The 57,671-nt window shown below is 39.5% G+C and carries 55 protein-coding genes and 4 pseudogenes (2 of these 59 cut by a window edge); 39 read left to right on the forward strand and 20 right to left on the reverse strand.

Annotation, left to right across the window (positions count from 1 at the left end; genetic code table 11):
- From G7057_RS05645 to treC, 7 genes and pseudogenes are all read left to right on the forward strand, one after another.
- Window positions 1-338, forward strand: the 3' portion of a protein-coding gene (locus G7057_RS05645) for a flagellar basal body rod C-terminal domain-containing protein (RefSeq protein ID WP_166161933.1). Its footprint begins 88 nt before the window's first position; the window shows 338 of its 426 coding nt (coding positions 89-426); its start codon lies beyond the left edge, outside the window; the stop codon is at window positions 336-338.
- A gap of 16 nt (window positions 339-354) precedes the next feature.
- On the forward strand, window positions 355-1,017 hold the full coding sequence (locus G7057_RS05650) for a flagellar hook-basal body protein (protein WP_166161935.1): 663 nt from the start codon (window positions 355-357) through the stop codon (window positions 1,015-1,017).
- A 15-nt stretch (window positions 1,018-1,032) separates the two neighbouring features.
- Window positions 1,033-1,758 (forward strand): cell division ATP-binding protein FtsE, encoded by a 726-nt coding sequence (locus G7057_RS05655; protein WP_166161937.1) that lies wholly within the window; start codon window positions 1,033-1,035, stop codon window positions 1,756-1,758.
- A 29-nt stretch (window positions 1,759-1,787) separates the two neighbouring features.
- The gene (locus tag G7057_RS05660) at window positions 1,788-3,101 is read left to right on the forward strand and encodes a carboxylate--amine ligase (RefSeq protein ID WP_166161939.1); all 1,314 of its coding nucleotides are present in this window, start codon (window positions 1,788-1,790) and stop codon (window positions 3,099-3,101) included.
- A gap of 118 nt (window positions 3,102-3,219) precedes the next feature.
- Window positions 3,220-4,089: a nuclease-related domain-containing protein gene (locus G7057_RS05665; protein ID WP_166161941.1), complete on the forward strand. Its 870-nt coding sequence runs from the start codon at window positions 3,220-3,222 to the stop codon at window positions 4,087-4,089.
- A 252-nt stretch (window positions 4,090-4,341) separates the two neighbouring features.
- A pseudogene (treP, locus tag G7057_RS05670) lies at window positions 4,342-5,856 on the forward strand (PTS system trehalose-specific EIIBC component).
- 74 nt (window positions 5,857-5,930) lie between these two features.
- On the forward strand, window positions 5,931-7,583 hold the full coding sequence (gene treC, locus G7057_RS05675; RefSeq protein ID WP_166161943.1) for an alpha,alpha-phosphotrehalase: 1,653 nt from the start codon (window positions 5,931-5,933) through the stop codon (window positions 7,581-7,583).
- Between the two features lie 44 nt (window positions 7,584-7,627).
- On the opposite strand, the gene G7057_RS05680 is transcribed toward treC, so the two are convergent.
- Complete coding sequence (locus G7057_RS05680; protein ID WP_166161945.1) at window positions 7,628-7,987, reverse strand: hypothetical protein; 360 nt, start codon at window positions 7,985-7,987, stop codon at window positions 7,628-7,630.
- 197 nt (window positions 7,988-8,184) lie between these two features.
- Here G7057_RS05680 and G7057_RS05685 point away from each other — a divergent pair, with 197 nt between their 5' ends.
- Together G7057_RS05685 and G7057_RS05690 are read left to right on the forward strand one after the other, a co-directional pair.
- A complete protein-coding gene (locus G7057_RS05685) occupies window positions 8,185-8,544 on the forward strand; it encodes a hypothetical protein (RefSeq protein WP_166161947.1) in 360 nt (119 codons plus the stop codon).
- A gap of 318 nt (window positions 8,545-8,862) precedes the next feature.
- Entirely contained in the window at window positions 8,863-9,969 is a 1,107-nt protein-coding gene (locus tag G7057_RS05690; RefSeq protein WP_166161949.1) for a GerMN domain-containing protein, read from the forward strand.
- A gap of 193 nt (window positions 9,970-10,162) precedes the next feature.
- Here the strand turns inward: G7057_RS05690 and G7057_RS05695 are convergent, their stop codons facing one another.
- Window positions 10,163-11,182, reverse strand: coding sequence for a YeiH family protein (locus G7057_RS05695; RefSeq protein ID WP_076767736.1), 1,020 nt, complete (start codon window positions 11,180-11,182; stop codon window positions 10,163-10,165).
- A 142-nt stretch (window positions 11,183-11,324) separates the two neighbouring features.
- Here G7057_RS05695 and G7057_RS05700 point away from each other — a divergent pair, with 142 nt between their 5' ends.
- The 3 genes from G7057_RS05700 to G7057_RS05710 are packed head-to-tail and all read left to right on the forward strand — an operon-like array spanning window position 11,325 to window position 13,669.
- On the forward strand, window positions 11,325-12,194 hold the full coding sequence (locus G7057_RS05700) for a LysR family transcriptional regulator (RefSeq protein WP_166161951.1): 870 nt from the start codon (window positions 11,325-11,327) through the stop codon (window positions 12,192-12,194).
- Window positions 12,195-12,200: 6 nt separating this feature from the next.
- Entirely contained in the window at window positions 12,201-13,028 is an 828-nt protein-coding gene (locus G7057_RS05705; RefSeq protein ID WP_166161953.1) for an exodeoxyribonuclease III, read from the forward strand.
- Between the two features lie 38 nt (window positions 13,029-13,066).
- A complete protein-coding gene (locus G7057_RS05710) occupies window positions 13,067-13,669 on the forward strand; it encodes a hypothetical protein (protein ID WP_166161955.1) in 603 nt (200 codons plus the stop codon).
- 4 nt (window positions 13,670-13,673) lie between these two features.
- Here G7057_RS05710 and G7057_RS05715 read toward each other — a convergent pair whose 3' ends face one another.
- On the reverse strand, window positions 13,674-14,633 hold the full coding sequence (locus G7057_RS05715; RefSeq protein WP_166161957.1) for an IS30 family transposase: 960 nt from the start codon (window positions 14,631-14,633) through the stop codon (window positions 13,674-13,676).
- Window positions 14,634-14,727: 94 nt separating this feature from the next.
- Between G7057_RS05715 and G7057_RS05720 the strand changes: the two are divergent.
- From G7057_RS05720 to G7057_RS05745, 6 genes and pseudogenes are all read left to right on the forward strand, one after another.
- Window positions 14,728-15,786, forward strand: a pseudogene (locus G7057_RS05720) (MutS-related protein); the annotation flags it as partial.
- Between the two features lie 237 nt (window positions 15,787-16,023).
- Complete coding sequence (locus tag G7057_RS05725; protein WP_166161961.1) at window positions 16,024-16,566, forward strand: helix-turn-helix domain-containing protein; 543 nt, start codon at window positions 16,024-16,026, stop codon at window positions 16,564-16,566.
- An 8-nt stretch (window positions 16,567-16,574) separates the two neighbouring features.
- On the forward strand, window positions 16,575-17,414 hold the full coding sequence (locus G7057_RS05730) for an IS3 family transposase (RefSeq protein WP_264372193.1): 840 nt from the start codon (window positions 16,575-16,577) through the stop codon (window positions 17,412-17,414).
- Window positions 17,415-17,669: 255 nt separating this feature from the next.
- Window positions 17,670-18,281, forward strand: a complete 612-nt coding sequence (locus G7057_RS05735) for a cysteine peptidase family C39 domain-containing protein (RefSeq protein ID WP_227004669.1) — start codon at window positions 17,670-17,672, stop codon at window positions 18,279-18,281.
- Window positions 18,282-18,935: 654 nt separating this feature from the next.
- Window positions 18,936-19,268, forward strand: a complete 333-nt coding sequence (locus G7057_RS05740) for a putative HlyD family type I secretion protein (RefSeq protein ID WP_193566105.1) — start codon at window positions 18,936-18,938, stop codon at window positions 19,266-19,268.
- Window positions 19,269-19,288: 20 nt separating this feature from the next.
- Window positions 19,289-19,507, forward strand: a pseudogene (locus tag G7057_RS05745) (ATP-binding protein); the annotation flags it as partial.
- Window positions 19,508-19,542: 35 nt separating this feature from the next.
- On the opposite strand, the gene G7057_RS05750 reads toward G7057_RS05745, so the two are convergent.
- The 3 genes from G7057_RS05750 to yaaA form a co-directional block, all read right to left on the reverse strand.
- Window positions 19,543-20,874, reverse strand: a complete 1,332-nt coding sequence (locus G7057_RS05750; protein WP_227004671.1) for an MATE family efflux transporter — start codon at window positions 20,872-20,874, stop codon at window positions 19,543-19,545.
- Window positions 20,875-20,966: 92 nt separating this feature from the next.
- Window positions 20,967-21,683 (reverse strand): trehalose operon repressor, encoded by a 717-nt coding sequence (treR, locus tag G7057_RS05755; RefSeq protein ID WP_166161967.1) that lies wholly within the window; start codon window positions 21,681-21,683, stop codon window positions 20,967-20,969.
- A gap of 101 nt (window positions 21,684-21,784) precedes the next feature.
- Window positions 21,785-22,531: a peroxide stress protein YaaA gene (gene yaaA, locus G7057_RS05760; protein ID WP_166161969.1), complete on the reverse strand. Its 747-nt coding sequence runs from the start codon at window positions 22,529-22,531 to the stop codon at window positions 21,785-21,787.
- A 280-nt stretch (window positions 22,532-22,811) separates the two neighbouring features.
- Between yaaA and mnmE the strand changes: the two genes are divergently transcribed.
- The 4 genes from mnmE to G7057_RS05780 all read left to right on the forward strand — a co-directional run bounded on the left by mnmE (window position 22,812) and on the right by G7057_RS05780 (window position 28,365).
- Window positions 22,812-24,200 carry a tRNA uridine-5-carboxymethylaminomethyl(34) synthesis GTPase MnmE gene (gene mnmE / locus G7057_RS05765; protein ID WP_166164094.1) on the forward strand — a complete coding sequence of 463 codons (1,389 nt, stop codon included), beginning with the start codon at window positions 22,812-22,814 and terminating at the stop codon, window positions 24,198-24,200.
- A gap of 28 nt (window positions 24,201-24,228) precedes the next feature.
- A complete protein-coding gene (gene mnmG / locus G7057_RS05770; RefSeq protein ID WP_166161971.1) occupies window positions 24,229-26,130 on the forward strand; it encodes a tRNA uridine-5-carboxymethylaminomethyl(34) synthesis enzyme MnmG in 1,902 nt (633 codons plus the stop codon).
- A gap of 166 nt (window positions 26,131-26,296) precedes the next feature.
- Entirely contained in the window at window positions 26,297-27,301 is a 1,005-nt protein-coding gene (locus tag G7057_RS05775; protein WP_166161973.1) for a sodium:calcium antiporter, read from the forward strand.
- Between the two features lie 233 nt (window positions 27,302-27,534).
- Complete coding sequence (locus G7057_RS05780; protein ID WP_166161975.1) at window positions 27,535-28,365, forward strand: aldo/keto reductase; 831 nt, start codon at window positions 27,535-27,537, stop codon at window positions 28,363-28,365.
- 125 nt (window positions 28,366-28,490) lie between these two features.
- Here G7057_RS05780 and G7057_RS05785 read toward each other — a convergent pair whose 3' ends face one another.
- Window positions 28,491-29,345 carry a helix-turn-helix domain-containing protein gene (locus G7057_RS05785; RefSeq protein WP_166161977.1) on the reverse strand — a complete coding sequence of 285 codons (855 nt, stop codon included), beginning with the start codon at window positions 29,343-29,345 and terminating at the stop codon, window positions 28,491-28,493.
- Window positions 29,346-29,475: 130 nt separating this feature from the next.
- Between G7057_RS05785 and G7057_RS05790 the strand changes: the two genes are divergently transcribed.
- From G7057_RS05790 to G7057_RS05800, 3 genes are all read left to right on the forward strand, one after another.
- On the forward strand, window positions 29,476-29,613 hold the full coding sequence (locus G7057_RS05790) for a hypothetical protein (protein WP_166161979.1): 138 nt from the start codon (window positions 29,476-29,478) through the stop codon (window positions 29,611-29,613).
- 196 nt (window positions 29,614-29,809) lie between these two features.
- Window positions 29,810-30,640 carry an ABC transporter ATP-binding protein gene (locus G7057_RS05795; RefSeq protein ID WP_166161981.1) on the forward strand — a complete coding sequence of 277 codons (831 nt, stop codon included), beginning with the start codon at window positions 29,810-29,812 and terminating at the stop codon, window positions 30,638-30,640.
- Window positions 30,630-31,397: an ABC transporter permease gene (locus G7057_RS05800; protein WP_166161983.1), complete on the forward strand. Its 768-nt coding sequence runs from the start codon at window positions 30,630-30,632 to the stop codon at window positions 31,395-31,397. The genes G7057_RS05795 and G7057_RS05800 overlap by 11 nt, the downstream gene beginning before the upstream one ends.
- A gap of 429 nt (window positions 31,398-31,826) precedes the next feature.
- Here G7057_RS05800 and G7057_RS05805 read toward each other — a convergent pair whose 3' ends face one another.
- On the reverse strand, window positions 31,827-32,390 hold the full coding sequence (locus G7057_RS05805; RefSeq protein WP_166161985.1) for an NADPH-dependent FMN reductase: 564 nt from the start codon (window positions 32,388-32,390) through the stop codon (window positions 31,827-31,829).
- A gap of 172 nt (window positions 32,391-32,562) precedes the next feature.
- On the opposite strand from G7057_RS05805, the gene G7057_RS11935 reads away from it, so the two are divergent.
- Both G7057_RS11935 and G7057_RS05815 read left to right on the forward strand, forming a co-directional pair.
- Window positions 32,563-32,835 carry a YkvA family protein gene (locus G7057_RS11935; RefSeq protein ID WP_166161987.1) on the forward strand — a complete coding sequence of 91 codons (273 nt, stop codon included), beginning with the start codon at window positions 32,563-32,565 and terminating at the stop codon, window positions 32,833-32,835.
- Window positions 32,836-32,927: 92 nt separating this feature from the next.
- The gene (locus G7057_RS05815; protein ID WP_166161989.1) at window positions 32,928-34,013 is read left to right on the forward strand and encodes an aldose 1-epimerase family protein; all 1,086 of its coding nucleotides are present in this window, start codon (window positions 32,928-32,930) and stop codon (window positions 34,011-34,013) included.
- 47 nt (window positions 34,014-34,060) lie between these two features.
- Here the strand turns inward: G7057_RS05815 and G7057_RS05820 are convergent, their stop codons facing one another.
- From G7057_RS05820 to G7057_RS05850, 7 genes are all read right to left on the reverse strand, one after another.
- Window positions 34,061-34,858 (reverse strand): hypothetical protein, encoded by a 798-nt coding sequence (locus G7057_RS05820; protein WP_166161991.1) that lies wholly within the window; start codon window positions 34,856-34,858, stop codon window positions 34,061-34,063.
- Window positions 34,859-34,862: 4 nt separating this feature from the next.
- Window positions 34,863-35,765 carry an ABC transporter ATP-binding protein gene (locus tag G7057_RS05825; RefSeq protein ID WP_166161993.1) on the reverse strand — a complete coding sequence of 301 codons (903 nt, stop codon included), beginning with the start codon at window positions 35,763-35,765 and terminating at the stop codon, window positions 34,863-34,865.
- Window positions 35,762-36,940 (reverse strand): hypothetical protein, encoded by a 1,179-nt coding sequence (locus tag G7057_RS05830; protein WP_166161995.1) that lies wholly within the window; start codon window positions 36,938-36,940, stop codon window positions 35,762-35,764. The genes G7057_RS05825 and G7057_RS05830 overlap by 4 nt, the downstream gene beginning before the upstream one ends.
- Before the next feature lie 12 nt (window positions 36,941-36,952).
- On the reverse strand, window positions 36,953-38,158 hold the full coding sequence (locus G7057_RS05835; protein ID WP_166161997.1) for a hypothetical protein: 1,206 nt from the start codon (window positions 38,156-38,158) through the stop codon (window positions 36,953-36,955).
- Between the two features lie 125 nt (window positions 38,159-38,283).
- On the reverse strand, window positions 38,284-38,499 hold the full coding sequence (locus G7057_RS05840; protein WP_227004672.1) for a hypothetical protein: 216 nt from the start codon (window positions 38,497-38,499) through the stop codon (window positions 38,284-38,286).
- A 24-nt stretch (window positions 38,500-38,523) separates the two neighbouring features.
- Window positions 38,524-40,239: an ABC transporter ATP-binding protein gene (locus G7057_RS05845; protein ID WP_166161999.1), complete on the reverse strand. Its 1,716-nt coding sequence runs from the start codon at window positions 40,237-40,239 to the stop codon at window positions 38,524-38,526.
- Between the two features lie 139 nt (window positions 40,240-40,378).
- Complete coding sequence (locus G7057_RS05850; protein WP_076766430.1) at window positions 40,379-41,737, reverse strand: ISL3 family transposase; 1,359 nt, start codon at window positions 41,735-41,737, stop codon at window positions 40,379-40,381.
- Window positions 41,738-42,263: 526 nt separating this feature from the next.
- Between G7057_RS05850 and G7057_RS11825 the strand changes: the two genes are divergently transcribed.
- Window positions 42,264-42,647 carry a helix-turn-helix domain-containing protein gene (locus G7057_RS11825; RefSeq protein ID WP_172545084.1) on the forward strand — a complete coding sequence of 128 codons (384 nt, stop codon included), beginning with the start codon at window positions 42,264-42,266 and terminating at the stop codon, window positions 42,645-42,647.
- A pseudogene (locus G7057_RS05860) lies at window positions 42,605-43,438 on the forward strand (IS3 family transposase); the annotation flags it as partial. The gene G7057_RS11825 and the pseudogene G7057_RS05860, both read left to right, overlap by 43 nt.
- 383 nt (window positions 43,439-43,821) lie before the next feature.
- Here the strand turns inward: G7057_RS05860 and G7057_RS05865 are convergent.
- The 5 genes from G7057_RS05865 to G7057_RS05885 all read right to left on the reverse strand — a co-directional run bounded on the left by G7057_RS05865 (window position 43,822) and on the right by G7057_RS05885 (window position 49,163).
- Window positions 43,822-45,285 (reverse strand): MFS transporter, encoded by a 1,464-nt coding sequence (locus tag G7057_RS05865; protein ID WP_166162001.1) that lies wholly within the window; start codon window positions 45,283-45,285, stop codon window positions 43,822-43,824.
- A 217-nt stretch (window positions 45,286-45,502) separates the two neighbouring features.
- Complete coding sequence (locus G7057_RS05870; protein ID WP_166162003.1) at window positions 45,503-45,847, reverse strand: hypothetical protein; 345 nt, start codon at window positions 45,845-45,847, stop codon at window positions 45,503-45,505.
- A gap of 2 nt (window positions 45,848-45,849) precedes the next feature.
- On the reverse strand, window positions 45,850-46,287 hold the full coding sequence (locus G7057_RS05875; RefSeq protein WP_166162005.1) for a helix-turn-helix transcriptional regulator: 438 nt from the start codon (window positions 46,285-46,287) through the stop codon (window positions 45,850-45,852).
- Window positions 46,288-46,612: 325 nt separating this feature from the next.
- On the reverse strand, window positions 46,613-47,668 hold the full coding sequence (locus G7057_RS05880; protein ID WP_166162007.1) for a P-II family nitrogen regulator: 1,056 nt from the start codon (window positions 47,666-47,668) through the stop codon (window positions 46,613-46,615).
- The gene (locus G7057_RS05885) at window positions 47,661-49,163 is read right to left on the reverse strand and encodes a DUF1538 domain-containing protein (protein ID WP_166162009.1); all 1,503 of its coding nucleotides are present in this window, start codon (window positions 49,161-49,163) and stop codon (window positions 47,661-47,663) included. Before G7057_RS05885 ends, G7057_RS05880 begins: the two co-directional genes overlap by 8 nt.
- A gap of 243 nt (window positions 49,164-49,406) precedes the next feature.
- Between G7057_RS05885 and G7057_RS05890 the strand changes: the two genes are divergently transcribed.
- The 10 genes from G7057_RS05890 to G7057_RS05935 form a co-directional block, all read left to right on the forward strand.
- Window positions 49,407-49,862, forward strand: coding sequence for an immunoglobulin-like domain-containing protein (locus G7057_RS05890; protein ID WP_166162011.1), 456 nt, complete (start codon window positions 49,407-49,409; stop codon window positions 49,860-49,862).
- Window positions 49,863-49,873: 11 nt separating this feature from the next.
- On the forward strand, window positions 49,874-50,590 hold the full coding sequence (gene rsmG / locus G7057_RS05895) for a 16S rRNA (guanine(527)-N(7))-methyltransferase RsmG (RefSeq protein WP_166162013.1): 717 nt from the start codon (window positions 49,874-49,876) through the stop codon (window positions 50,588-50,590).
- A gap of 209 nt (window positions 50,591-50,799) precedes the next feature.
- Window positions 50,800-51,564: a ParA family protein gene (locus G7057_RS05900; RefSeq protein WP_166162015.1), complete on the forward strand. Its 765-nt coding sequence runs from the start codon at window positions 50,800-50,802 to the stop codon at window positions 51,562-51,564.
- Entirely contained in the window at window positions 51,554-52,444 is an 891-nt protein-coding gene (locus G7057_RS05905) for a ParB/RepB/Spo0J family partition protein (protein ID WP_166162017.1), read from the forward strand. The genes G7057_RS05900 and G7057_RS05905 overlap by 11 nt, the downstream gene beginning before the upstream one ends.
- An 18-nt stretch (window positions 52,445-52,462) precedes the next feature.
- On the forward strand, window positions 52,463-52,666 hold the full coding sequence (locus G7057_RS05910) for a DUF951 domain-containing protein (RefSeq protein WP_166162019.1): 204 nt from the start codon (window positions 52,463-52,465) through the stop codon (window positions 52,664-52,666).
- A 36-nt stretch (window positions 52,667-52,702) separates the two neighbouring features.
- The gene (gene ychF, locus G7057_RS05915; protein ID WP_166162021.1) at window positions 52,703-53,803 is read left to right on the forward strand and encodes a redox-regulated ATPase YchF; all 1,101 of its coding nucleotides are present in this window, start codon (window positions 52,703-52,705) and stop codon (window positions 53,801-53,803) included.
- Window positions 53,804-53,828: 25 nt separating this feature from the next.
- Window positions 53,829-54,521, forward strand: coding sequence for a DUF1129 domain-containing protein (locus G7057_RS05920; protein WP_166162023.1), 693 nt, complete (start codon window positions 53,829-53,831; stop codon window positions 54,519-54,521).
- Window positions 54,522-54,757: 236 nt separating this feature from the next.
- Window positions 54,758-56,242: an IMP dehydrogenase gene (gene guaB, locus G7057_RS05925; protein WP_166162025.1), complete on the forward strand. Its 1,485-nt coding sequence runs from the start codon at window positions 54,758-54,760 to the stop codon at window positions 56,240-56,242.
- Between the two features lie 487 nt (window positions 56,243-56,729).
- Complete coding sequence (locus tag G7057_RS05930; RefSeq protein WP_166162027.1) at window positions 56,730-57,422, forward strand: response regulator transcription factor; 693 nt, start codon at window positions 56,730-56,732, stop codon at window positions 57,420-57,422.
- A gap of 77 nt (window positions 57,423-57,499) precedes the next feature.
- A protein-coding gene (locus G7057_RS05935) for a sensor histidine kinase (RefSeq protein WP_166164098.1) crosses the window boundary here: on the forward strand, window positions 57,500-57,671 show its beginning. It continues 899 nt past the right edge of the window; 172 of the gene's 1,071 nt are visible here — the first part of the coding sequence; the start codon lies at window positions 57,500-57,502; the stop codon falls past the right edge of the window.

Here is a 57,671-nt window from a genome sequence, read left to right on the forward strand (position 1 = left end):
ACACACCGGGCTATCAGGCACAGCGTTCTGTGCAAAGTACAGAAGCTGAACGTCAGATGTTTAACCGTTTAGGCGGGCCAAATCGTGATCAAGAAGCAAATATTGGCGGTTTTACTTTTAGCAATTATATTGATGAAGTGTATGTGAACCAAGAACCAGGAACGTTGAAACAAGATGAGACGAATCCAACGCAATATATCGCGTTATCAAATGTGAATACAGCAGATGAAATGGTAGAATTGATGAAGATTTCACGTGAATTTGAATCAAACCAACGCGCACTTCAGGCAACGGATGAAACACTGCGTCGTGCGACAAATGAAATTGGAAAAGTATAGAAGGAGAGACTAATTCATGAATCCAGCTTTAGGAATATCAAGAAGTGGTATGCAAGCTTATCAAAATGCGATGGATACTATTTCATATGACATCGCCAATGTGAATACCACAGCTTATAAAGGTCGCCAATCAGAATTTGAAGCATTGCTGACCAATCAAACCGTTACAACCAATGATTTATTAGTTGAGATTAGCAGTGGCTCAAGAAATGAAGTCTCTACTTTGAATATGCAACAAGGCAGCCTTGTTGCTAGTGAAGGAGACTACCAACTTGCTATCAAGGAAGATGGTTTTTTCCAAGTCACAGCAGCAGATGGCAATACTTACTATACAAGAGATGGTAATTTCCATATCGATCAAAATAACGTCGTAGTGAATGCTAGAGGAGAGGCTTTAACGGTGTCAGCGAATGGCAATCCGATTGATACTCCCGTCTATCAAATTCCAGCAGACCAACTGATTGCAGTTGGTGAGAATAAATATGCCTTGGCAAACGGCGCAACAGCCGTTTTAAATCAAGAGGCAACTGTCTTACAAGGATACCTTGAAAATTCAAATGTTGATTTAGCAACTCGTTTTACAGATATGATGGTTGTTCAACGTGCTTATGCCATGAATATTAAGGCAGCTCAAAGTACGGATGAACTGATGGGCATGATTAATCAGTTTAAGCAGTAGAAAGAGTGTATGGTAATGAATATCATTGAGTGTCATCAAGCTACAAAAATTTATTCGAACAATGTCACTGGCGTGAAGGATGTTTCTTTTTCTATTAAGGAAGGAGAGTTCGTCTATCTCCTAGGGGCGAGTGGCTCTGGGAAGTCGACTCTAATTAGGCTATTATCCTGTCAAGAATCGCTCACTAAAGGCAAGTCAATTATCTGTGGTCACGATACGAGTAAGCTCAAAAAACGTGACTACTATAAAATTCGTCGTGAAGTAGGCGTGGTTCATCAAAACTACAAGCTCCTTCAAAATAAAACCGTTTATGAAAATATCGCTTTTGTTTTAGAAAGTATTGATACGCTTACTGAAGAGCTAGATAGTAACATTCGTCGTGCCCTAACCTTAGTCGAATTAGGTAATCGCGCGCAGTGCTATCCGCACGAACTATCTGGCGGTGAGCAACAGCGACTTGCCATTGCTAGAGCATTTATAAATAATCCTAAGGTGCTAATTGCTGATGAGCCAACTGGAAACTTAGACCCAAGAACGTCTATGGAGATTTTCCGCTTGCTCTATCGTATCAATAAAGGTGGGACCACTATTATTTTGGCTACCCACGATCAAGACGTTATTAAAAATTTTCAATACCGTATTTTAACCTTGGAAGAAGGCGTGTTAGTTTCAGATCAGGAACAAAAAGAACGAGGCTCTCTCCAGTATGATTTCCGCAAGAAAGCATACTTTATTGTTTAATGCTGGGTCAAATGAAAGGAATGAAGAAATTGGAGAGTACAAAGTCAAATCGCTTTTTAGCCGTGATACTGGGAGGTAACCGAGGTGCATATGGACTGGCTCAGGCTTTTTATGAAGCATATGATCAACCGTCAGTTGTTATCAGCCCTTATCAAACAGGTCCAATTCTTCATTCACGAATTGTTGACCATTATTTACAAGCAAGCCCGATGGATATTGACCAATTGTTACAAACACTCGATCAAATTGATCGTGATTATCCAGAGGCAGAGAAACTTATTTTTGGTAGTGATGATTGTTATGTTGAATTACTCGTTGAGCACCGTCATCGTTTTACGGAAAAGTGGCAAGTCCCTTATGTTGAGAGAGAAACTTATGATCAAGTCACCGTTAAATCGAGCTTCTATGAACTCTGCCAGCAGATGGGTGTGTCTTATCCACGTACGAGTATTTTAAATAGCGATAATCGCCGTTTTTCATTGGGGTTTCCGGTTATTGTTAAGCCGGCACAAACACCCGATTATCAAACATTGAGTTTCGAAGGTAAACAAAAAGTTTATATTTGTTATGACGAGCAAGAGGCTTCTGAGAAAATCGCCCTTATTTATAAAAATGGTTACTCTGGTGAATTGATTGTTCAAGAGTATATTCAAGGAGAAGACCAGACATTGGGCATTGTGACGGCCTATGTTGCCAAAAAAGACCGTCAGCTGAAGCTGTTGTCTTATTCCAACGTTTTGGTTGATGATCCGACTCCTTCCGCAATCGGGAACAGTTTGGCAGGCATTGTGCGCAGAGAACCTGAAATCGAGGAATCCGTAAAGAAATTATTAGCGGCTACCGATTTTTATGGCTTTGCCACCTTCGATGTGAAATACGACCAAGCGCACGACGAGTATGTGTTCTTTGAACTGAACGGCCGCTTAGGATCGAGCAACTACTATGTGACCGCATCAGGAAATAACGTCGCCCGTTATTATGTCGAGGACTTTATTTTTAAACGCGAGATAGCTGAATCAACGACGGCCGAGGATATTCTTTATACGGTTTTACCCAAACCCTTATTGTTGCACATGGTAGCAAAAGGAGAACGCAATAAGGTGAAACATTTCTATAATCAAGGAAAAGTAACCCGTTTTCTGCATGCACCTTATGAGCGCCACCCCAGCCGGAAAGCTTACTTGCTAGCATCCAGCTTAAATTATTATAAAAAATTGTTCTTTTTCCCATCGCTGGAACGAAAAGTAATGAGAAAAAACCAGCCACAATCATTTAAACATGATTTGGTTCAGCGAATGAGCGACAGCCCAGCTGAGAACTTAGCACATAAAAATAATATGTAGATACAAGACTGAGAAATTTTTTCTCAGTCTTGTTTTTTTATTTCCAATAAAAAAACGGAAAACGACGTTGTTTGCGAATCTTATTAGTAGAAGAAAAAAACAGAAGGGAGATTTTGTTATGTTTATGAAGGCAAGAACCGAATCGACAGCTTTGAAAGTAATGAAGGCATTGAGCAAGAGAACATCCTTAAGTGTGCTAGACAAGCAATACTTTTTCCGCCAAGAAAGGGGTCATCAAGGAGAAGAACAGTTAGACCGTTATACTCAGGCTATTTCTGAGCGTTATCCCGTATTGAATGATCTCAATTTGAGTGTCTATACCAATGACTTTCAAATTGATACGCTGATTATTAAGGGACAGACCTTACATTTATATGAGGTGAAACATCTGACCCATGATTATATCTATGAAAATGGCAAGCTGCGAAAGCTATCAAACTTTCGAGTGGCAAACCCAACTGGGCAATCAGACCGATCAGAATCCAACTTGTCTAACTTTGTGCGCTGGCAGGGTTATGATTATAGGATTGAAGAGCACATTGTTTTCACCCATCCTGCTTTCTTTATGTATCAGGCGCCGGTGGATTCTAATTATATTTTTCTTCCCCAGCTAGAGCGGCACTTAGAGCAAACCTATCCTTATGAGGAGGTGGGCGATCATGCCTCTTTCATTAGTTGTTTGCTTTCCCATCATCAGGCGGATTATCGTGCGTATAATCTTCCCCATTATGACTATGACGCCATTCGCAAGGGGATTTGCTGCCCGCATTGCGCGTCATTTGACGGCGGCCACACGCGGCAGCTGCGTATTTGCCTAACTTGCGGTCATAAAGAGACGGCCATTCAGGCGATTAGGCGGACAGCTGAGGAATTTGAGCTGCTATTTCCAGCGATGGTGGCAACGCCGGCTCCAATTCATGATTGGTGCGGGGGAATTTACTCTTATCGTCGTATTTATGGGGCGTTGAGGGAGAGAAATGTCGATTGAAGGCTAAAAAATCTGCCAGTCGACATGATTTAGGGAAAAAGTGTCGAGTGGGGCTAGAAAAAGGGCTCGACTCGACATAAATCTCCCCATTCATGTCGAGTGAGCCACCGCAACAGAGTCCACTCGACACTTTTAGACCTTAAGTTCAAAAAACAGAGTGGTAAACGGTTGCAATTTTAAAATGAACAAGGTAGAATGAAAGTATAAAGTAACTTGTCTATACAAGTTGTCTAACAAAAGGAGGAAAAGAGTATGGCAGATTTTAAGCAGGATGCAAAAGATTTATTGGAACATATTGGCGGTTCTGATAATATCTAAGCAGTCACTCACTGTGCAACTCGGATGCGCTTTGTTTTAAATGATCCCGATCAAGCTGATGTGAAGAAGATTGAAGATATTCCATCAGTAAAGGGAACGTTTACGCAAGCAGGGCAATTCCAGGTCATTGTCGGTAATGAAGTTCCTATGTTCTATAATGAATTCGCTAAGGTTTCTGGAAAAGAAGGCGTGTCGAAAGACGAAGCCAAATCAGCAGCTAAACAAAATCAAAACTGGATTCAACGCGCTATGTCCGTTTTAGCAGAAATTTTTACTCCACTTATTCCAGCCATTGTTGTCGGGGGGCTTATTTTAGGTTTTCGTAATATTTTAGAAGGTATTCAATTTCAATCACTAGGGCAAGCGATGGTGGATGGTGCCCCAGCATTCACAACAGCGGGCGAACCCATCTATAATACAATTGTTAATGTGAATCAATTCTGGTCAGGTGTGAACCATTTTCTATGGCTGATTGGTGAAGCGATTTTCCACTTCCTACCAGTTGGGATTACATGGAGCGTAACGAAGAAAATGGGAACAACCCAAATTCTAGGTATCGTACTAGGGATCACCTTAGTATCACCTCAGCTCTTGAATGCCTATGGTGTGGCAGGAACTGCTGCAACAGACATTCCAGTATGGGACTTTGGCTTCTTCCAAATTGATATGATTGGTTATCAAGCACAAGTTCTACCAGCCATGCTAGCAGGCTTTACATTGGCCTTCTTAGAAATATGGTTGCGTAAATGGATTCCACAAGCCATCTCAATGATTTTTGTGCCATTCTTTGCCTTACTCCCAACTGTTTTAATGGCGCATACCATTTTAGGACCGATTGGTTGGCAAGTGGGTAACTGGATTTCAGATGTTGTTTATGCAGGAATTACAGGCAGCTTCAGCTGGTTGTTTGGGCTTGTCTTTGGTGCGTTGTACTCACCACTGGTTATTACAGGGCTTCACCATATGTCCAACGCTATCGACTTGCAATTAATGTCTGACTTTGGCGGTACACAATTATGGCCAATGATTGCTTTATCAAACATTGCTCAAGGGTCTGCGGTTCTAGCGATTATCTTCATGCACCTCGGAAATAAGAAAGAAGAGCAAGTGTCTATCCCAGCGATGATTTCGTGTTACCTAGGTGTGACTGAGCCGGCTATGTTTGGTATTAACATTAAGTACATTTACCCATTCATTGCAGCAATGATTGGCTCAGGGATTGCTGGTTTCGTTTCAGTTCTCTCAGGCGTAACAGCAGCATCAATCGGTGTCGGTGGGATTCCTGGATTCCTATCTATTCAATTTGAGCACTGGCCAATGTTCTTTGTAAGTATGGCAATTGCAATTGTTGTTCCGATTCTATTAACGATTATCTTTGAAAAGAACAACTTATTTGTACCAAAAGGTGATGTCGAAGATGCACCTGTTATTGAAACATCACAAAAATAATAAAAACGGACAGGACAGAAGAAGAGCATGCTCACTTTTGGCCTGTCTCCTTGTTAGAAGAGAAGGAGGCTATTATGGCTAATTTTAAAGAAAAGGTCATTTACCAGCTCTATCCGAAATCATTTAATGACTCGGATGGTAATGGGATTGGCGATATTCGCGGGATTATTGAAAAATTACCGTATTTAGAAACACTGGGGATTGATATGATTTGGATGAATCCCGTATTCCTGTCTCCTCAAAAAGATAACGGCTATGACGTAACGGATTATACGGCCATTGATCCTGTCTTTGGTAGTATGGCAGATTTGGAAGAACTGATTGAAAAAGCAAAAGAAAAAAATATCGAATTGATGTTTGATATGGTGTTTAACCACACGTCAACTACTCACGAGTGGTTCCAACGTGCCCTAGCTGGGGAAAAGGAATACGAAGACTACTACATTATTCGCTCCCCTAAAGAGGACGGCAGCTTGCCAACAAACTGGCAGTCGAAATTTGGTGGCGATGCGTGGGATGAATTTGGCGAGACTGGCAATTACTATTTATGTCTGTATGACAAAACCCAAGCCGACTTAAATTGGAGAAATCCAAAAGTCAGAGAAGAATTGTATAAAGTTGTTCAATTTTGGCTGGAAAAAGGGATTCGTGGCTTCCGCTTTGACGTCTTGAATGTTATCGGTAAAGCAGAAGAATTAGTAGATAGTGATGGTGATAATGAAAAGGGTCTGTATACCGATACGCCGATTGTCCACGACTATGTTCGTGAATTAAATCAAGCCAGCTTCGGACAATACGATGACATTATCACGGTTGGGGAAATGTCTTCCACTACAGTTGAAAATGGCGTTTTGTATTCTAATCCTGATCGTAATGAGTTGTCGATGATTTTCAGTTTCCATCATTTGAAGGTGGACTATCAAGACGGTGAAAAATGGTCAGATGTGCCCTTTGATTTTATCGAGCTTAAGCAATTGCTGGATGAATGGCAAAGTGGCATGTCGGATGGCAATGGCTGGAACGCCTTGTTCTGGAATAACCACGATCAACCGCGCGCCAATAGCCGCTTCGGGGATCCTGAGCGTTTCCCTTATGAAACAACGACGATGTTGGCGCAGGCCATTCATTTGCTGAGGGGGACACCTTATATTTATCAAGGTGAAGAAATTGGAATGACCAATCCTGATTACGGTGATATTAATGAGTATGTTGATATTGAAACCCATAATGCTTATGAGAGCATGCGATTGGATGGCAAGAGCCATCAAGAAGCTATTGCTATTATTAAGCAAAAATCACGTGATAATAGCCGAACACCGATGCAGTGGGACAGTAGTTTAAATGCTGGTTTTTCAACGGCTGAGCCATGGTTGAAAGTAGCTGATAATTACCTAGACATTAATGCTGAGAAGGAACTGGCAGAAGGAAGCATTTTCCCTTACTACCAAAAACTGATTCAGCTTCGTAAATCTATGCCCATTATTTCTGATGGCAGCTACCAAGGTATTTTGCTTGATGACCCAGAAGTCTATGCTTATATCCGTGAAAAAGATGGCGAAAAACTACTCGTCTTAAATCATTTTTACGGCACGGATTATAGCTTAACGATTCCAGAAGAATGGGTGCAAGAGGGAGCAGAAGTGGTTATTGGTAATTATCCCGATGCAAGCTTAACATCCCAAATAACGCTTAGACCCTATGAAACAGTGGCATTTTTAATCAAATAAAAGACGAGCCTTCTACCAATTTTTTTGGTGGCAGGCTCGTTTTTTTATTTAGATAATAAACTATAGAGTAAGGCACTGCCGTAATAAGCGATTAGGAATGGTGTAATGAGATAGAATTGGAAAGGAATAATCAGTGCCGTTGATAAGAAGAGCATCAAAACACAGGCAACTAGCATGACAGCTAGAGTCAGCTGATACGTTTTTTCTTTTTTATAAACTAAGCTGTGATACAAGATGATAAGGGTGAGGCCTTGAAGAATAATTTGTAAGAAGATAGAAAAATAAGCAGGGCCAATATTAAATGATTGCGAGACATAGTCATTGATGGCTTGTGTGGCAAACGCATCAATACCCATTAATAATACAGGTAGAAAAATAAGTGATAAGGTCGTTTTCTTGTTCATTTTTATTCCCTTCTTTCTCAAAAAACCATTATTTATATAAAATATATTATAGAGATTAATTTATGAAAAGTAAATGTTTTTTTGTTTACGTGCAATAAATAACAATATGGTGGAGGTGAAATCAACTCAATTCTAAGCCTTAATAATAACCAATATATTAATAAAAAAAAACTACTTATGTAACTGAAACAACAAAAATGAGTTCGGTTGCCGTTGAGAAAATGGCGATTACCAAACAAGCTGTTATTGAACAAGAGTCTGCTGTAGAAGTAACGAGCAGCGCCTTCGATGAGATTAAACATTCCGTAGAAGACATTACAGCTCGCGTCAATAACTCATCACAAATGTTAAACCAAGTGGACCAAGCATCAAAACAAATCGGTAAGCAGGCAAGTGATATGACAGGAATCGCTGAGCAGTCAGCAGCCAATTCTGAAGAAATCTCAGCGTCAAGTGAAGAACAACTCGCTACAGCTGAAGTGATCGCAAACACTGCCACAGAAATCTTAATGATGTCTGACAGCCTCCATAAAGTGGTTCTGAAATTTAAAGTATAAGATGCGCATTGAGAGGAGCTGAATTTTTTTCAGCTCCTTTTTATTTGCTCAAGAAGTGTGCGATACAGCTTCAAAAATTGAGCTGTATCGCACACTTTTACCTTGAAATGTAAGATACAGGCTGCTTCAAACAGTCTGTATCTTACATTTAGGTACCTGAGTGTGCGTTACAGCTGATAATTTTAGTCTGTATCTTACATTTCGACAAAAAGAAGCTGGGAAAATCCTCAGCCTCCACTCAGCTTTTTCTGATTTCGTATCAAAGTTTGATTATGATATAATTAAAGCAAGTTAAGAAAGATGGTAGGAGGGATTAGTTTGAAGAGAAATCGATTATTAGTATTTGGTTTGCTGGCAGCATTTTTAGTTGCTTGTTCTAAGGAAGACGACACAGTTGTGGATTCATCGTCACAGCCGGCAAGTTCGGAAAGTAGTATTGAGGAGAGTTCATCCGTTGAGGAATCAAGCTCTGTAGAAGAGGAAACCGATACGATTGCCGCTTATTTTCCTTTCGTAGAGAATGTTTTGTCTTCTTATGAAGGCGAAGGCAATGAGTATGCGACATTCAGCTGGTATCCGCAATACATCGAAGAAAATCGCGCACAATATGTTAAAAATAATGGCGGTACGCAAATCGTATCTGTCTTAGATTATTCAGATGGTCAATTAGTCGAAACCTTTACGCGTCCAGAAACATATTTCCGTGAAAATATGTTGGATCAGACAAGTGATGACGCAGGAACTATTTTATTAAAAGAACCGCTTGAAGTAGGCAATAGTTGGGGAAATCCATCAGGTTCAACGACTGAAATTACAGCCGTTGATGTTGATGTGGAAACACCACTTGGCGTATTCCCAGCAATCGAAGTAACGACAACAGAAGGCGATGCTACTACGACACGTTATTATTCTGTCGGCATGGGCTTAGTCAAAGAAGTGGCTACCGATGCACAAGCTAGCTATGAAGTTATTTCAACATTAGCTGAGCAAACCGCAGATACACCAGAATCAACAGTTATCAGAGCTTTCTTCCCAGATGCCAATGCTATGGGGATTGAAACAGCAGATGTGAATGTCGCTTTCTTTACCAATGATGTAACAAGAGAGGTTATTTCCGATTTATTAGAACAAGTGCCAGATGTTGAATACGGCCGTTTAATTCCAGAAGGAACAACGATTAATAGTTTGTACTTGAATGAAGATGGCAGAGTTTATGTTGATTTTTCAGAAGAGCTAGTTGGCAATATGAATGCGGGTAGTTCAGGAGAATCACTTCTATTGCAAGGAATCGTCAATACCATTGGCGTTTACTATGGCGTAGAAGAAGTGCTATTGACGATTGAGGGCGCCCCTTATGAATCAGGCCACTACTCCATGCAAGAAGGCGAATCCTTCAGAGTTGATATGGAAGGCGTTATTGAATAAGTTTTGAAAAAGTGATTGAGTGGGATGCTCAATCACTTTTTTTGTCCTAGACTAGGGGATTATAAGTTCAGCCATCAATGTCTAGCTCCCAAGGCGGACTTGTCCGCTTTTCTTATGGAGTAGGGTAATATAAGTTTTTTTCTGCCTCCGGGAAATTAAACGAATCGTAGCTATTGGCCTGAAATTCTTGTTGTTACACTATTCCCATGAAAAATTCTACAGTGATTGCTACAATCACGACTAGAGTAGAAATAATGAACCCATGAATCATGGGATTAAGGCCAGATTTTCTCATCTCTTTGAAGTCTGTATTCATACCGATTGCGGCTAGAGCAGAAACCATTAAGAACTTGCTTAATAATTTCAATGCATTAGAGAACGGAAGAGGAATGAATCCCATACTATTGATCACAGACATACCCACAAATGCAATGATAAACCAGGGAAAGAGAGAAATTAAATTTACTTTTTCATTTTTTGTTTTTAAAGTAACCGAGTTTTTTCTATTTGAATAAGTGTTAATTAAAGAGAAAATCAATACAGTTGGAATAATAGATAGGGTGCGAGTCAGCTTGACCATTGTAGCAAAATCACCTGCTGCTTCGCTGAATGCATATCCAGCAGCAACTACACTTGAAGTGTCGTTTACTGCAGTACCCGTCCATAAACCGTATGCGATATCGCTTAAACCTAACGCCCGTCCCATAATAGGAAATAAGATAATCATAATTACATCGAAAAGAAAGGTTGCAGACATTGCATAAGCAATATCTTTGTCTTCCGCATCAATCGCAGGAGCGAGAGCAGCAATGGCAGAACCACCACAAATTCCTGTCCCGGCAGAAATCATGTTAGAGAGTTTCCAATTCAAACCAAGCCATTTCCCTACAAAGTATCCTCCTCCAAAACAGGTTACTAAAGTAAAGAGCATGACAATTAAAGATAAGCGTCCAACAGTTAGAATGGTTTCAATACTTAAAGAAGCACCTAATAATATAATTGAAAATTTAAGTATTTTTTTAGACGTAAATGTTAACCCCACCGTTACTTCTTTACTAGGTTTCCAAAAATTATTTAAAAGTATCCCAAGAAATAGTGCGATCAAAGAATCACTAACAATGGGTATAGGCAATAAAGACTGTATGAACCGTGCGACTAAGGCAAGTAATAAAGCAAGAGAAAAACCAGGTAAATAATTTAATAGCTTTTTCATACATTTCTCCTTCCATTAAGAATAATTTATAAATCTAATGTAATTTTACAAGAGCACAACGATAAAATCCAATTATGATTTGTTATCGTTGATAAGGTTATGTTATGGTAAAAGGAGTAAAAATCACATTAAGGAGGGTTCCATGCTAGATACAAAACTACTCACGTTTGTGCAAGTGGCTAAATATAAAAACTATACAAAAGCGGCTCATGCGTTGAATTTAACCCAACCTGCTGTTAGCCAGCATATAAAGAAAATAGAAGAACATTATGGATGTCGTTTGATTATAATCGATGGCAAAACAGTGACTTTAACTGAACAAGGAAAATTACTATACAGTTATGCAAATTTTCAGCTTGCAAATGAGAAGCAATTAATCGATCAAATAAAGAGAGTTGAGACATCTATTAAGATTGGTTCAACATTGTCGATCGCTGATTACTATTTACCAGATTATCTGAGTGTGTATTTAAGTGATTCTGACGAAGTCATTTCTGTGTCTGTAAAAAATACAGAAATGATTATTGATATGTTACTGAACAATGAATTATCTTGTGCATTTATCGAAGGGATATTTGATAAATCGTTGTTTCATTATTTTGAGTTTCAGAATACAAAATTTCTTCCCGTAAGCAGAAAAGGTCACCCCTTGGAAAATTCCAAAGTGAATATAAGCGATATACATGAATATCCTTTGCTTTTACGAGAAAAAGGCTCGGGAACAAGAGAAATTTACGAAAATTTTTTATATGAAACAAATGATTCGCTGCTATCCGTTTCAAAGATTCATGAAATCAGTAGTTTTTCAATTATAAAAAATATATTAAAGAAATCAGATGCTGTCTCATTCATGTATGAAGAAGTTGCAAAAGAAGAAGTCGAAAAAGGTGAATTGTGCTATCTAAATATAAAGGATTTTTTAATCAATCGTCCCTTATATTTTATTTATCCAAAAAATAGTTTGATGAAACAAAAAAACGAAGTGTTTTACGAAAAATTAATGAAAAAATGAAACGAAATGAAGTTAATTTCATGGAATATAGATTCATTAAATGCTGCTTTAACCAGTGATTCAAATCGTGCACTGCTGACGCGAGAGGTACTAAGGAATATACTTGCTTTGAATCCCGATATCATTGCGATTCAAGAAACAAAACTAACCGCAAAAGGATTAACAAAGAAGCATGCAGAGATATTAGCCGAACACGCTTGGGAATACGAGATTGCATGGAGAAGTGCTGTTGAACCTGCTCGTAAAAGTTATGCGGGGACGTTGTTCTTATATAAGAAAGCTCTAAATCCGGTAATTACTTTTCCTGAAATTGGAGCACCAACAACGATGGATGCAGAAGGTAGAATCATTACCTTGGAATTTGAAGATTTGTTTGTCACACAAGTATATACTCCGAATGCTGGAAATACATTGGGACGATTAGAAGACCGCCAAATTTGGGATCAAAAATACGCAGAATATTTATCCCAATTAGACCAAACAAAACCAGTACTGGCAGTGGGAGACTTTAATGTCGCTCATGAGGAAATAGACTTGGCTCACCCCGATCGCAATCATTTCTCTGCGGGATTCACGGATGAAGAGAGACAAGGCTTTACACACCTATTAGCCCAGGGATTTACTGATACATTCCGTCATTTGCATGGAGATATTGAAGGGGTATATACCTGGTGGGCACAGCGAGTGAAGGCGAGTAAAATTAATAATTCAGGCTGGAGAATTGATTACGCTCTAGTAAGCGATCGACTAGCAGATAAAGTAGTCAAGTCGGAAATGCTTGATTCTGGAATTCGGCAAGATCACACACCGCTCTTAATTGAGTTGGAATTTTAAAGGAAGTAATCTCATAGGGGTTATAGAGGGAGTTAGCAATGGGGGATCGTTATATAGTAATAAGTATCGTAGTGGCTGTGTGTTGCGTAATTATTTTCATGGAAATACGCAACCGCCTGAAACTGAAAGCGAAAGTACGGAATCAGTGGGGGGAAGCTCCCTACCAAATTCGTTTTGATAAGGAGAAAAGCTTGAAAACAGCTTGGCAAACTGAAAAAACCTTTTCTGAATGGGACTCTGAAATTGATGATCTTACTTGGAACGATCTGGATTTATTTGACGTTTTTGAAACAATCAATGCTACTTATTCCAGCATAGGCTCTCAGGCTTTATACTGTCAACTTCGCAATTATCATTTTAAAAAAGATGAACAGTTGGAGAAGGTAATAAAATATTATGAGGAAAATCCTCAAACAAGAGAGAAAGTACAATATCAGTTCGCACGTTTAGGAAAGCAAGATAATAACTTAGTAACAGCCTATCTGTCAAAGCCGCAAAATCAACTAGGTAACTTGTATATCTATCTAGCATTAGGTTTATTCCCTTTTATCGGCGTACTTCTTTTGCTTTTCGGACAACTAGCTGGGGGATTTTTTTTATTGGCTAGTGCGGTCTTAAATCCGATTTATTATATGATTTGATTTGTCAATTTAAGCTAGACAAAGTAGATTCATCTAGGTAACTCAAAAATACTTCCAGTGGCGTCTGGTATGCCAAGGATTTTCGTGGGATGTTATTTCGCTTGTTCGCAACCGATGAAATAAAGGGTTGATCCACTTGGTTGAAGTCCATTTCTTTTGGCAACCCATCTTTTCGCAGTAAACCGTTTGAATTTTCATTCAGGGCCCGCTGCGAAGGCGTTCCGGGATCAGCGAAATAAATAGCGATGTCATGTTGGTTGCTTAGGGTTTTCCAATTGGAAAATTCTTTCCCACAATCAAAGGTTATGGACTTAAATAAATGTCTGGGAATCGCTTCAAACCACTTGTTCATCGTATGCTCGATGTCACTTGCCTTCCGCCCATCGGGCTTTAAGGTGATAATGACTTTGGAGAGGCGTTCGACCAAGGTTATGACGGCACTTTTGTGATGAACACCGACAATGGTATCGCCTTCGACATGACCGAATTCTTCCTTGAATGCCGGGTAATCATTCTCCCTTTCAGCGATATTCCGCTTGAAGGCCTGTTTTCCCCGACGTTCCTGATGGCCGTTTGGTTTCCGTTTTCCCTTCATGGGTAAAGTTGTTTCATCGAATACCTTTTCCTTGAAGCGACGATAGAGGGTCCTCATGGAGCATCCGATTGACATCTCCTGGCGACCGATGATGACATCGGGCGTCCATCCCTGTGCGACTTTTTCAGTGATGTAGACCTGTTGTTCCGTTGGCAGGACAATCTTGCGTCTTCCGCAACGCTGCTTGTTTTTCTTGTATTGTCGGTAGTACTCCAGGGCCGTATGGCCTTCTTTCAAGAAATTGATGACATTGTAGACTGTCATTCTGGAACGTTTTAACCGGGCTGATATTGTCGTCACAGCGATGTTTTGATGGTAATAAGCCTCTATCATCACCAGTTCATCCGTGGTAAGATGGGTGTAGGTCATTCGTGATCACTCCTATGTATTCTTTGGTCGGAATTACAATTTGAGTGTACCACGAATGGCTTATTTATTTGTCTAGCTTAATTTTACAATCGGCGTGATAAAAAAACTTTCTCTTGAAACGGAATTAAACAGCATGCGCTATTTCGTTCAGATGATTGCGACTGCAAACAAACTAGCAAAGATTGAAACACCTTTGCAAAAACCGTTACAAGAGGCATTAAAGCCACTCCGAACTATTCCTCAATTCGGCTTCGCTTTTCGTTTAAAAGGCAATACGGAAGCGGATTTGATATTCGATTATTTAAATATGGTAGTCATGCTTCCTTTTATTTCTTATAGTTTTGTTTTGAACAGCTTGCAGAAAAATCAGAAAAAAGCGATTCAAGTTTGGCAGCTTTTAGGGAAGTTAGAGCTAGCAGTTGCCATCCTAAATTTCCGGACCTATATGCCGTTGAGTTGTGAGCCGGAATTTCAAGAAGATGGTGTCACTGCAGAAAGCATTTATCATCCTCTTTTAGAAGAACCTGTTACTAATCCATTACATTGGAAAAAGAATACTTTGGTTACGGGCTCAAATGCGTCTGGAAAGTCTACCTATATCAAAAGTGTTGCAATTAATTGTATCCTTGCTCAGACCATACAAACGGCTCTTGCTTCCAGCTTTTCTTTGGCCCCGGGACACGTCATAACTTCTATGGCGGTAGAAGATAATATTTTTGAAGGAGATAGTTACTTTATTGCGGAAATCAAGTCGATTAAGCGTTTGTTAACACAAGTGGAAACAAATGAGAAGTGTTATTGTTTCATAGATGAGATTCTGAAAGGGACGAATACAATTGAACGGATTGCTGCTTCATCAAGTGTCGTTCATTGGCTTCGGAATTTTCCGAGTCTGGCATTTATTGCGACCCATGATATTGAATTGACCGAAATATTAAAAACAAGTTGCAAGAATGTTCATTTTGCTGAAAGTGTCACGAAAGAAGAGGGAGTCGTTTTTGATTATCTGCTAAAATCAGGACCTGCACGAGTAAGGAATGCGATTTCCTTGCTTAAAGTTTTAGATTATCCTGTCGAGATTATCCAATCAGCTCAAAAAGAAGCTGCTCATTTTGATCATCATCGTAAATGGCAGCCTCTATCGGATTCGTGATAAGAAAGTAAAAAAATATGGAAACTGTCATCATAGGCAAAGTGCTCTTTGTTACATGAAGACAGTTTTTTATTTTTTTAAGCTCTACAGGACCCTATCAAATGAAACCTTTTTATTAATTCAGTATAATATAAGAAACAATAGTATGAATAAAGAGGAGGCGCTTATGAAAAAGATTTTACTTGTGGCTGTGTAGTGACCCCCTAAATTCGGACGCGGATTTAGGGGGTCTTTTATATGGGCGAAAAATATAATAAAGAATTAAAAATAAGAATTGTAAGGGAACATAATCGTGGGTACTCCACTAAGTTTCTATCTGATAAATTTGACATCGCACACGCTACTATCAAAACTTGGTGTCGACAATATCACATGTATGGGGAGGCCGGAATTGAAAAAAGTCTGTCTAAAACGAAATATAGTGGTGAATTTAAACGATCTGTTCTAAACTATAAACAGCTAAACAAGATGTCCTACGCTGAAACAGCTATACACTTTAGTATAAAGCACTCATCGACCATCGCCAATTGGCAAAAAATATATGACACTAAAGGGTTTAATGGCTTGAATGGTTCGCAGGGACGTCCTAAGAAAGAAGGAGCCTCTGATATGGTGAATAAAAAGCGTCAACCAAGAAAACTCACACAGTCTGAATTAGAAGAGCTTATCGTATTAAGAGAAAAGAACCAGCTGTTAGAAGCAGAATTAGCCTACCTAAAAAAGTTGGACGCCTTAATCCAGAAGAAATCACTCACAAAGAAAAAACCAAAATCATTCTAGAATTAAGGCTGGAACAACCTGATGTCACACTGAATAGATGGTTTAAACTAGCAGAGCTACCTAAGAGTTCATTCTATGAATGGAAAAATAAATTAAGTCTACAGGACGACATGGATCCCTTGGTCGAAGAGATTAAACACATTATCGCGGCATCAAATCATGCCTATGGCTACCGTAGAGTGACGATTGCTTTGAAAAAAATGGGATACACTGTCAACCATAAGCGTGTGTTAAGAATTATGAGAGAGAATCATCTTCTGTGCGTAAAATTTACACGTAAAAATCGTCGCTATCGTTCATTTAAAGGAGAAGTCCGTACAATCGCTGAAAATCATCTCAATCGTAACTTTGTGACGACTCAACCCAATGACGTTTGGGTCAGTGATGTGACCGAATTTAAAGTGGCAAATTCGGAAGAGAAACTTTACTTATCAGCGATTATGGATTTGTACAACAGTGAAATAATCGCCTATAGTATGAGTCAATCGCCGACTGTCAGATTGACTAATCAATCACTTGAAGAGGCGCTAACGCTGCTTCCTGATAAACACAATCTTATGATACATACAGATCAAGGGTTTCACTACCAACATCAATCTTGGGTCAATCTACTTAAGAAGCATTCTATTTGTCAAAGCATGTCTAGGAGAGGAAATTGTCTGGATAATTCGCCAATGGAAAATTTCTTTGGTCTACTGAAACAAGAAATGTATTACGGTGAGACAACTGAAAGCATTCATCATTTAAAAGAAGCGATCGCTACATATATTTATTGGTACAACAATGAACGAATCAAAATAAAATTAAACGGCCTGTCACCTATTCAATATAGGTTACAAGCCGCTTAGAATAACTATTCAATTAAAGTCTAAAGTCCGTGTTTAAGGGTGCACTACACTAGCCGAGCTTTTCTTAAAAAACTATTGACAAAATTATATTTGGTGGTAGTTTAAAGTTGATTAGTTAAATATATTTATTTATATCATGTTAATTACTTAATTAAATAATATTACCTATTGTTAATGATCCATCTTAACATTCAAAGTTATCTAGTTTAAAAGACAGGAGGTTATCCATTGCGATTTAAAAAATGACCGTGCACGATGCAACATGATGCTTCAGATTGTGCGGCAGCTGTTGTATCAACAGTTATGCTACGGTACAAAAAAGAATCAACAATTATGAAGGTCCGTGAAATGATTGGTACTGATGCGTATGGAGCAACGGTGAAAGGGATTATGGATGGTTTAGAAAAACTAAATTTTAATGCAAAAGCCATTCGAACGACAGTCGAGCAAATCACAGCTGACTTGACTTACCCAGCGATTGCTCAAATCCAAACAGAAGAAGGACTCAATCATTTTGTTGTGATACATAAGGTGACCAAAAAAGATCAAATGATTATTGCTGATCCAGCTAAAGGGATTGAAAGAAAAGATAAAGCTGAATTTGCCGAGCAATTTTCTGGTGTAATGATCTTTATGGCGCCAACGACTGAATTTGAAATGATGAAGATGAAAGATAAAGGAATGTTTGAACTATTCGTTCAACTGATCTTGCCACAGAAAAAGCTGATGGGTGTGATCATTCTTGCATCTGTGTTACTAACCGCATTAGGAATTTTTTCAAGCTTTTTCTCGAAAATCATTATGGACGAGATTATTCCTTATCAATTAAAAAGAAGTCTCTATGTTTTTCTAATTGTCTTTGCTTAGGAAAGGTCTCAGGTGGGATTGCTAGAGTGGTTAGTTTAATTGGAGGGTTTTGGGCTGGCTTCTTAGCAGGGCTCGGTTCTGCATTAGCAATAGGTTACTTAGGAAATAAACGGGTATTTTATTGATATGAGTAGAGGAGGTGAATTAATTGAATTCCCTATTATTAATAATCGTATTAATTATTTCGATCTATCAACTTATAAATAAATTTATAAATAAAGAAAAGTATAGTATATTCGCTTTCATGGTTGCAACAAGCTGTGTAATAATAAGCAACTTGCCAAATACAAATATAGAGATTGTTATCTCAATATTTACTAGTATTTTCTATATTTTTTATATGCTTGACTTTTTTGTCATTACACCATTGTTATCAAGAATAAGGAACTCAAAAGTTTAGATGAAGCCATTTTATGATGGTTCACGGTCAAAAAATGAAATATTCCAAAACAATTATTAATAACGAGCAGTTAAATTAAACAATGCTCGTTATCAATCTATTACACACTATTTGTATAGGTGAAGGAAATGATGGTGGTGGGCTGACTCAGTCATGGGCAATGGGTACCTGTGTTTGTTTTTAAAATTTTAGTATAATTTAATTACCTACAATAATCTGGTGTCCTTCATTACCTTCAACCGGTTTCAATCGGTATGTCACTGCAACAAAATCAGATTGTGGGTGAGATTGCAACTGAGGAAAATGGCTTTTACGTTGATAGCTATATCCAAGCGCAAGATCGAAGTAAAGTTGAAGTCGGACAACCTGTCAATGTGGCTGTTGTGGGGGTGAATAATTACCGTTTTGGTACGATCACAGGAACAGTTGAATTTATCGAACCTGGAACGATTCAAAATGAAACAGCAGAAGGTGTGATTAGCTTTTATCGAGCAAGGGTTAGTTTAGACGAAGACTTTTTAGCTAGTAAATCAGGGAAAACTGTTGAAATCATTCGTTCAATGCCAATTGAAGCGAGGATTATTTAAAAACGGACAATAAAAAAGCTGTTTTATCGGTTCAAAATACGGTGGCGGTTATGCCAGAAGATTTGGACCGACTGTTTGATCGGTTTTATCGCGACAATGAGTCGCGCAATCAAAGTACTGGAGGCTATGGGATTGGGCTATCGTTGGCTCAAGCGATTGTTCAGCAACATGGTGGCAGTATTCAGGCGCTAGCTCTTTCAAATCAGCACATTCAATTTCAAGTCGTATTACCATTGTAAGGCTGGGATAAAATCCCAGCCTTTTTTTGTCTTGATTAATTCGCCAACTGTTTTGCCTTTAACAGTTGGTAAGTGATGCTTTGGTAAATGAGCATGACGGTCCAGCCGATCATGCTGGCAAAGGCTACGCCGCGTATGCCTAGTCTCGGAACGAGGAGGTAGACAAAGAGGACGCGGAAAGAAATTTGAATGACAGTTCCGATTAGAGTGGGCTTCATGATGCCTAGTCCTCTGAAGTAGCCTTGCATGCCATTGGTGAAGGCAGGCCAGAGGTAAAAGAAGGCCATTAAGCTCAAGTAACTCATTCCCATTTCAATTAAATGGGGATTGTTGGCGGAAACGAATAGTGTCATAATCGGCTTTTGGAAGGTAAGAACGGCGATACAAATCAATAACCAATAAATGGTTTCCAATCGCAAGCCCGACCAGAAGCCTTTTTGCATACGGTCGTGTTTTTTAGCGCCACGGTTTTGCGCCATAAAGACCGTCATTCCGTTTGCAATGCTCTGTTGAGGCGTGAAGGCGAAGTCATCAATTCGGCTGACCGCATTAAAAACAGCAATGACATCCACACCCAGTGTATTCATTTTCCCTTGAATTAGCAGCTTGCCAATCGGTTGCGCCGCTTGTTGGAGGGCCGTCACTGACCCGTAGTTGAGGGTAGTTTTCAGCAAATCCTTATCAATCCGCCATTCATGTCGTTTCACTTTTAACTCATGCACATGGCGGTAAACAAACATGAGGCAGAGTGTGGCTGATAGAATTTCAGCGATAATGGTAGACAAGGCAGCGCCCGTAATTCCCCATCCCCACAGCGCCACGAAAACAACATCTAAAACAGCATTTAATCCAGACGCAAAAACTAGAAAATAGAGCGGCGTTTTCGAATTTCCCATACTTCTGAGAGCAGCCGCTAAGGCATTGTATAAGTAGGTGAAAGGAAAACCAACTAACACAATGCGCAAGTATAAGCTAGCATCGTCCAAAATATCACCAGGTACCTTTAATAAGGATAAAAGTTGAGGCGTAAATAAAAGACCAAAAAATAAAACAATTATAGAAAATAAAGCACCAAATAATAAAACCGTTGAGACCTGCCGCCGCAATTTCTGGTAGTCTCCCGCACCAAAAAATTCACTCATCAAAACGGAAGCCCCAATACAAATCCCACTAATACTCAAGACGATAATGGTCATAATCGGATTGGACGTTCCGACTGCGGCAAGGGCATTCTTGCCGACAAAGCGACCAACAATAATAGAATCCAAGGCATTATAAGAAAGCTGAATCAGATTCCCTAAAATCATGGGAATAGAAAATCGAATCAGCAGTTTGGCAATCGGGCCATTTGTCATATCTGACTGCAACGAACATCACCTCTTTTAAAAGATGATAATAATGTACCATAATTGTGAAGAAAAAAGAGTGAAAGACCATTTTGGATCCAAACTCTTTTTTCTCACAAACTATGTTTTCGTCTAGCAAACTCAACGAACTTGAAGCGGTCTAGGCGGTGTCGTGATTCGGTATATTGGAAGAGGCGGGTGTCCTCTAAATAGACTTCACTTTTAACGACAACGACATGGGTATCGTTTTTCAAGTTCATATAATGTTTGTCTTCTTCGGTAATTGGTTCGACGACGAATTCTTTTTTAGCGTAGGCGATATTGAGCTGTCGCTCTTGTTCTAAATAATCATAAAGGGAGATTTCAGCTGCATCGGTTGGCACAGATTCGACAATATCACGCAGCAAATAATCCTTATCCAAAATGATGACTTCGCCTGAAATTTTACGCAAGCGCACTAAGCTAATCACTTGTTGGTCTTCGGGAATGTGGAAACGTTCGGCTAAGTAGCGCGGAATGGTTTCTACTTTGTTTTGAAGGACAATCGTCTCGCTATTAATTTGCTGGCCATCTTGAAGCTCCTTAAAACTGGTTAATCCAGAAACGGGAAATTGCAGGCGCTGGATGTCCAAGACAATCGAGCCTTTTCCTTGTTGCTTTTGAATATAGCCACTTTCCAATAATAAACGCAGTGCTTTTCGAATGGTTTCCCGTGATACGCTGTACATTTGGGCCAAGTTTAATTCACTGGGCAGCAGGCTGCCAGCAGGGTATTCTCTTTGTTCGATTCGTTGTTTGAGGTCTCTAAAAATTTCATGAAATTTATTCATTTTCCTTAACTCCTTAGCCCATACTGGTCTGTTTCTGGTATGCGCCTTCTCCCTTAAATTTTATCATAATTAGGGAGGAAAATCGAAGGAAGGTCAGTGATTTAGTCCTGATAAATGAAAACATATTTTTGGCTGGTCGAATGCTCTGCTGAAAATTGATAATGAGGATGGTCAAAGTGTTGTAAGTCTTCGACCGCTTCAACATGATTTTCAGCCATATAACGCACCATTTGGCCGCGTGCCATTTTAGCTAGCGTTGCTTTCACCTTCAACTTGCCATCAATTAGATTAGAAAACATAATCTCGATCAACTGATCACCTTCCTTGAGGTAGGGGCTGATGGCTTTTGTATATTCTTTGGAAGCTAGATTAATGACCGGTCCGTCACTGAAATCAAGGGCGTCATACAAATGGCTTCCCCAATAATGATAGAGATTTTTGTGGCCATCGACTTGAAGTGGCGCCTGCATTTCCAAACGATAGGGCGTAATGCCATCAAACGGGCGCAAGACCCCATAAAAACCAGATAAAATTCGCAAATTTTCTTTCATATAAGCTAGAGCATTTTCGCTAAACAAATCCGGAGACATATATTGAAACTGCAAGCCCTTATAACTCATCACGGCTGGCGATAGTTGATTAGCCAGCTCCATTTGCTTCAAGCGCTCTCTATTTTCTGTGGCAATTTGGTCATTGCACTTCCACAGCGCTTTCGCTTCCTCGTAGGTGAGGCTATTGAGAGTATCGAGAATGACCTGTGTTTTTTTAAGAAAAAGGGGCGTTGTTTCTGCTAGGAAACTGTTAGTCTCGGCGACCATTTTTTTAGTGGGTGAGATGATGATTTTCATAAGTGAGTCCTTTCTTCATATCGTCTTCCAACTATCTTAACATGATGATTATGAAAAAACCTAGTCTCAAAAGTATATTAAAATTGAAACAAAGGACTTGCATTTAGTAAGCAATGTCGGTATAATTTCTTAGAATTCAATTGTGAAAGAACCAATAAAATAACCAACATGTGTGACGCAGTCAAAGTGCTTAACCATCCGAACAGACAACGGGTGGAGTGGGCACTTTTTTCATGCACAAAAATGAAACACTGATAGGAAGGAGAGGCAATCCCTCATGATGATAACGGAATTTGATACAATTGCAGCTATTTCAACGCCTCCAGGAGAAGGGGCAATTGGAATTGTAAGAATAAGTGGTGACGATGCGATCGCAATCGCTGATCGCTTATACCAGTCAGGATCGAAGCAACTGAAAGATGTTGATAGCCATACCATTCACTATGGCCATATTCATAATCCTAAGACGGATGAAGTAGTTGATGAAGTCATGGTAACGATTATGCGTGCGCCTAAGACATTTACAAAAGAAGATGTTGTTGAGATTAACTGCCACGGTGGTGTGGTGAGTGTGAACCGCATTTTACAAACTATTTTACAACACGGCGCGCGGTTAGCAGAACCGGGTGAGTTTACTAAGCGGGCGTTTTTAAATGGGCGGATTGACCTCTCCCAAGCGGAAGCTGTTATGGACTTGATTCGGGCGAAAACAGACCGAGCGATGGATGTGGCTTTGCGCCAATTGGATGGCGATTTGTCTCATCTGATTCGCGATATTCGCCAAATTATTTTAAATACATTGGCAGAAGTGGAAGTGAATATCGACTACCCAGAGTACGATGATGTTGAAGAAGTGACAACTCGACTATTGAAGGAAAAAACCATTGAAGTACAAGGTCATGTTGACCAACTACTGAAAACAGCAAAACAAGGGAAAATTTTGCGTGATGGACTAGAAACTGCCATTATTGGTCGCCCGAATGTTGGGAAATCAAGCTTGTTGAACCGTTTGATTCGAGAAGAAAAAGCAATCGTAACAGACATTGCAGGAACAACCCGAGATACGATTGAAGAATATGTCAATGTTAACGGCGTTCCTTTGAAATTGATTGATACAGCGGGAATTCGTGAAACAGACGATATTGTTGAACAAATTGGTGTGGAACGTAGTCGTCAAGCTTTGTTGGCGGCAGACTTAATCTTGTTATTGATTAACCAAAATGAAGTGCTTTCTGATGAAGATCGCGCCTTACTCGACTTAACGCAAGATATGAACCGCATTATTTTATTAAACAAGAGCGACTTAGCTGCAAAGGTATCGGTTAGTGAGCTAACCGAATGGAGCAGTCCAGAGCAAATTATTACAACCTCTATGTTGGAACAAACAGGATTGGACCAATTGGAGAAACAAATCGCTGCCATGTTCTTTGCTGGCGAAACGGGTGAGAAGGACGCGACTTATATTTCTAATGTCCGTCATATCGCACTTTTACATGACACACAAGAAGCTTTAGAAGAAGTTATTTCTGGAATTGAAATGGCTATGCCGGTTGATCTGGTTCAGATTGACTTTACGAGAGCTTGGGAATTATTAGGTGAAATTACAGGTGACACTGTTCAGGATGAATTGCTGACACAACTATTCAGTCAATTCTGCCTCGGAAAATAAAGGTCGACATAAAGAAGGGAATAAACGAATGAACCGATATGAAGCTGGAAATTTTGATGTGATTGTCGTTGGTGCTGGACACGCAGGTTCGGAAGCTGCACTTGCAGCGGCTCGAATGGGTAGCTCAACAGTCTTATTGACAATTGATTTAGATATGGTGGCATTTATGCCATGTAACCCATCCATTGGTGGCCCTGCTAAAGGGGTTGTCGTACGTGAAGTAGACGCTCTCGGTGGCGAAATGGGTCGTAATATTGATAAAACTTATGTACAAATGCGGATGCTAAATACTGGGAAAGGTCCTGCTGTTCAAGCATTACGTGCGCAAGCAGATAAAAATGACTATGCCCAAGAAATGAAAAAGACTATCGAAAAACAAGATAACTTGTTATTGAGACAAGGGATTGTAGAAGAATTAATCGTTGAAGACGGTGAAGTTAAAGGTGTGGTTAGCCATACTGGTGCTATTTACCGAGGAAAAGCGGTTGTCCTAACTGCAGGAACATCGTCTCGCGGCCAAATTATTATTGGTGAACTGAAATATTCATCAGGTCCAAACAATTCACAACCATCGATTAAACTGTCTGAAAACTTACTCGAACTAGGCTTTGACTTGGCACGTTTTAAAACAGGAACACCGCCAAGAATTCTATCATCATCGATTGATTACTCTAAAACGGAAGAACAACCCGGAGATACAGAACCAAATCACTTTAGCTTTAGCTCTAAAGATGAGGACTACTTACAAGAGCAATTGTCTTGTTGGTTAACGTATACAGGAACAGAGGCCCATCAAATTATCCGTGATAACTTGCACCGCGCGCCAATGTTTACCGGTATTGTTGAAGGGGTCGGCGCTCGTTACTGCCCATCAATTGAAGACAAGGTCGTTCGTTTTAGCGATAAACCGCGTCACCAATTGTTCTTAGAGCCAGAAGGACGCAACACGGAAGAAGTTTACGTGCAAGGTTTGTCGTCTTCTTTACCAGAAGATGTTCAATTGCAAGTTCTACATTCTATTGATGGCTTAGAAAATGCTAAAATGATGCGGACAGGCTATGCCATTGAGTATGATGTGGTCAAACCTCACCAACTTCGTCCGTCACTAGAAACAAAATTAGTGAAGAACTTGTTTACAGCAGGCCAAATGAACGGAACATCTGGTTACGAGGAAGCTGCTGGACAAGGCATTATCGCCGGAATTAATGCCGCACTTTCGGTTCAAGAAAAAGAGCCGCTTGTTTTAAAACGTAGCGATGGCTACATTGGCGTTATGATCGATGATTTGGTTACAAAAGGAACGCTAGAACCTTACCGTTTACTAACTTCTCGTGCCGAATACCGTTTGCTATTACGCCACGATAATGCTGATATTCGTTTATCAGAGATCGGCCATGAGATTGGCTTGTTGAGCGAAGATCGTTACCAAGCATACTTAGAAAAACAAGAAGCTGTTAACGAAGAGATTGCGCGTATTAAAACGATTCGCCTTAAACCAACAGAAGACTTGCAAGCTTTCCTAGCGTCACGCAATTCAGCACCATTGAAAGATGGGTTCTTATTCAGTGATTTACTGAAACGTCCAGAGTTGGACTACAAAGGATTATCGCCATTCGCACCACTTGAAGAAGAATTAGCAAGTGATGTCATTGACCAAATCGAAATCCAAATTAAGTACGAAGGCTATATTAAAAAAGCCATTGCTAAAGTAGAAAAATTGAAGAAAATGGAAGAGAAACGCATTCCAGAAAATATCGATTACGATGCCATCAATGGCATTGCTACAGAAGCAAAAGATAAATTGAAAAAAATTCAACCTGAAACAATCGCTCAAGCTAGCCGCATCAGTGGTGTAAACCCAGCAGATATTTCTGTTTTAATGGTGTATGTTCAAAGCGGGAGATATACGGTGTTGGAAGCAAGTAACTAATAATAGCCGATTATTCTTGTCAGAGCCCAGTGTTTTGATATAATAGTCTTGAAAAAATGACATAATGACATACGGTTGAGCGCATGCGTTCAAGGACTTTTCTTCAGGGATGGGAAGAAGTTCTTGAGCATGCGCTTTTTTGTGTTCATTTTTAGGAGGAATAGTAATGACAACTTTTATTTCAAGCCAATCTTGGCTGATTTTAATGCTTATTTTTGCAGCATCTTTGTATCTTTTATCTAAGGCGACGGATCATTTGGTTGACCACGCAGTAACGTTATCGCGTCAGTTCGGCGTATCGGAACTTCTCATTGGCGCAACAATTGTGTCACTCGGAACCACTCTTCCCGAACTAGCCACCTCAGTCGTTGCCCTTATCAACGGCACAACTGACTTTGCTTTAGGCAATGCGATTGGGTCTGTGGTAACCAATACCACCTTAGTATTAGGGGTAGGCAGTTTAGCAGGTAGTATGCCCGTAGCCAAAACAACGGCCAGTCGCTTACCTTTTTTAATTGGATCAATTCTTTTGATAATAGTGGCGAGTCAGTATCCCTTTGAGAACCATTTTTTCTCAGCAGGACAGATTCATCCACTAATTGGGGTGGCGCTTTTATTAGGGCTAGGCCTCTATATGTGGTTGTCGTTTAGAACTCCGGCAGGGGAGGCAGAACATAAGGAAAAAGCGGTTGAGCCAAACCAACCAACTGCCTTATTTTTGAAAGAAGGATTGATTATTTTCATTAGTGCCGTTGGGGTGGCTGCCAGCGCCAGTATTTTGGTGAGCACGGTTGAGACGGCCGCTAGCCGGCTGGGCGTTTCAGAAGCAGTGATCGCGGGGACGGTGGTCGCCTTGGGAACGAGTTTACCTGAATTGAGCACCACTTATGCCTCAGTTAAGAAAGGCTATGGTGGATTGGCGATCGGAAATATTATTGGCGCCAATAGCCTTAACTTGCTCTTAGTTCTCGGTGTCTCCATTGCCTTTTCGCCAGCTGGATTGGGCGTGCCGGCTATTTTTTACCAGCTTCATTTTCCGCTGGCAGTCCTCGTCATCGGTATGCTGACCTATTTTATTTTTAATACTAAAAAATTGGCAATTAGTAAGCGAGAGGGGCTGATTCTGCTGGTGGTTTACTTCATTTATTTATTGCTTAATCTTGTTTTATAGTGAAAAACCAACTTCAGCGTCGAAAAACTCAGTGAAGTTGGTCAATTAGGCATTTTTTCCAACTTCAGGGGAAAAAAGAAGGCTGAACTTGGTCGAATGAGGCTTTTCGCCAACTTCAGGGAGAAAATTGGCTGTGAAGTTGTTTTTTTATCTGAAAAGAAATCAAATCAGAAGAAATTCTTAGTTGAAATAGGTTACAATAGTAAAAGAAATTGTCTTGAGGAGTGAATGATATGTTTGGAAATGAAAAAGTGACATTGAGTAATGGAACAACGATTCCAGTTCTTGGTTACGGAACTTGGCGTAATACAGATCCGAAAGAGTGTGTGGAAGGTGTGAAGGTTGCTTTAGAATTAGGCTACCGTCATATTGATACGGCGCAAATGTACGGCAATGAAGAATTGGTTGGGGAAGGGATGCGCTTGAGCGGTGTGCCGCGTGAGGAAATCTACTTAACGAGCAAGTTAAATAACTCCAACCATGGTTATGAAAATGCGGTTCGTACGATTGATGAGTCGTTAGAAAAATTGGGAACTGACTATATGGACTTGTTCTTAATTCACTGGCCAGAGGTTGCGGGTCACGAAGAGGATTGGGCAGAAGATAACATTGAAACATGGCGTGCGCTAGAAGAAGCGTATGAAGCAGGCAAATTAAAAGCGATTGGTGTCAGCAACTTTAAAGTGAAACACTTAGAAAACTTGCTACCAAACTGCCGTATTAAGCCGATGGTTAACCAAATTCGTCTTCACCCAGGTGTTTTACAAACAGAAACAGTTGCGATGAGTCGTGAAGCGGGTATGGCGATTGAAGCGTGGTCACCACTATCACCGATTCCACAAATGTTAGAGGACGATGCTATTGTTAAGATGGCAGAGAAATATAAAAAAAGCATTGCGCAATTGTTACTGCGCTACTGCTTAGATAAAAACTATATTCCGTTAACAAAATCCGTTCATTCTGAACGAATTAAAGAAAACGCTGAAATCTTTGATTTCAAATTGGAACAAGCCGACCTTGATTACTTCGATCAATGGGAATGGCAAGGGGATATTTTCTTATAAAATTTATAAATAGAAAAATCATCATCTTTTGGCTTTAGTACCGTGCGTACCGAAGATGATGATTTTTTTATGTTTTTTTAAAGTTATTGTAATGAAAGAAGCTGATTATTTCAAATAGATTAAATTTAATTCAAATATTTTTTTAATTCCTCTTGATGAGCCTTCGCATTGATATTATCTCCGAGTGAGTACATGGTTTCAATGGCCTTCATGCAGTGTTGTTTCCCTACTTCAATATTTCCTTTTTTAATCTCATATAGTCCTTTAAGATAATTAACTTTATTCTTTTCATAGTAAAATCTTGTATTTTCTAGGTTCCTATCAGCAAGTAAAAAGAGAGAATCAAGCCTATGTAGTTCATCCTGTTCAATCATAACGATGATGACATTGCAGGCAATTAAGGCTAAATCATTTTTTAGGTAAAAAATATCAGAAAAGAAGCTGGCTTTTTTAAAAGCTACTTTGCAAAGAAAGTCAATTGAATCAATGGGCAGAGAAAATAAGGAGTTTCCAAATAGACTGAGTTCGTAATAGCCCCAATCCTCTACCTGAAGTAAATAGTTTGTTATCAATTTAACTTGATTATTATCAAAAGCTAGACCGCTGATTTTATTTATGTATTGATTGATAAGGACGATGTTGTGCTTATGTCTATAATTGCCATCTAACTCGAGATATTCTTTTTCTTGATTTAACAGTTTATTTAACAAAAAAAGGTCATCAGAAATGAGGGCCTCCCTGTAATTTTTAAAAAAGTTTTTTTGTGAGTATTCTTTTCCGCTTGAATTTAGTTCTTCGAATTCCCTAAGATTAACATTCAAACGTTCTAACAGAGACAGGAAACTTGAAGCTGATATATCGCTGCTATTACGTTCATATTTTGATAAAAAAGGTAATGATATAATGCCATCAGCAAGTTGTGCTAACGTCATGTTTTTTGATTTTCTAAGTATTCGAATTGTTTTTCCTAAGTTAGTCATATTTCCCACCTCTTACATAGTTAAATAATTTTACCATAATATTGTCATTTAACATATAAGAAAAAAATAATAAATTTTAGATAATAAAAGTTATTATTAGGGAGCGATTAAAAGAGGGAGGTAAGTAAGTATGAGTAAAAAGATTAAATATGTTCAAGTTTTCACAAATTTATTGTTTATAGGCGTGAGCTTACTCCAAACTATTATATTGGAAGATGATAATAGCGCGATCAGAACTATTGGTATTATTGAATTAATTGACGGGTAGTAGTGTTTACTATCCAAATAAACAACTGCTCTTGAGTACAATACTATTATATATAAGGAAGTTATTTTTGTAAGTCTACTGTCCATGTTTTTATTAAAATCTAGTTTTTTTATTAAAATATGGAATTTACGAAAATTAAATACTCTTTCTAGAGTGCTATATAAAACTAATAAATGAAGGAGGCAGTTTAATAATTATGATTAGTGTAAAAGGACTATCTAAAACGTTTTATGGGCAACTTGCCTTGAATGATATTAATTTTTCAATTGCCAAGGGGGAAATATTTGGTTTTCTAGGTCCCTCTGGTGCTGGTAAGACGACAACTATTAATATTCTAACAGGTCAATTATTAGCTGATTCAGGGCAAGTGATTATGTTTGACAAAGAAGTTGGACATTTACAAGCTTCTGATTTTGAACGAGTAGGTATTGTTAGTGATACGAGTGGTTATTATGAAAAGTTGAGTTTATACAAAAATATTTTATTGTATGCAAAACTATTTGGGGTTAAAAAACAAGAAGTTGATGAGATTTTAAAAAGGGTCGATTTGTATGCTAGTAAGGACAAACCAGCTGAAAAGCTTTCTACTGGTATGAAGCAACGTATGTTATTAGCTAGAGCGATTATTAACAAACCAGATGTGTTATTTTTAGATGAACCAACGAGTGGTTTAGATCCAACAACTTCGAAACGAATCCACGAACTTCTACTTGAATTGAAGTCATCAGGTACTAGTATTTTTTTAACAACCCATGATATGAATGAAGCAACGTTTCTATGTGATAGATTAGTACTTCTGAATCAAGGAGAACTGATAGAATCAGGGACACCACAAGAAATTATTCATAGAAATAATCATGTAAAGGCGTTGAAAATAGCGTTTATAGATGGAAGTTCTGTAAAAATACCATTTGAGAACTTAACATCATATATTTCGAGAGATGATATTTTTTCAATACATTCTTGTGAGCCTACGCTAGAGGATATTTTTATTAAATTGACAGGAGTGAGGTTAGATGCTCAATAGAACAGTAACACTGATTTGGCTACGTGCGCAGATGTTATTAAGTAATAAGAATCTATTAATTCAAATCGCTATGCCATATGCCTTAGCTTTGCTATATAAAAAATTTCTAAATCCATCTGGGGGAAATACAATTGAAATTTTATTTACATGTCTAGGGATGTCCTTTGCCTTTTCTTTAGGAAATATGGTATCGAATATTATTTCTGAAGAGAAGGAAAAAAATAATTTAAAAACTCTTATTTTGTCTGGAGTCGGTAGTAGCGAATATATTATATCAACACTATTTTTTCCAATTATATTGGGTGTTTTAACAATAGTATCTTTTCCATTGTTGGTTGAATCGAACTTAGGGAACAATTATTTGAATTACTGGATAGTTTCTGTCTTGACTGCCATTGCAGTTGTATTGTTGAACTTGTCGATTGCTTTGCTCTCTAGTTCACAATCGAAAACCCAAATCAATACACTTCCAGTTATATTTATTACTAGCCTTTTGCCGATGTTTTCTCTTTCAAATCATACTCTTGAAAAGATTAACAGTTACAGCTTTATGGGAAGCTATACAGAGTTTTTTGTTAGTTTGACGAAAAACTCCGACTATTCAATTAAATCCGAGTCTTTTTATGTTTTGTTAGCGTGGCTAATCGTGCTTTTAGCTTTGAATATGGTAGCTTTTAAAATGAACTTATCAGGAAAAGTAACTAAGAAAACAAAAAAGCTTAATTTAGGATATCTTTTTTTAAAAAAAAGCATATAACACATTGATATTTATTTAAGAGATTTTAATTGAGAGTAGTTACTGTTGTATTAATGTATTGAAGGGAGGTGACAAATATGTATGCATTTATTGCTGGGGTAGCGTTCGGAATCTATCTGTACTGTAAATAAAATATTTAAGAATGTTTACGGGAGGAGGGAATTTTATGTTTGCAGTAGGCGTAGTAGTTGGTTTTCTCGCAGCATGGGCTATTAAGGGATAATAAAAGAGTTTAGGTAAATACTTATTAAGTAGAGGCTACATACGTTTACGTATGTAGCTTCTTTTTTCTAAACTCTTTTATTACAGTTAAGTTTAATGTTAAGAAGAGTGTTTGTCAAACAATCTTGATCTAAGAAGTGCATATGTCATCTTAAAACAAAAAAACCCGTCTACCCTTCAGCTGAAGGATAGACGGGCAATTATCGGTTATTTTTCTCTAACGGTTTTTAATGCTTCGCCCCAGCTAATGACTTGGTCGAGTTGGGCATTAAAGGTATCTTCGTGTAAGGCAGCTGGTGTAAATTCGCTCATGTTTTCGAAGTCAGTAAAGAGTGACATAGCAACATGGGTACGAACGGATGCGACTTGTAATTCTGCTAAAACAATACGCAATGCTTCTGCTGCGCGGACACCGCCTGATGAGCCGTAGCTAACAATTCCGGCAGGTTTGTTATTGAATTCGACATATAGATAGTCGATGGCGTTCTTTTGAGCTGATGTGATTCCGTGATTATATTCAGGTGTCACGAAAATATAACCATCTAGCGATGCGATTTTTTCAGACCAAGGTTTTGCCTCTGGCGTTTGATAGTCTTGGCTGTAAGCAGCGGAGATGGGCTCGTTATAAAGGGGTAAGTTGTAATCAGCAATATCTACTACCTCATATGCTGCATCTTGTCGCTTGTCAGCCCATTCTTTTAGCTTATTTGCGACCTTGATACTGTTACGGTTTGGGCGAGTACTACCTGTGATGATTCCAATGTTCAACATCTGTATTCCTCCTCAAATTTGGTTAGTAAAAAATCTGTCTTACAAGCCAAGGATAACGCAAATCAGGGGGAAAGACAAATGCTTTACTTCGAATTTGAATGAAAATCCTCCTTCCGACCGATAACAAAACCGCTCCTTTTTCTTATAATTATGGTATTGAAGGAGGGAGACCATGAAAACGAAGAAACGCTTAATCACAACCCCGACATCAAAGATCAAACAATTAACAACAGCCGTAATGAGCGGTAAGTTAGATAAACGGAAAAGATGGCTGATTGCGGGGATTTTATTGTATGTGATTAGTCCCATTGATGTGATTCCTGATTTTCTACCGATTGCAGGTTATGCGGATGATGTCGTGCTGCCTATTCTCTTATTGGTTGCTGAGCACATGATGACCCAACACACTGAAGACAAACGTAAAGATGTTAGCCCACAAGATTAATCTATGACAATCCGCACAGAAGCGAGCCGTTTCTGTGCTTTTTTTGTTGTCTAGGGTATAATTTTAAAAAAGAGCAAAGTGGGGCGAATGATATGGTTGTTTTAGAAAATGAACGATTGAAAGTAACAATTGCCAAAAAAGGAGCGGAGCTTCAAAGTGTCTTTCATAAGGCAGAGCAGTTTGATTATATTTGGCAAGGGGCGGAAGGGTTTTGGTCGAAACAGTCACCTAATTTATTCCCGATTGTCGGTCGCTTGATTGATAATAAGCATATCAAGGATGGCCAAATTTACGAGATGAATCAACATGGCTTTGCTAGGGATAATGACTTTGAGCTTGTGGAACAAACGGCAGAATCGGCTTCTTTTGTCTTAGTGGAAAATGACGAGACACTCGCACGCTATCCCTATGCCTTTCAGTTAAAACTGACCTATACCTTAAAGGAAAATGCAGTCACCGTTTTATTTGAAGTCGAAAATCGTTCTGACGAAACAATGCCCTATTCGCTAGGCGGGCATCCAGCCTTTAACGTGCCGTTAAATGGCGAGGGTCGCTTTGAAGACTATGAGCTTCACTTCAACAATAATACGCTGACCGATTTTGAGTATCACGAGATGAATCCTGCGCCTTATGTGAGTGGTATTAAACGTCCGCTAACTGCCGTTAAGGAAGGGAAATTGAAAGTAGACCGTGAGCTGTTTGGTGCGGGTCTCATTATTGATGGCCAGGATGGCGCTCTTCAAAAAGCTAGCTTAGTATCTAATCAAACCGAGCATAGCGTGACCATTTTCATGAATGATTTTCCTTATTTATGTGTGTGGACAGAAGAAGGTGTTGAAGCACCGTTCTTATGCGTGGAGCCTTTCCATGGCATGGCTGACCAGCACGGTGAAATAGGTGAACTGGCTAACAAACGAGGCATTCAATTGTTAGAAGCAGGACAAAAGAATGGCCATTCTTATCAGATGGTGTTTGATTATCAAAGTGAGGTTCAACTAACTAACAAAGAGGGAGAAAGTAGCCTTCATCATGTTTCAGAAGCAGGGTTAGACCATTTGCGCCAGCAATTAATAGACCAAACACAAGCTGAATTTGAAATAAATGGGACAACTTACCTAAAAGCAGATTTAACCCATGTTGCAATGGAAAACTGGACTATATCATTTGATTCTAAGTAAACGAAAAAGAGAGGCTGGAATTTTCCAGCCTCTCTTTTTTATTTCATTTAAATTGGACTTAATAAGACTGAAGACATATCTTGAATATAAAGGAATTGTCCGTCCTCAAGGGTTACAACAGGATTGACATCAGTCGGCTTGCTTTCGAAACGAGATAGTAATTCGATGACTTGGAAGCTATGGTCGGGATTGAAGATATAGACGTACTTCAACCTGTCATTGCCATAAGACAAAGGCAATGAGATTTCGTAGCTACCTGCTTCTAAATCTGTTCCGACATAATAGGCCCCATTGTTTAATTCATAGTCGCCTTCTTCAATCACGGGTTGACCTTGGCCGATAATCACAACGGGCACATTAGGCGGCGGTGAATCGGAATTGGTGAGGTAAAGAAATTGCTGGTCATTTTCTTGATTGGCTGTTAGTTGCATGCCATCGTAAAGATTAAGTTCCAAGTGCCCAGATTGGTCAGTCATCACGTAGTTAAAGAGCGTTTCACCATTTTCATCAGCGATGGTGACTTGAGCCGCTGTAAAGTTGCGGTTAATCATATAGCGGCCTTGGGGGACATCATCGCCCACAACAACTGGCGTTTCACTCAAGGGTATAAAGAGCTCGTCTCCTACAAAGGTCAGTGGTTTTTGGAAAAAGAAATCGGGAAGGGATGGATTTAAAGCATCTTTCTCTTCGCCAAGAATGACTTGATTCTCTTGATAAGCCAGAATGGCAGCTGAATCTTTTTCAATAACGCGACCGTCATAGCGTTCGCTAGCTAAACCCTTAAAGGATGAACAGCCTGTTAAAACCGTGATGGCGAGAAGCAAAGGAAATGTGATTTTTTTCATGCCATCACTCCTTATTCTCTGTTGTAAAATCATAGATGCGAATATAATGATCAGCCGTTCCTAGAGGCCCAACTGACAATTGTTCCACCTTGTAGTGACGTAGCTGGCTAACGTAATGAAGGGCTTCTTGGTCGTTTTTAACCGGAATACAGCAGAGATTATTGTCTAAATAAAGGCTGCCTTCTGGAAGTGGGAGCAAGCGATCATAGTCGACTTTTGCAAGTTTTGCTTTGACATACTGATCTTTTTCTTGATGGTGGTCAGAAATATAAACAAACTTCCCATCTTCTAAAAAGTAAACCTTATCAGCGTATTCATCTAGATTGTCGAGTAAGTGAGAGGCAACCATAATAATTTTCCCCTCAGAGCGTAAGTGATTCAGAACGCTCGATACTAGATTGACATTTTCAGGGTCCAGTCCGTTCATCACTTCATCCATCAACATTATGGGTGTGTCGGCAGCGCACATCATGGCAAAACAGAGGCGTTGACGCATTCCTAATGAATAAGTGTGAACATGGCGGTCGACGTAGTGATTCATATGTAGTCGATCAATAATTTGATCAACGGTCTGTCCGGCTTTTTTTTGCCAAATATCAGCATACATTTGAATATGTTCGCGGCCTGAAAAATTCTCGTACAAGTCTGCTTGGTCAGGGAAAAAGGTAACTTGTTGATGGAGCTTTAAAATATCTTTTCGGCTGTTGCTATAGGTTTTGCCGTCAATGGTGATGCTGCCACCTTTAATAGGGATGTAGCGCATAATAGCATTGAATAGGGTGGTTTTTCCCGTTCCGTTAGGTGCAACCAAACCGATAATGGATGCTTTTTCAATATCAAAGCTAATCTGATTTAGAATAGTGCGATCGCCGTATTGGACGGTTAGGTCAGCTATGGATAAAGTCATTGACTCGTCCTCCTTTTTAATCCGAGTGTTTGGGTTTGAATGTGGTCGAAAACCACATGGAAAATCAGTTCGATTATCACAACTAGTCCGATCATGACAATCGGGCCCTTCCAAATGTTGACACCGAGTTGTGCGAATGTGTCGCTCGTAAAGACATCCTCAATATGGAAGTAAAGGCTAGGCTGCCACGATGACAGGGGCTGAATGACTGTCCATAATGATGGAAGAAAGAATAAGGCAACGATGGTAACAATGGTTAAATAAATGGTTCTAAAGATCCAACTCAATCCGGTTGCTAAGAGCATGAGGACAAAGCTAACCATCATGGCAAAGGCTAAAGCAAGGCAGACATACTGCCAAACGGGAATAGGTAAATAACCGCCTTGCCAGTTAATCATGATTGGGTAGATTAAGCTTCCGCTCGTTTCCATGATTAAACTAATGATGTAGCTCGTTGCTAGCCCTAAAAGAGAGGCTGCCCACATCAATAACCAGAGTTGCAAGCTACGTAACCGCCATTGTTTTTTCCAATGAACGGGTAAGCCGTGAGTAATACTCCAGTTTTTCAATTGATCGCGGCTAAAGCTGTCGCAAGCGAGTAGAGCGACGAAAAGAAACAGAACCAGTCCAATCATCATATTGACTTCTTCAACTAAAATAGTACTAGCCGAGAAGGCGTTCCATTCGATATCAATCCCTTTTTCATCCATATAGTTGAAAAAGGCTAAATCTCTATAAATATCCGTTTCATCAGGCAAATAACTAATCAAATAAGCATAGTATTCAAACTGATCGAGTTCGAGTAAATAGGCGTTATTGCGGGCAATATTAACCCCGTTTTCTAAATAGCTGTCAAAGACATGCTCCAAACCTTTAATTTCATTGCCATCACGTTTAGACAAAATATATAGCTGCATACCATATAACATTTGCTGTTTAGCCATGGTATCGTAAACGTCTTTACCATCTTCACCAGTGAAGACACTTTCTGGAATCGAGTTAAAGAGCTGGTGAATGGTTTGGTACTGCTCATTCATTTCCGCTTCAGGGAAAGTGAGCGTTTGTTGTTTATATAGAAGGGAAAATGAGCTAAAGAAGAGGAAAAAGCCCAGTAACAAGAGACGGGTTTTCCAATCGCGCATTATTTTTTTCCATTCCCATTTTGCTAGATGCATCTTTTTCCTCCTTTAACCAATAAATGTTTGTCGTGTTCGTAAGCGTGCTGCGAGAGCGAGTAGAAGTTCTAGGCAGACAACCGCCACCAAAACAACCACGATGCCTCGTCCAGCAGTCACTGTAGAGGTATTCAAGAGGTAGTTCTTTTCCCCGGTCATCACCTTGCCAAAGTCAAAGTAGGTTTGGGGGAAGTAGCTGATGTCGATGCCGAGTAGGTCCCTCGTTGTGCGACTGAAGTAGAGTTTCTCAAAGAGGAGGGTAAATAATCCTGCTAGGAAAACGACGACTTCTTGCTTGAAAATGAGTGACCAAAAGGCTGATAGTCGTGTGAAAAAGTAAATAAATACGATTAAAAAAGGAAGTGCTTGAGCTAAAAAGCTTCCTATACTCACTAAGGTGAAGGGGGAAACTTCTGAAAAGAAAAAGTCCTCACTGTAGTTAAAGAGAACCACTGGCCAATTGAGTGACCCAAAGCCATATAAAATGCCGTTTATTATGAAGAAGCTGGCTGCCAAAGTAGATAGCATCACCAAAATAAAGACAATAATAGCGAGTGATTGGATGAAGAGGTAGCTTCCCCAAGCTATTGGCACGCCGATATGTTGGGTTCGTTTTTTTATACCTAGTACAAAGACATCGCAGGCAATAAAAAGGGTAAGTGTCACGAGGACTGTTGGCCCCCACTTACTAAGGAAGACTTGAATCTGCTGCCAAGCGGTTTTTTCTTGGACAACATGGAAAGATAAATCCTCAGCTGGATAGCTCTCTAATCGCTTGCTGTACATCATTGAATCAAAGAAAAAGTCCTTGTCAGGGAATAGCGATTTCTTTTGGTAGAATTCTGTTTGTTTATCCTTATGGAAATCGGGTACATACTGCCTACTAATAGCGAGATAGCGTGACACGTCACCATTTTCAATGGCGTTAAGAAGGGCACGGCTATTTTCGTATTTTAGCTTCCCGTCCACATAGGCCGATCTGCCAGTAAAGAGGTTGACACTGAAATTCTCCTTTTCAGCAGCAGTGTCCATAATACCTTTATTGGCGTGGATGCTCATTTCTAGTTTATCAAGATCAATGGTATGAATATCGTCTTGGTGGGGCAGTAAAAAACCACTGTAGACGACCATGCCAATGAGCGCCAGTACAAAGACTAATCTATTTTTCTTATGGCGAATCAAATGCCGCCATGTTTCCTTAAAGACAGCTATAACCATTATCTAACTCCTTCCGTTTTAATTAAATTACTACTATTTTAACATAGTAATTTAATAAAAGAAGGATTTTTATCAAAAAAATGCCTGCAAAAAAAGGCTAGAAGATGAACTTCTAGCCTTTTCTCTTAATCATTCGTTGTGATACGGAATTCCTTATCACCTAAAACAATCACATTGACATTCCAACGTGGATGAAAAACAAGTTGGTTATCAACGACTTCTAAGGTGAGGTGAATCTCATCATCTCCTGCGGTTAGAAAAGCAATTCTTTTTTCTTCTAAATCGCTATAAATTCTGAAATGATCTGGATAGTAAAAGGTCCAATCGAAAAAGGTTATCATTAGGTTTCCTCCTGATTACAATCATTAATCTAAAAACTGTGCTTCATACAAGCGGCGGTAAGTGCCGTTAATGGCCATCAGTTCATCGTGAGTTCCTTGTTCAGAAATCCCTGTTTCATCAACTACAACAATACGTGTTGCATGTTTAATGGTTGCTAAACGGTGGGCAATAATTAAGGTTGTTCTACCTACTGCCAAGGAATCAAGTGATTCTTGAATGACTTGTTCTGTTTCGGTATCAAGTGCAGAGGTTGCTTCGTCTAAAATTAAGATCGGTGGATTCTTTAGGAACATACGTGCAATCGACAGACGTTGTTTTTGACCGCCTGACAGTTTCACACCACGTTCACCAATCACCGTATCTAATCCCTCTGGCATAGCAGCGATCACATGGTCAAGGTTGGCTAATTGAGCCGCGCGTTTAATCTCGTCTTCGCTAGCATCCAGTTTTCCATAAGCAATGTTTTCTCGAATGGTTCCTGGGAAGAGGTAAACATCTTGTTGAACGACACCAATCTCATTCCGCAGCGACGCCATCGTCACATCTTGAATATTATAGCCGTCAACCGTAATCTGGCCTTCCTTAATGTCATAAAAGCGTGGCAGCAAATTACATAGGGTTGTTTTACCAGCCCCACTTGGACCGACAAAGGCAACCGTCTCGCCTGCTTTAATCGTCAGGCTAATATTATCCAATACTTTTTCTGATTCGTCGTACCAAAAAGAGACATTCTCATAGGAAATATTCCCTTTTAAGCCGTCAACGCTTATAGCTCCTACTTTATCAGTAATCAGCGGCGGACGGTCCATCTCCTCAGCGAAGCGACGGAACCCAGCAATTCCTTTAGGATAAAGTTCAATCATATTATTAACCTTTTCAATCGGACGAACAAAAATATTGGATAGTAAAATAAATCCAACAAAGTCACCGTAACTTAGCTCACCTTGAATGGTGTAGTAAGAACCGAAGAAAAGGGCAAACAAGTTAATTAAACGAATAATCAAATAGTTATAAGACGAGCTCAAGCCCATCATTTTATAGAAGAGCAGTTTTGATTTGCGATAAGCTTGGTTTAAAAACTTAAAGCGTTCCGCTTCGTGATCTTCGTTAGCAAAAGCTTGAACAACGCGAATACCGCTGACCGAAGCCTCAATGCCAGCATTGAATTCGCCTAAGTCTTCATAAATGCGTGTGTTTACTTTCGTCATTTTGCGGTTGAAGTAAGACACTGCGAACATGATGAGTGGAATCAAGCAGACTGTCGCAATCGCCAATTTAGTATGGACTTGCAGCATCAGTAAAAAGGCCCCCAACAAGGTGATAATCGTAATGAAAATATCTTCAGGGCCGTGGTGGGCCACTTCTGAAATTTCAAACAAATCGGTGGTGAGACGTGTCATCAACTTACCGGTTTTGTTGTTGTCATAGTAACTAAAGCTTTGCTTTTGCATATGACTGAACAATTCTTGACGCATATCGGTTTCGATATTAACGCCTAGCTTGTGTCCAAAGTAGGTAACGATGTATTGCATAGCCGTGTTGATGACATAGAGTAATAACAAAGCTAAAGATGCGATAATAACGAGACTCCATTTGCCTGAAGGTAGAATAGAATCAATCACATTGTTGACCGCAACAGGAAAGGCCAACTCTAAGATGGCTGCAATAACAGCACATGTAAAATCAAGGATAAACAATGATTTATAAGGGCGATAATAGGAGAAAAATCGTTTAAGCATAGGAACCTCCTTTTTAATTAGTGACATCACTTAAACATACTCATTATTATGGCATAGAAAAAAAGAGCGGGCAACCGAGACACAAAAAAAGGTTCTCTGTCAAATCGTGTTGGTGACCCTATAATAGTCAAAGTGAGAATTAAATTCTCACTTTGGCTTTTTCTTTTTGTCTAGCTTGTTCGTCTTGATAGCGTAATGCCTTGGGCTCAAAATGATTGATAGTCAAGCGGAAACTGACCAGAATACGCGCACGGAGATTCGTGTAATTACGATAACCAAACCCAGATCGCTTTATGGTCTTAATTTTATTGTTAATACCTTCAATGGCGCCATTAGAAAGGGTATAAAAACAGGCATTGCTAATACCCACTCGATGTGTCACTAACGTTTGGACGGTGGTACGGATCTTTCTTGGTAATATCTGTTGTCTAGTGTCTTCTAAAATCGTGCTAAATTGTTCAAAATCATGCTGATAAAGGGCGAAACGGAGATGATTGACTAACATGTAAACCTGACGCAACTGTGGATCAAGGGACAATAAATAATCAACCATCATCTTTTCAGTCATCAGACCGTCATAAAGACGATGGGTTCGGTAATCACTCACATTTAATTCCCAGTCATTTTTTAAAAGCAACTTCCATTGTTTCTTTAACTTACGGTAATCCCTCGGGCGTTTACTGTAGAGATTATTCATCACACGAATACGATGTGTATTGAGTGCGCGATTGAGATGCTGCACGATATGAAAGCGATCAATGACAATTTGGGCGTTTGGAAAACACGTTTTTACCACTGCCATATAAGGCGAATACATGTCCATGGTGACCGTCTTCACGCTATAACGAGACTCTTTTGGATACCGTAAAAAATAATCAATGAGATGATCTTTTCTTCTGTCTTCAACGACATCCATTAACCGATGGTTTTGAGCATCAATAAATAGAAAACTCATCGCACCTGAGACAGCTCCAACTGACTTAAATTCATCAATAGAGAGATGTTGAGGCAAGTAGAGATGCTTAGAAGCTAGCGGTTTCGCAACCTGTCTAAGCACACGAATAACAGTACTCGTCGAAACAGACAAGTGCTGAGCTACCAATGTCATGGACTGTATTTCACGCAGCTCCATCGCAATAGTTTGTTTAATAATAGTGGAGATAAAACAATGGCGTTCAACCAGAGTTGTTTCAGCGATAAAAGTCTGATGACAATGCTTGCACAAGAAACGTTGTTTCTTTAGGCGTAGAAGAAGTGGCTGAAAATTGATGTGCGTCAGCTTAATGGTCGATACTTTTGTTCCATTCTTGATGATATCTTGATGAGATTGATTTAAAACACCACAATTGACGCAACAACGCGGTGTATAGGTCAATTTCCCCTGTATAATCATATGATTGATTTGGTTTAGTTTTTCAAATTCTACAGGAATATCTTCTAAAATAATATTTGGGTCTTTTATTCCGAACATTTTTTTAATACAATGAATTTGGGTCATGTGAATCCTCCTATTATTTGGTGTGGTAACTTAATTATAGGGGTTCACTGACCTTTTTTGTGTTTAAAAATAGAAAAAGGTGTTAGTGAATCATTTGATATGCTCCCCCTAAAGTAGACACTTAAAAAAGTAAAATTACTTTAGGGGGATTTTTATGCGTTCAAACAGTAAACATACAACTGAAGAAATCGAAAGATATATTTTGATGTATCTGAATGAAGGAATCAGTTTCAAAGAATTAAAAGAAGCCTATGGTTTATTAATTAATTGGACGTCCTTTTGGGATAAAGTCTTAAGATACCAAGAGCATGGAATTAGTGGGATTCAAGTTAAATCTAAGTCCAATAAATATAGCAAAGAATTTAAGGACTTAGTCGTGAAAGAATATTTAGAAGATAGATTACCTATAGGTCAGCTAGCTGTTAAATATAATATCCCAAAAGTTGATACTGTCAGGAGCTGGATAAACAAGTATACTAAAGGGGAAGAAATGAGGAGCTATTCTCCAAAATCCGAGGTGTATACGATGACAGATAAAAAATCAACACAAGAAGAAAAAATCAAAATAGTCCAAGACTGCCTAGCTAATAGTTTATCTTATAAAAAAACTGCTGAGAAGTATCAGGTATCCTACAATAACGTGTATTCATGGGTTCAAAAATATAAGAAGCATGGTCCTGACGGACTAGTAGATGGACGAGGTCGCGGCAAACCAAACTCTGTTCAAACGGAAGAAGAAAGAATCCGGGCTGAAAATGCAGCTTTAAGAGCACGAAATGAGTATCTAGAAACGGAGAACGTAGCGTTAAAAAAGTTAGAAGAAGTGGAAAGAGAGTTGATGTCACGCAAACGAGGTATGAAGCGGAATACCAAACGATCAAGAAACTACAAAAAGAAGGATACAAAGTAATCCATCTCTGTGATGCTTTGGGTGTGAGCAGAGCGGGTTATTATAAGTGGTTGAAACGCAAGCCGACTGCGTCGGAAAAACGGCTTCGAAAGCTTGTTGAATTAATCCTTCAAGTCTATGAAAAGCATAAAGGTATTTATGGCTATCGTCGAATAACTATCTATCTGAACCACTTCATGAACGCTAAAGTAAACCATAAGTGTGTCTATCGTTTGATGAAATTACTGAACTTGAAAGCTGTTATCCGTCAGAAACGATATCGTTACAAGCCCCACAATCCTGCACATATCGCCGATAATGTCCTCAATAGAGAATTCCGAAAGGACTATCAATCGATGGAAGTCTTATTAACCGATGTGACTGAATTTAAGTATGGAGAGAACGCCAAAGCTTATCTTAGTGCCATATTGGATTATGGCGAAAATAAGATCGTAGCCTTTAAACTATCGAAACGTAATGATAATGCCTTAGTTCGTGATACAGTTCGCCAAATTGAAGACAAGATTATATCAACCCAAACGCTTATTCATAGCGATCGGGGATATCAATACACGTCATACGACTTTAATAATTTTGTGAAGAAACATCAACTCACCCACAGTATGTCTCGTGTGGGAAAATGCATTGACAACGGTCCAATGGAGAACTTTTGGGGCATTATCAAAGAAGAAATGTATCGGCTGAAGACTTATATGAGCTTTGAAGAATTAGAGCGTGATATTGAACAATATATTGGTTTTTATAATACCCAACGGGTGACATTAAAAATGGGCTTAAGCATTCCGGCATAAAAAAACCATGCATGAACAGTATCATACATGGGACAAAGATTTTGTTTATTTACCTGTCTACTTGACAGGGGGCAGTTCAATTTCGATTCACCAACACCATATATTATAGAACCCAAAAAAAGACAGGGCTGGGAAATAACTCCAGCCCCTAAAGTATATAAGAATAATTGTTGCGCAAACGTGCTCAAAAAGGCAGCCCCGACGTCACTTTGTCATCATTGTTGTTGCTTTACAAACTTACAATGATGATACACTTGGGCTAAAGCCCACAGTGCATCTTTCAATGCTCGGATGATCTACGACCATCCTGTGCTTATTCGCTCCAGCGATTCGGGGCTAAACGCCTTTTCTCACACTCTATCTTTTTTCGGGTGAGTCATGATTTATTTGAATAGGTCATCTTTCTTTTTTTCTGAAATGGCTAATTGAACTTTGTCCATGGCTTCGCGGTTTAGTGGGTATTTGCGAATCAGGATGAAAACAAAGATGTAGAGAATGAGCGGAATGCCGAGTAGAATGAGTCCGCCGTTGAATAGGTTGTCAGTTAATGGTTCTGAAGCGTCGGGATAGGCCTCTTTAAAGCCAATACCGGCAACGATGAATCCGATGAAGATAGGCGCCAGTGATGAGGCGATGGAGTCGGTTAATGAAAAGACCGTTCCGATCAGACCTGATACAAAGCGGCCAGAACGTGATGTCTCAAAATCCGAAATGTCGGCGGACATGGTTAGGACAATAGAGTTAGGGTATGTTGATGAAATTTTCATTGCGATATAGGCGATACCAAATACAATTGGTAACAGACCGCCATTGCCAAAGATTTGCGTTGGGTCTCCTGATGTCCAAAGAATCGCTAACATCACTAACATTGCTGTCATCGCAATCAAGATTGAAACGGTATAAGATGTTTTCAAGTCTCTTCGGGTTGCCAAACGAGTGAATAAAACAACGACGATTAAGTTCGGTACAATTTGCCACAAGGATAGTTGACCTGACAAACCGTAATTGCCTAAAATAATACCGAATAAAATGACTAAAAAGGCTTGGTCACTCAATAATTGGGCGATAAATTTCATTAGACCACCGCAGATTGCTAGTGTTATCAGTGGTGTATTGCCTTTAATAACAGATAGGTAATCTTGTAGCGATTTGGTTTCAACCGTATCCTCACCTAAACCAAAGTATTCTGTACGGTCTTTGCGGCTGATTCCGATAATGGCTAAAACTGTCAAAACAGCAGATAAAATCATAATACCGGTTAAAAACTCCGTGAAAAAAGCTTGGTTAAATTCACCGTTATGACGAGGAGCGAGGAAGTTTGAAACAACCACTTGCCCCATAGCAAACACACCAATCGAACTAAATACGGTATCATAAATCGAGAATAATGGCCGCTGAGTAGGATCATTGGTCAATGCCGGTTGGGCAGCTTTCGTAACGGTTTGCTGGAAGGAATAAACAATTTTATGGAAGACGAGGGCAATTAAAAAAACTACAACTTGCGCTGCGCCGCTTAAGCGGTGAGTGCTAAACAAAAGTAAAAAAGAAAGAATGAGTCCGATATTGGAGACGAGCATCAATGGTCTGAATTTCCCCCATCGTGTATTGAATTTATCCATAACAATACCGATTGTTGGGTCAATAATCCCATCGAACAGCCGAGCAGCACCCAGTAAATTACTGACAAGCAAGGTAGCGAAACCAGCAATCCCTGTCGCATAATAAGTGAGAAAACCAAAAGCAAATAAATACAGGTTTGTGGCAGAGTTATTTAATGAGAAAAAGGCAATTTCCCATTGCTTAGCTTGGTGATAACGCGACGCTTGTCCATCTTTAAATTCTGACATGGTAGTTCCTCCTTAATAAAATTGTAAGCCTTTTCAATTATTATAGCACACAGGGTCAAAGAAAAGAATCTGGGTCAATGAAAATAAACAAAAATGGAAGAATAGGCAAAATGGGTTGCCTAGTAAGTTTTTATCGGATTAAAACATGACTTAACGTCATCAACCACGATAGAAACGCATTAGCACTATTTGCGAATTCTTCCTTATGTCTATTCTTTTATAAAATTCTGGAAACAGCTGTGATATCTGCCACTTTCATTATTAAATCAAACGGCTTTTTCTGTTTGATAGTCATCTTTACCCACTCTTGATCAACCGCTTGGATGGTGACAGCCATGGTTCCTGGCAGTGACATCAAATAAAATTCTAGGCTTTCAATTTGGCAATCTAAACCGATAAGTGATTTTAGTCGCTCTCGCCGTTCTTCTATTTGCTGTAGCTGCTCTAAGGCTTCTTTTTGCTTATCCTCTTGATAGTTTGGATCTTTACTTTTAAATAATTCAATTAGGTCATCTAAACGAGTAAAAACCATGATTGCTATGACGATTATAAATAGCCACATACTTATACCACCTCTTGTTTCATTCCAACGATATCTCTCAACATGAAGACACGTTCGATTCGTTGTTTCTTTTCGCTAACAATGACTTTCAAACTATGCTCACTAACTGCTATGACTTCGCAAGCTGTTACTTCCGTTCGACTTACCGATATCCAAGCATCTGAACTTGGCACGAGAAAGATCGTAATGGTTTGACCAACTAAATCAGATAGTAGGGGACTAATCGGTTTGCTTTTACCGACTATTTTTCCGACTAATTCATCGAGAGACACTTGAAATAAATTGGATAATTCGACTGCTTTGTCTAAGGCAGGTTGAGCTGTGCCATTTTCCCAATTTGAGATGGTTTGACGCGACACTTGTAGTCGCTCCGCCACCTCTTCTTGCGAGTAGGAAAATTCTTTTCTTAATTGATATATTTTTTCACTAAAATGAGTCATCATGTCTACCTCCTAATAAAAACATACATTATTCGCCTAATGTTGACTAGCAAATGTTATGTTCAATTGCGCAAATCATTTTAACATTTTGATAAAACATTGATTTAAAGGGGAAAATGTCGAGTGGCCGTTCAATTTTGGGCTCAGTCGACATAAAAAGCGGAAAAAGTGTCGAGTGGGCATTTATTTTGGGCTCAGTCGACATAAAAAACGAAAATCATGTCGAGTAGGTCCCTATTTTCCGCCTCACTCGACAGATTCACCTCATCCAGCAACAAAAAACTTGGGACGCTAGCTGTAGCTGGCGCCCCAAGTGATCTTATTTTCATTTATTTAACAAACCAACTGGTTCATGGATAGGGAAGACGAAAACAACGCCTTGACCGGGATCATCCAAACGGAATTTCTCGTTGATTTCTTTACAAATATCATACGTTGCGTCACGCTTTGTAATCACAATGACCACTTCACGTTCCGGTTCAATATCAGCAATCATCAAGCTATGGTCACGAACATGGGCACCTCTTGCAGAAAGAATGGTTGCACCTTGTGAGCCACCTTTTTCAGCAGCTCGTACGACATCACCGTCATAACCTTCTGGCACAATGGTCCAAATCGCATCGTAATGCGCTTCTTCATGTTCCCAGTCAGCTAGTCGTTCTTTAATATCATGTTCGCTATCTTCGTAGCCTTCTTTTTTCTTCAGCCCTCTGACTTGATCGATGGCAAAGGTAAAGAAGATGCCGGAATTTTTATCCTTTAAATTCAGTTTTTCAACCAGTCGATTTTTCATGTCGTTGGCCTTGTTTACTGGAATGAGCATTAAAACCAGTTCTTTTTCCGGTTCAATCGCAAAGTTAAAGATTTTAACCGATTCACGAGCAGAGCCGTGAGCTGGCAGAATCGTCCCACCTAGGAAGCTATCACGGTTACAAACATCCAAGACGTCGCTAGCTAGTCCCTTATCAACAATCGTACACATCCCGATTAAATCGGTGTGAAGGTTAGTGTCGGGCAAGCTATTTTCTGGTGCTTTGTGAGTGATGCCGAGTACGTGCGATAACTTGACTGTAAAGAGAATCCCTTGACTCGGTTTCTCGAAATGGAATTTTTCAGTTAACTTTGCCATCATCTCATCGACTTGAACAGTCGGAATGATAAAGATAATCACTTCGCGGTTGATGTCGCTAATCTCTAGCATTTGTAAAATGGCACTTGTAGCCGTTCCTTTACCGCGGAAGCTAGTGTAGCGTTTAATCCCAATTCGCTTGGCATATTGGGTAATTTTTTCAGCTTTATTTTGATTAACGATGACAGTTAAAAGCGTGTAGTTCTGGTCTAATTCAGAAAGACTTGTTTGTGACAGCATTTCTTTATTCATAAACCTCACCCTCCGTTTTTTTATGATCATTTTTGGTGCGTAGTCGATAAATCCAACCTAGCAATTGTACCGTAATGATTGGCGTAATAGCAACTAGAGCAATCACACCAAAGCCATCGGTTAAGACATTCGCCATCGGATAAGATTCAGCGATTCCTTGCGTATAAGGAAGGATGAAGGTAGCCGTCATCGTACCTGCAGCAACACCGCCGGAATCATAAGCAATCCCAACGAAAATATCGGGAACGAAATAAGAAAGAACGATGGCAATAATCATACCTGGTAATAGGATATGCCAAAGTTGCAAGGCTGGCACCATAATCCGTAAAATAGATAGGCCAACTGCTGCACCAACACCGATACAGAGACTGATCATAACCGTACGTGATTTAATCGCACCGGTCGTTTCACGTTCGATTTGTTTGTTCAAAATGTAAACAGAAGGCTCTGCCGGAATTGTGAGAACACCGAAGACGGCACCCACTAAAATAACAAAGAAAGCAGAGTGGTTTTCAGCCAGTAAAAAGCCTAAACGACGGCTGGCATCCATGAAGCCGGCATTTACCCCAGTTAAGAATAAAATTAATCCGACAACAGTATAAAACAAACCAACAGCAATACGTTGTAGCTCACGTTTTTTCTTTTTCAAACTAATCGCATTGATAATTAAAAACAAAGCAAGAACGGGTAAAAGAGACAGTAACGATTCCATAGCAGTCGATGGAATCATTTGAGTAAAGGCACTGATAACTGACACAGAGGCCACCTCATCCAGCGGCAAAGCACCGGTTAGTTCACCTTTTCCACCGATAATCCCCATTAATAAAACACCCACGATTGCACCAGAAGACGCAATCCCTAATAGACCGAAGCTATCCGAATCCTCTTGGCTACCACTACGGGTAATAGCAGAAGCTCCGGCTGCCATCGCAAGCATAAAGGGAACCGTTACCGAACCAGTTGTTGATCCGGAAGCATCAAAGGCAATCGCTAAGAAATCCCCGCTTGAAAATAGGGCTAAAATAAAAATAAGTCCGTAAATGATGGTCATGAAGCGGTTCAAGGGGATGCGTTTTAAAATACGATACATACCCAGAGCGATTAACAGACCAATCCCTAAGGACACGACAATCACAAGTAGCATTTGTGGAATTAAATGATTCGTTACAACACTGACTTGCTTAGCTAAAATATGAAGATCGGGTTCAGCGACTGAAATAATAAAACCAAAAAGGAAGCTGCCGAGAACAACTATTTTCATCTTATTGGTTTGGATGAGAGAATGACTCATATCTTCGCCAATCGGACTAATACTGATATCAACGCCGAGTAAGAAAAGCGGCATACCAATTAAAATTAATGCAGAACCGAGCAAGAAACGGCCAAGAATGACGCCTTCTAGCGGTGTGACAAAAAAGTGTAATAAGAGAACAGTCCCCACAATTGGGAGAACGCCAATGGCTATTTCTCTAAATTTTTCTGTTAGTGCGTTCAATACACAAAACTCCTTTCGAAAGATAGTAAATGAACACTCTTTTTGAGCATATCTTTATTTCTACTATAAAATTATAACAAAAATAGCTAAAGGTGTCTAATAATTGAATCTAAATATAGTTATGAAAACACTCGTTTTTTACTTTTAAAATGATTAGTGTTGAATAGGAGGGTCCATTTACCATAAGATTCATGTATAATAGAAAGGAAAAAGTCAGCTACTCTAAAAAGGACGTGAACAGAAATGATTCTTCAAAAGAAAAATGTGTTTATCCTTACTCTTTTATTGCTACTAGCTTTCTTATCTGCTTGTCAAAAAACGGTAGATTTAGAACCATCGTCGTATCAAGATTCAGACTTAAATCAATTGGATGGTGTGACTATGCTAGTGACGCCGACTGAACATCCTGTAACAACCGAATCAATCGCACTAACCATCAAAAATGAATCCAATGAAGAACACTCTTACGGGGTTGAGTTTAAACTGGAAAAAGAAATAGATGGTGAGTGGTATGAGGTGCCCTTTGAAGGAGAGGTATCTTGGATTATGATTGCTTATATTTTGGAAGCAAACAGTGAAAATAATGAAACGATTAGCTTTGACTTATTAGATAAGAATACGCTGACTGAAGGAAACTACCGCCTTATTAAACAAATTAGCGGGCAAGCCATTTCGGCAGCATTTACATTAACAGAATGAGGGAATAATAAATGAATCCAGAACAATTTAAAGACGCACTTGCAAAAGCGGGCGTTAACTTAAACGACCAGCAAATGGTGCAATATCAACGTTATTATGAATTGCTCGTTGAGTGGAATGAAAAAATTAATTTAACAGCAATTACAGAAAAAGAAGAGGTTTATTTAAAACACTTCTATGATTCTGTCACACTAGGCTTGCATGTTGAGGCCTTTCAAACACCGATTTCCTTATGTGATGTGGGAGCTGGTGCAGGTTTCCCAAGTATTCCATTGAAAATTGCTTTTCCAGAAATTAAAGTAACGATTGTTGATTCATTAAATAAACGAATCCAATTTTTACAACTGTTAATTGATGAATTAGGCTTAAGTGGTGTCTCTTGCTTCCATGACCGTGCCGAAACATTTGGTCAAAATCCAAGATTTAGAGCACAGTATGACTTTGTAACAGCTCGCGCTGTTGCGAGAATGAGCGTGTTGAGTGAGCTTTGCTTGCCATTAGTTAAAAAAGGTGGCTACTTTGTAGCGATGAAGGCAGCAAGTTCACAAGACGAATTGGATGATGCTAAAAAAGCGATCGCAACACTAGGTGGTAAAATTGAAGAGGATTATGCCTTTGAATTGCCATTAGATGCTGGTGAACGCCACATCGTTATGATTAACAAAACAAAAGAAACACCTAAAAAGTACCCAAGAAAACCAGGAACACCAAATAAGAGCCCACTATAAGCCAATAAAGCAAGCGAAAGGGTATTTTTTTAACAAGCTTTTTGGTACAATAAGTTGGTATATGAGGACGAGCTTCCTATTAAGTATTTTAGAAACTATACATGAGCGATAAATGATGCAGTCATTTTGAAGAATGCGTAAGAGAAAAGATGCTCATTAACATTTTTTCTCTTTTTTTATTTTGACTAAGAAGAACTGGAGGAAAGTAGATGGCACGGATCATTGCAGTTGCAAACCAAAAAGGTGGTGTTGGTAAAACAACCACTACTGTCAACCTAGCAGCAGCATTAGCATACTCAGGAAAAAAAGTATTGCTGATTGACAGTGATGCACAGGGGAATGCAACAAGTGGATTAGGAATTTCAAAAGCAGATGTAGACAAGGATATTTATGATGTTTTGGTTAACCAGATTTCAATCGCAGATGCCGTTCAACCTTCTTCACGTGAGAATTTATGGGTAGTGCCAGCAACGATTCAGTTGGCAGGAGCGGAGATTGAATTAACTAATCAACCCCATCGAGAAGCAAGATTGAGTAAGGCATTGGCAGATTTAAAAGATGACTATGATTATATCTTCATTGATTGTCCGCCATCATTAGGTCACTTGACCATTAATGCCTTTACAGCAAGTGATGCTGTCTTAATTCCTGTTCAATGTGAATACTATGCCCTTGAAGGATTAAGTCAGTTACTAAATACCTTCCGTTTAGTGCAAAAGCACTTTAACAAAGATTTGAAAATTGAAGGTGTGTTATTAACGATGTTGGACGCCCGCACAAACTTAGGGTTTGAAGTCGTTGAAGAAGTGAAGAAATATTTCAAAGAGAAAGTTTATAAGACCATTATTCCACGTAATGTTCGTCTCTCTGAAGCACCAAGTTATGGTCAGTCTATTATCGACTATGATATTCGTTCAAAAGGAGCGGAAGTTTACCTAGAACTAGCAAAGGAAGTGTTAGCAGATGGCGAATAAAAATAGCAAAGGCTTGGGCCGCGGCATTGACGCACTATTCAGTAGTTTTGAAGATATTGAACAAATTGACGAGAAAACAGAACAGGTTCAAGAAATTAGCTTAGATGACATTCGCCCTAACCCTTACCAACCGCGTAAAACCTTTGACGAAGAGGCTCTAAAAGAGTTAGCCGATTCGATCCAATTAAATGGTGTCTTTCAACCGATTATTTTACGTCAATCAAGCGTAAAGGGGTATGAAATCATTGTCGGTGAGCGCCGTGTTCGTGCGTCTCGCTTAGCAGGGAAAGAAAGCATACCAGCGATTGTCCGTGAGTTTGACGAACAAGCAATGATTGAAATCGCGGTGATTGAGAACTTACAACGTGAAGATTTATCACCCTTAGAAGAAGCTGAAGCTTATCAAATGATGAGTGATAAATTGAAACTGACGCAAGCTCAAGTTGCAGAACGTGTTGGTAAGAGCCGCCCATACATTGCAAACTACTTACGCTTGTTAACTCTGCCAGAAGACGTAAAGGTGTTGCTTCGAAATGGCGATTTAACAATGGGACAAGCGCGCACCTTATTAGGGTTAAAAGACCAAAAACAGATGAGTGAACTGGCTAAACGAGTTGTTCAAGACGGTATTACTGTTCGTCAATTGGAACAACTGGTACAACAGATGACAGAGCCAACTGAGACGAAAGAAAAGAAAAAACGTCAAAAGATTGCAAAACCATCTTATATTTTGGAGAGTGAAGAGCGTTTGATGGATCGTTTTGGGACATCCGTTCAAATCACGCCAAAAGGTGAACAAGGAAAGATTGAAATTGAATACTTATCACCAAACGATCTCGATCGTATTTTAGAATTATTAAATGTTGAATTTGATGATTAGAAAGGGGTGCTTCAGCAAATGAATCACAAAGAGTATGACCTTCATGATGTTGTTGAGATGAAAAAACCGCATCCCTGCCAGAGTAACTCATGGGAAATCATTCGGATGGGGATGGATATCCGCATCAAATGTCAAAAATGCGGGCAAATGGTTTTGATGCCACGCCGTGATTTTGAGAAAAAAATGAAAAAAGTACTAATTAAAGCTGCCGTTGCTGAATAGTAACAAAAAGCTTAATAATAGAAAGAGTGGGAAAGTATGTCATTAACAGCTGGGATTGTAGGGCTACCAAACGTTGGTAAGTCTACTTTATTCAATGCAATTACAAAAGCAGGAGTCGAAGCCGCTAACTATCCGTTTGCGACCATTGATCCAAACGTCGGTGTGGTTGAAGTACCTGACAGCCGTCTAAATAAATTAACAGAATTAGTTAAACCAAAGAAAACTGTACCAACAACATTTGAATTTACCGATATTGCCGGAATCGTAAAAGGTGCCAGCAAGGGTGAAGGATTGGGAAATAAATTCCTAGCAAACATCCGCCAAGTGGATGCTATTTGTCATGTGGTGCGTTGTTTTGAAGATGAGAACATTACTCACGTTAGTGGTAAAGTAAGCCCGTTAGATGATATTGAAGTGATTAACTTAGAATTGATTCTTGCTGACTTGGAGTCAGTTGACAAGCGCCATACACGCGTAAGTAAAATTGCCCGTACGAAAGACAAAGAAGCGCTACAAGAATTAGCCGTTCTTGATAAAATGAAGACTGCCTTGGAAGCTGGAAAACCAGCCCGTACAGTTGAAGTAACGCCTGAAGAGGAAGTGATTGTTAAAGGCTTGTTCCTATTAACAACGAAACCTGTTCTTTATGTAGCTAACATTTCTGAAGAAGATGTGATGGCTGGCGAAGACAACGACATGGTAAAAGAGGTTCGTGAATTTGCGGCTTCTGAAGGTGCAGAGGTTGTTACCGTAAGTGCACGTATTGAAGAAGAAGTGGCTGATTTAGATGATGAAGAAAAAGCTGAATTCCTAGCAGAAATGGGAATTGAAGAGTCTGGTTTAGACCAATTGATTCAAAAAGCATACACGCTATTAGGATTAGGAACTTACTTTACTGCAGGTGAACAAGAAGTGCGTGCTTGGACATTCACATTGGGTATGAAAGCACCGCAAGCAGCAGGTATTATTCACTCTGACTTTGAACGTGGTTTTATCCGTGCAGAAACAGTGTCGTACGATGATTTAGTATCTTACGGAAACATGTCAGCTGCAAAAGAAGCAGGACGCGTTCGCCAAGAAGGAAAAGAATATATTGTTGCTGATGGCGATGTTATGCTTTTCCGCTTTAACGTATAAGAGATCATCCTAGGAGGACTGCAAGGTGGCAGAAACGAATACGCAACAAACCAAAGAAGAACTACAAGCAGCAAATACAGCATTGTGGGAACAGTTAACAAAACGTAACGAACAATATATGCTTGGTTTAGACAAAGTTTTAACGGCAGCGAATTACGATGAAGATAAACGTGCGACACTCTACAATCAAATGATGACAGAATTAGCAGAAAATCAAAAAACAGGTGTGACAGCACGCCAGTTATACGGAACAGTTTCTGAATGCGCAGAACGTATTCTTCAACAACCAGAAGAAGCACCAGGACGCTCGTCAGACTTCCTAATTGCTATGGATGGTGGCTTATTATTAGGCTCTATGTTCGCTTTAATATCAGGTATTAGCTTGTTTACAGCTGATGGAGCAGATGCACAAAAAGGGATGGGGATTATCAGCTTGCTGATTAACTTTATCATTGGTGGTTTAGCGATGTTAATCATTTCTAAATTTACGCCGAATCCTGATGCACCAAAAGGAAAACGTGGCTATGGCAAGTATATTCTAGCAACAACAGGGGCAATGTTAATATGGATGTTAGCCATGACCTTAGCAACAGCCTTTATTCCAGTAAGCATTAATCGTGCGTTGCCGGCAGTTGCCTACTTGATCATTGCAGGTGTGGGCTTTGCAGCTAAGATTTACTTTAAGAAAAGACTCCGCATCACAGGCGGTATTTTCTAATAAATAAGAAGAAGTTTGGCAGTTGCCAAGCTTCTTTTTTTATTTGCCGAAATAAGTGAAACACGAACAAATTATAAAAAACAAGGAATGAAAGGCAGTGGAAATGGGCTAAAAACCGAACGATAACTTTTTTAAAAATAAAAAATGAGATTTTTCACTTTATTCTTGACGCGGCCTTGAATGGGTGTTAAGTTAGTCATTAAAAAATTGTAGCGAAAAAGGAGAGAGATATTAGGATGTCTAACTGGGAATCAAAATTTGCAAAAGAAGGTTTTACGTTTGATGATGTGCTTTTAGTACCCGCAGAAAGTCACGTGTTGCCAAATGATATTGACGTATCAGTTCAATTAGCTAAAAATATTCTATTAAATGTACCGATTATGAGTGCGAGTATGGATACTGTTACCGAAGCTGAGATGGCAATTGCGATGGCACGTCAAGGTGGATTAGGGGTTATTCATAAAAACATGTCCATTAAAGCGCAAGCTGATGAGGTTCGCAAAGTAAAACGTTCAGAGAGTGGCGTAATTATTGATCCCTTTTTCTTAACACCAGATCATTTAGCATCTGAAGCAGAAGCATTGATGAGTAAATACCGTATTAGCGGTGTACCCGTTGTTAATGATATGGAAGAGCGTGCCTTGGTTGGGATTTTAACGAACCGTGATTTACGCTTTATTGAGGACTACCAAGTACCGATTGGTGAGGTCATGACGGAAGAGCACTTAGTGACTGCACCTGTAGGTACCTCTCTAAAAGAAGCAGAACGGATGCTTCAAAAATATAAGATTGAAAAATTACCGCTTGTCGATGAAGAAGGGCGCTTAGCGGGTTTAATTACCATTAAAGACATTGAGCGCGTGATTGAATTCCCTAACTCAGCTAAGGATGAGCATGGTCGTTTAGTAGTAGCTGCGGCAGTTGGTGTGACGAGTGATACCTTTGAACGTGCGCAAGCCTTGTTAGATGCTGGCGCAGATGCAATTGTCATTGATACGGCTCATGGCCATAGTGCTGGTGTACTCCGTAAAATAAAAGAAATCCGTGCTCAATTCCCAGAAGCAACCTTAATTGCGGGGAATGTCGCAACTGCTGAAGGAACACGCGCGCTTTATGATGCCGGTGTTGATGTTGTAAAAGTAGGGATTGGACCTGGTTCAATTTGTACAACGCGCGTTGTTGCAGGTGTTGGAGTTCCACAAATTACGGCAATCTATGACGCTGCTGGTGTGGCTCGTGAGTACGGCAAGACTATTATTGCCGATGGTGGGATTAAATATTCAGGCGACATCGTTAAAGCGATGGCAGCTGGTGGTCATGCCGTTATGTTAGGTAGTATGTTAGCAGGTACAGATGAGTCACCAGGTGAATTCGAAATTTTCCAAGGTCGTCGTTTTAAAACTTACCGCGGAATGGGAAGTCTAGCAGCTATGGAAAAAGGGTCAAGTGACCGTTACTTCCAAGGTGGCGTTAACGAAGCCAAGAAACTTGTACCAGAAGGTATTGAAGGTCGCGTCGCTTACAAAGGTGCTGCCGGCGATATTATTTTCCAATTATTAGGCGGAATCCGTTCAGGAATGGGTTACGTTGGTGCTGGTAACTTAGAAGAGTTACGCGAAAATGCCCAATTTATTCGTATGTCAGGTGCTGGCCTAATCGAGTCTCACCCACATGATGTGCATATTACAAAAGAAGCACCAAACTATTCGATTAATAGATAATAGAGATGAGATGCTGGGATAAAATCCCAGCATCTTTTTTATAGACTAGGGGATTATAAGTTCAGCCATCAATGTCTAGCTCCCAAGTCCTGACCTAGTGAAAAAAAGATAAATTTGCCCCATTGCGCGCTTCGCTGCTCGCTAACGCATATCATTCGACTAACCCGCTGAAGCGTGAAGTCTCCTGACAATTCAGGGTCAAATTTCCTATTTTTTCATAGGCCAAGGCGGACTTGTCCGCTTTTCTTAGTCTTGTCTATTTATAGCGCAAACGTGTTCCAAAAGGCAGCCCCGACATGCGTTAGCCGAACAATACTCGAATGGTCTACGACCACCCTGCGTTTTTTCGGTCCAACGATTCGGAGCTAAACGCCTTTTGTCACACTCTCTATGCTATAATCATTGTATAAAATTGTTATTTTCTTAATTATTCCTTTACTTTCATTTGTTAAAATAAGTAGACAAAAACAGAAAAAGAGGTGTAGGCATGGCAAAGATTTTGATAGTTGATGACGATCATGAAATCGTTGAGCTTTTGAGTATATATAGTAAAAACGAAGGTTACGAAGCAATAAAGGCTTATAACGGTATGGAGGCTTTGCAACTCTTAAAACAAAACTTAGATATCCAATTAATTATTCTTGATGTGATGATGCCTAAAAAAGACGGCATTAGTGTATTAAAAGAACTAAGAGATCAAGATAACCATATTCCTGTTTTAATGCTTAGCGCTAAATCAACCGATATGGATAAAATCCAAGGGCTGACATCAGGAGCAGATGACTATGTTTCCAAACCGTTTAATCCTTTGGAAGTTATGGCTCGTATTAAATCATTGTTGCGCCGCTCCTCAATGGCACAACAAGAAAATGAGCAGAGTATAATTGAAATTGGCCCACTACTAATTACTAAGGAATCGCATGAAGTAAAGACACTAACAGGCAAGGAAATCCAATTAACAGCTTTAGAATTCGGTATTTTGTATCTATTGGCAAGCAACCCGAATCGCGTATTTAGTGCCGACGAAATATTTGAACGGGTTTGGCTACAAGAAAGTATCGTGTCAGCTAAAACCGTGATGGTCCATGTTAGTCACTTACGCGATAAAATTGAAAAAGCGACAGCAGGCGAGAAAGTGATTCAAACCGTCTGGGGCGTAGGCTATAAGATTTCAGAGTGAGAGAGGCCAATAGTGTGTTAAAAACAAAATTAACTAAGAAAGAATTTGGGGAACTCATCTTTGAAGCGATTGTCACCATGGGGATTATGTACTTTATCTACATGGGGTTGGTCCTTATCTTCAATCGGGTGGTTCAATCTCCCCCACCAGAACTATTAAAGTGGGATACGTTATGGGAACTAACGTTATTTGTTGATTTGGTGTTAGTCCGATACCGTCGCTTTATCTTGGTGACAGCGACTATTGTTG

The sequence above is a fragment of the Jeotgalibaca arthritidis genome, from assembly GCF_011100465.1.
Taxonomy (GTDB): Bacteria; Bacillota; Bacilli; order Lactobacillales; family Aerococcaceae; genus Jeotgalibaca; species Jeotgalibaca arthritidis.

Coding starts and splice junctions, on each gene's coding strand:
- G7057_RS05650 (WP_166161935.1), top strand. CDS start 355: ATGAATCCAGCTTTAGGAATATCAAGAAGTGGTATGCAAGCTTATCAA.
- G7057_RS05655 (WP_166161937.1), top strand. CDS start 1,033: ATGAATATCATTGAGTGTCATCAAGCTACAAAAATTTATTCGAACAAT.
- G7057_RS05665 (WP_166161941.1), top strand. CDS start 3,220: ATGTTTATGAAGGCAAGAACCGAATCGACAGCTTTGAAAGTAATGAAG.
- treC (WP_166161943.1), top strand. CDS start 5,931: ATGGCTAATTTTAAAGAAAAGGTCATTTACCAGCTCTATCCGAAATCA.
- G7057_RS05680 (WP_166161945.1), bottom strand. CDS start 7,987: ATGAACAAGAAAACGACCTTATCACTTATTTTTCTACCTGTATTATTA.
- G7057_RS05685 (WP_166161947.1), top strand. CDS start 8,185: ATGAGTTCGGTTGCCGTTGAGAAAATGGCGATTACCAAACAAGCTGTT.
- G7057_RS05695 (WP_076767736.1), bottom strand. CDS start 11,182: ATGAAAAAGCTATTAAATTATTTACCTGGTTTTTCTCTTGCTTTATTA.
- G7057_RS05700 (WP_166161951.1), top strand. CDS start 11,325: ATGCTAGATACAAAACTACTCACGTTTGTGCAAGTGGCTAAATATAAA.
- G7057_RS05705 (WP_166161953.1), top strand. CDS start 12,201: ATGAAGTTAATTTCATGGAATATAGATTCATTAAATGCTGCTTTAACC.
- G7057_RS05710 (WP_166161955.1), top strand. CDS start 13,067: ATGGGGGATCGTTATATAGTAATAAGTATCGTAGTGGCTGTGTGTTGC.
- G7057_RS05715 (WP_166161957.1), bottom strand. CDS start 14,633: ATGACCTACACCCATCTTACCACGGATGAACTGGTGATGATAGAGGCT.
- G7057_RS05725 (WP_166161961.1), top strand. CDS start 16,024: ATGGGCGAAAAATATAATAAAGAATTAAAAATAAGAATTGTAAGGGAA.
- G7057_RS05735 (WP_227004669.1), top strand. CDS start 17,670: ATGCAACATGATGCTTCAGATTGTGCGGCAGCTGTTGTATCAACAGTT.
- G7057_RS05740 (WP_193566105.1), top strand. CDS start 18,936: ATGTCACTGCAACAAAATCAGATTGTGGGTGAGATTGCAACTGAGGAA.
- treR (WP_166161967.1), bottom strand. CDS start 21,683: ATGAATAAATTTCATGAAATTTTTAGAGACCTCAAACAACGAATCGAA.
- yaaA (WP_166161969.1), bottom strand. CDS start 22,531: ATGAAAATCATCATCTCACCCACTAAAAAAATGGTCGCCGAGACTAAC.
- mnmE (WP_166164094.1), top strand. CDS start 22,812: ATGATAACGGAATTTGATACAATTGCAGCTATTTCAACGCCTCCAGGA.
- mnmG (WP_166161971.1), top strand. CDS start 24,229: ATGAACCGATATGAAGCTGGAAATTTTGATGTGATTGTCGTTGGTGCT.
- G7057_RS05775 (WP_166161973.1), top strand. CDS start 26,297: ATGACAACTTTTATTTCAAGCCAATCTTGGCTGATTTTAATGCTTATT.
- G7057_RS05780 (WP_166161975.1), top strand. CDS start 27,535: ATGTTTGGAAATGAAAAAGTGACATTGAGTAATGGAACAACGATTCCA.
- G7057_RS05785 (WP_166161977.1), bottom strand. CDS start 29,345: ATGACTAACTTAGGAAAAACAATTCGAATACTTAGAAAATCAAAAAAC.
- G7057_RS05790 (WP_166161979.1), top strand. CDS start 29,476: ATGAGTAAAAAGATTAAATATGTTCAAGTTTTCACAAATTTATTGTTT.
- G7057_RS05795 (WP_166161981.1), top strand. CDS start 29,810: ATGATTAGTGTAAAAGGACTATCTAAAACGTTTTATGGGCAACTTGCC.
- G7057_RS05800 (WP_166161983.1), top strand. CDS start 30,630: ATGCTCAATAGAACAGTAACACTGATTTGGCTACGTGCGCAGATGTTA.
- G7057_RS05805 (WP_166161985.1), bottom strand. CDS start 32,390: ATGTTGAACATTGGAATCATCACAGGTAGTACTCGCCCAAACCGTAAC.
- G7057_RS11935 (WP_166161987.1), top strand. CDS start 32,563: ATGAAAACGAAGAAACGCTTAATCACAACCCCGACATCAAAGATCAAA.
- G7057_RS05815 (WP_166161989.1), top strand. CDS start 32,928: ATGGTTGTTTTAGAAAATGAACGATTGAAAGTAACAATTGCCAAAAAA.
- G7057_RS05820 (WP_166161991.1), bottom strand. CDS start 34,858: ATGAAAAAAATCACATTTCCTTTGCTTCTCGCCATCACGGTTTTAACA.
- G7057_RS05825 (WP_166161993.1), bottom strand. CDS start 35,765: ATGACTTTATCCATAGCTGACCTAACCGTCCAATACGGCGATCGCACT.
- G7057_RS05830 (WP_166161995.1), bottom strand. CDS start 36,940: ATGCATCTAGCAAAATGGGAATGGAAAAAAATAATGCGCGATTGGAAA.
- G7057_RS05835 (WP_166161997.1), bottom strand. CDS start 38,158: ATGGTTATAGCTGTCTTTAAGGAAACATGGCGGCATTTGATTCGCCAT.
- G7057_RS05840 (WP_227004672.1), bottom strand. CDS start 38,499: ATGATAACCTTTTTCGATTGGACCTTTTACTATCCAGATCATTTCAGA.
- G7057_RS05845 (WP_166161999.1), bottom strand. CDS start 40,239: ATGCTTAAACGATTTTTCTCCTATTATCGCCCTTATAAATCATTGTTT.
- G7057_RS05850 (WP_076766430.1), bottom strand. CDS start 41,737: ATGACCCAAATTCATTGTATTAAAAAAATGTTCGGAATAAAAGACCCA.
- G7057_RS11825 (WP_172545084.1), top strand. CDS start 42,264: ATGACAGATAAAAAATCAACACAAGAAGAAAAAATCAAAATAGTCCAA.
- G7057_RS05865 (WP_166162001.1), bottom strand. CDS start 45,285: ATGTCAGAATTTAAAGATGGACAAGCGTCGCGTTATCACCAAGCTAAG.
- G7057_RS05870 (WP_166162003.1), bottom strand. CDS start 45,847: ATGTGGCTATTTATAATCGTCATAGCAATCATGGTTTTTACTCGTTTA.
- G7057_RS05875 (WP_166162005.1), bottom strand. CDS start 46,287: ATGACTCATTTTAGTGAAAAAATATATCAATTAAGAAAAGAATTTTCC.
- G7057_RS05880 (WP_166162007.1), bottom strand. CDS start 47,668: ATGAATAAAGAAATGCTGTCACAAACAAGTCTTTCTGAATTAGACCAG.
- G7057_RS05890 (WP_166162011.1), top strand. CDS start 49,407: ATGATTCTTCAAAAGAAAAATGTGTTTATCCTTACTCTTTTATTGCTA.
- rsmG (WP_166162013.1), top strand. CDS start 49,874: ATGAATCCAGAACAATTTAAAGACGCACTTGCAAAAGCGGGCGTTAAC.
- G7057_RS05900 (WP_166162015.1), top strand. CDS start 50,800: ATGGCACGGATCATTGCAGTTGCAAACCAAAAAGGTGGTGTTGGTAAA.
- G7057_RS05905 (WP_166162017.1), top strand. CDS start 51,554: ATGGCGAATAAAAATAGCAAAGGCTTGGGCCGCGGCATTGACGCACTA.
- G7057_RS05910 (WP_166162019.1), top strand. CDS start 52,463: ATGAATCACAAAGAGTATGACCTTCATGATGTTGTTGAGATGAAAAAA.
- ychF (WP_166162021.1), top strand. CDS start 52,703: ATGTCATTAACAGCTGGGATTGTAGGGCTACCAAACGTTGGTAAGTCT.
- guaB (WP_166162025.1), top strand. CDS start 54,758: ATGTCTAACTGGGAATCAAAATTTGCAAAAGAAGGTTTTACGTTTGAT.
- G7057_RS05930 (WP_166162027.1), top strand. CDS start 56,730: ATGGCAAAGATTTTGATAGTTGATGACGATCATGAAATCGTTGAGCTT.